Origin of the sequence: Nocardia pseudobrasiliensis NBRC 108224, from assembly GCF_001613105.1 — a bacterium.
In the GTDB taxonomy this organism is placed as follows: Bacteria; Actinomycetota; Actinomycetes; order Mycobacteriales; family Mycobacteriaceae; genus Nocardia; species Nocardia pseudobrasiliensis.
Window position 1 is genome coordinate 170667 of sequence record NZ_BDBS01000022.1, and the last position, 55538, is coordinate 226204.

At 67.7% G+C, this 55538-nt stretch carries 61 protein-coding genes (2 of these 61 cut by a window edge); 28 read left to right on the forward strand and 33 right to left on the reverse strand.

The features are described from left to right. Together NP4_RS18375 and NP4_RS18380 are read right to left on the reverse strand one after the other, a co-directional pair. Positions 1-99 carry the start of a cytochrome P450 family protein gene (locus tag NP4_RS18375; RefSeq protein ID WP_067999297.1) on the reverse strand. The gene continues 840 nt to the left of window position 1, outside the view, so the window shows 99 of its 939 coding nt (coding positions 1-99); the start codon lies at positions 97-99; the stop codon falls past the left edge of the window. Positions 100-130: 31 nt separating this feature from the next. Then, the gene (locus tag NP4_RS18380) at positions 131-1282 is read right to left on the reverse strand and encodes a DegT/DnrJ/EryC1/StrS family aminotransferase (protein ID WP_067999299.1); all 1152 of its coding nucleotides are present in this window, start codon (positions 1280-1282) and stop codon (positions 131-133) included. A gap of 150 nt (positions 1283-1432) precedes the next feature. On the opposite strand from NP4_RS18380, the gene NP4_RS18385 reads away from it, so the two are divergent. After that, on the forward strand, positions 1433-2359 hold the full coding sequence (locus NP4_RS18385; protein ID WP_082875978.1) for an NAD-dependent epimerase/dehydratase family protein: 927 nt from the start codon (positions 1433-1435) through the stop codon (positions 2357-2359). 19 nt (positions 2360-2378) lie between these two features. On the opposite strand, the gene NP4_RS18390 is transcribed toward NP4_RS18385, so the two are convergent. After that, positions 2379-3599, reverse strand: coding sequence for a class I SAM-dependent methyltransferase (locus NP4_RS18390; RefSeq protein ID WP_067999301.1), 1221 nt, complete (start codon positions 3597-3599; stop codon positions 2379-2381). Positions 3600-3736: 137 nt separating this feature from the next. Between NP4_RS18390 and NP4_RS18395 the strand changes: the two genes are divergently transcribed. Further along, entirely contained in the window at positions 3737-6448 is a 2712-nt protein-coding gene (locus NP4_RS18395) for a family 78 glycoside hydrolase catalytic domain (protein ID WP_067999303.1), read from the forward strand. Here the strand turns inward: NP4_RS18395 and NP4_RS18400 are convergent. Then, positions 6435-6902 (reverse strand): MarR family winged helix-turn-helix transcriptional regulator, encoded by a 468-nt coding sequence (locus tag NP4_RS18400; protein WP_082875979.1) that lies wholly within the window; start codon positions 6900-6902, stop codon positions 6435-6437. The two genes, NP4_RS18395 and NP4_RS18400, sit on opposite strands and share 14 nt — an antisense overlap. Positions 6903-6998: 96 nt before the next feature. On the opposite strand from NP4_RS18400, the gene NP4_RS18405 reads away from it, so the two are divergent. Together NP4_RS18405 and NP4_RS18410 are read left to right on the forward strand one after the other, a co-directional pair. Further along, positions 6999-8882 carry a DEAD/DEAH box helicase gene (locus tag NP4_RS18405; protein ID WP_245998487.1) on the forward strand — a complete coding sequence of 628 codons (1884 nt, stop codon included), beginning with the start codon at positions 6999-7001 and terminating at the stop codon, positions 8880-8882. Next, complete coding sequence (locus NP4_RS18410) at positions 8882-9436, forward strand: SWIM zinc finger family protein (RefSeq protein ID WP_245998566.1); 555 nt, start codon at positions 8882-8884, stop codon at positions 9434-9436. The genes NP4_RS18405 and NP4_RS18410 overlap by 1 nt, the downstream gene beginning before the upstream one ends. On the opposite strand, the gene NP4_RS18415 is transcribed toward NP4_RS18410, so the two are convergent. The 9 genes from NP4_RS18415 to NP4_RS18455 form a co-directional block, all read right to left on the reverse strand. Then, positions 9427-10935: an FAD-binding oxidoreductase gene (locus NP4_RS18415; protein WP_067999310.1), complete on the reverse strand. Its 1509-nt coding sequence runs from the start codon at positions 10933-10935 to the stop codon at positions 9427-9429. The two genes, NP4_RS18410 and NP4_RS18415, sit on opposite strands and share 10 nt — an antisense overlap. Continuing rightward, a complete protein-coding gene (locus NP4_RS18420) occupies positions 10932-12125 on the reverse strand; it encodes a cytochrome P450 (protein WP_067999312.1) in 1194 nt (397 codons plus the stop codon). Before NP4_RS18420 ends, NP4_RS18415 begins: the two co-directional genes overlap by 4 nt. A gap of 3 nt (positions 12126-12128) precedes the next feature. Further along, complete coding sequence (locus tag NP4_RS18425; protein ID WP_245998490.1) at positions 12129-13283, reverse strand: aromatic ring-hydroxylating oxygenase subunit alpha; 1155 nt, start codon at positions 13281-13283, stop codon at positions 12129-12131. Between the two features lie 17 nt (positions 13284-13300). Beyond that, on the reverse strand, positions 13301-14461 hold the full coding sequence (locus tag NP4_RS18430) for a class I SAM-dependent methyltransferase (protein WP_067999315.1): 1161 nt from the start codon (positions 14459-14461) through the stop codon (positions 13301-13303). Beyond that, entirely contained in the window at positions 14458-14775 is a 318-nt protein-coding gene (locus NP4_RS18435; protein WP_067999316.1) for a muconolactone Delta-isomerase family protein, read from the reverse strand. The genes NP4_RS18430 and NP4_RS18435 overlap by 4 nt, the downstream gene beginning before the upstream one ends. 23 nt (positions 14776-14798) lie before the next feature. After that, positions 14799-16061 (reverse strand): activator-dependent family glycosyltransferase, encoded by a 1263-nt coding sequence (locus NP4_RS18440; protein WP_067999318.1) that lies wholly within the window; start codon positions 16059-16061, stop codon positions 14799-14801. Positions 16062-16077: 16 nt separating this feature from the next. Beyond that, positions 16078-17085, reverse strand: coding sequence for a cytochrome P450 family protein (locus NP4_RS18445; RefSeq protein ID WP_067999319.1), 1008 nt, complete (start codon positions 17083-17085; stop codon positions 16078-16080). A gap of 92 nt (positions 17086-17177) precedes the next feature. Then, a complete protein-coding gene (locus NP4_RS18450) occupies positions 17178-17927 on the reverse strand; it encodes an SDR family NAD(P)-dependent oxidoreductase (protein WP_211335954.1) in 750 nt (249 codons plus the stop codon). A gap of 90 nt (positions 17928-18017) precedes the next feature. Next, entirely contained in the window at positions 18018-18857 is an 840-nt protein-coding gene (locus NP4_RS18455) for an NAD(P)H-binding protein (protein WP_067999322.1), read from the reverse strand. Between the two features lie 164 nt (positions 18858-19021). Here NP4_RS18455 and NP4_RS18460 point away from each other — a divergent pair, with 164 nt between their 5' ends. Both NP4_RS18460 and NP4_RS18465 read left to right on the forward strand, forming a co-directional pair. Beyond that, positions 19022-19807 carry a TetR/AcrR family transcriptional regulator gene (locus NP4_RS18460; protein WP_067999324.1) on the forward strand — a complete coding sequence of 262 codons (786 nt, stop codon included), beginning with the start codon at positions 19022-19024 and terminating at the stop codon, positions 19805-19807. 241 nt (positions 19808-20048) lie between these two features. Beyond that, positions 20049-20792 (forward strand): AfsR/SARP family transcriptional regulator, encoded by a 744-nt coding sequence (locus NP4_RS18465; protein ID WP_255285522.1) that lies wholly within the window; start codon positions 20049-20051, stop codon positions 20790-20792. Between the two features lie 19 nt (positions 20793-20811). Here the strand turns inward: NP4_RS18465 and NP4_RS18470 are convergent, their stop codons facing one another. Next, on the reverse strand, positions 20812-21072 hold the full coding sequence (locus tag NP4_RS18470) for an acyl carrier protein (RefSeq protein ID WP_062506136.1): 261 nt from the start codon (positions 21070-21072) through the stop codon (positions 20812-20814). 290 nt (positions 21073-21362) lie between these two features. Between NP4_RS18470 and NP4_RS18475 the strand changes: the two genes are divergently transcribed. Then, positions 21363-22043, forward strand: a complete 681-nt coding sequence (locus tag NP4_RS18475) for an arsenate reductase ArsC (RefSeq protein WP_067999429.1) — start codon at positions 21363-21365, stop codon at positions 22041-22043. 38 nt (positions 22044-22081) lie between these two features. After that, positions 22082-23674, forward strand: a complete 1593-nt coding sequence (locus tag NP4_RS18480; RefSeq protein WP_067999326.1) for an outer membrane protein assembly factor BamB family protein — start codon at positions 22082-22084, stop codon at positions 23672-23674. 1 nt (position 23675) lies between these two features. Here the strand turns inward: NP4_RS18480 and pqqB are convergent, their stop codons facing one another. The 5 genes from pqqB to pqqA are packed head-to-tail and all read right to left on the reverse strand — an operon-like array spanning position 23676 to position 26729. Beyond that, positions 23676-24563 (reverse strand): pyrroloquinoline quinone biosynthesis protein PqqB, encoded by an 888-nt coding sequence (pqqB, locus tag NP4_RS18485; protein WP_067999328.1) that lies wholly within the window; start codon positions 24561-24563, stop codon positions 23676-23678. After that, on the reverse strand, positions 24560-25630 hold the full coding sequence (pqqE, locus tag NP4_RS18490) for a pyrroloquinoline quinone biosynthesis protein PqqE (protein WP_067999330.1): 1071 nt from the start codon (positions 25628-25630) through the stop codon (positions 24560-24562). The genes pqqB and pqqE overlap by 4 nt, the downstream gene beginning before the upstream one ends. Then, on the reverse strand, positions 25623-25892 hold the full coding sequence (pqqD, locus tag NP4_RS18495) for a pyrroloquinoline quinone biosynthesis peptide chaperone PqqD (protein WP_067999332.1): 270 nt from the start codon (positions 25890-25892) through the stop codon (positions 25623-25625). The genes pqqE and pqqD overlap by 8 nt, the downstream gene beginning before the upstream one ends. After that, a complete protein-coding gene (pqqC, locus tag NP4_RS18500; RefSeq protein WP_211335955.1) occupies positions 25889-26602 on the reverse strand; it encodes a pyrroloquinoline-quinone synthase PqqC in 714 nt (237 codons plus the stop codon). The genes pqqD and pqqC overlap by 4 nt, the downstream gene beginning before the upstream one ends. A gap of 10 nt (positions 26603-26612) precedes the next feature. Next, the gene (pqqA, locus tag NP4_RS18505) at positions 26613-26729 is read right to left on the reverse strand and encodes a pyrroloquinoline quinone precursor peptide PqqA (RefSeq protein ID WP_067999333.1); all 117 of its coding nucleotides are present in this window, start codon (positions 26727-26729) and stop codon (positions 26613-26615) included. Positions 26730-26899: 170 nt separating this feature from the next. Between pqqA and NP4_RS18510 the strand changes: the two genes are divergently transcribed. Further along, positions 26900-27271, forward strand: coding sequence for a hypothetical protein (locus NP4_RS18510; protein WP_067999335.1), 372 nt, complete (start codon positions 26900-26902; stop codon positions 27269-27271). Next, positions 27268-28122, forward strand: coding sequence for a SigB/SigF/SigG family RNA polymerase sigma factor (locus NP4_RS18515; RefSeq protein WP_067999337.1), 855 nt, complete (start codon positions 27268-27270; stop codon positions 28120-28122). Before NP4_RS18510 ends, NP4_RS18515 begins: the two co-directional genes overlap by 4 nt. Here the strand turns inward: NP4_RS18515 and NP4_RS18520 are convergent. Further along, the gene (locus NP4_RS18520) at positions 28103-29200 is read right to left on the reverse strand and encodes a carboxylate-amine ligase (protein ID WP_067999339.1); all 1098 of its coding nucleotides are present in this window, start codon (positions 29198-29200) and stop codon (positions 28103-28105) included. The genes NP4_RS18515 and NP4_RS18520 overlap by 20 nt on opposite strands. A gap of 72 nt (positions 29201-29272) precedes the next feature. Between NP4_RS18520 and NP4_RS18525 the strand changes: the two genes are divergently transcribed. From NP4_RS18525 to NP4_RS18545, 5 genes are read left to right on the forward strand one after another with little or no spacing between them, the layout of a single operon-like run. Further along, positions 29273-30727, forward strand: a complete 1455-nt coding sequence (locus NP4_RS18525) for an aminotransferase class I/II-fold pyridoxal phosphate-dependent enzyme (RefSeq protein ID WP_067999434.1) — start codon at positions 29273-29275, stop codon at positions 30725-30727. Further along, entirely contained in the window at positions 30724-31215 is a 492-nt protein-coding gene (locus tag NP4_RS18530) for a CinA family protein (protein WP_067999341.1), read from the forward strand. Before NP4_RS18525 ends, NP4_RS18530 begins: the two co-directional genes overlap by 4 nt. Further along, positions 31212-32234 carry an iron-containing redox enzyme family protein gene (locus tag NP4_RS18535; RefSeq protein WP_067999344.1) on the forward strand — a complete coding sequence of 341 codons (1023 nt, stop codon included), beginning with the start codon at positions 31212-31214 and terminating at the stop codon, positions 32232-32234. Before NP4_RS18530 ends, NP4_RS18535 begins: the two co-directional genes overlap by 4 nt. Further along, complete coding sequence (locus NP4_RS18540) at positions 32234-32887, forward strand: HemK2/MTQ2 family protein methyltransferase (RefSeq protein ID WP_067999346.1); 654 nt, start codon at positions 32234-32236, stop codon at positions 32885-32887. Before NP4_RS18535 ends, NP4_RS18540 begins: the two co-directional genes overlap by 1 nt. Continuing rightward, on the forward strand, positions 32865-33074 hold the full coding sequence (locus tag NP4_RS18545) for a CDGSH iron-sulfur domain-containing protein (RefSeq protein ID WP_067999348.1): 210 nt from the start codon (positions 32865-32867) through the stop codon (positions 33072-33074). The genes NP4_RS18540 and NP4_RS18545 overlap by 23 nt, the downstream gene beginning before the upstream one ends. A gap of 4 nt (positions 33075-33078) precedes the next feature. Here NP4_RS18545 and NP4_RS18550 read toward each other — a convergent pair whose 3' ends face one another. Beyond that, positions 33079-34407, reverse strand: coding sequence for a hypothetical protein (locus NP4_RS18550; RefSeq protein ID WP_211335956.1), 1329 nt, complete (start codon positions 34405-34407; stop codon positions 33079-33081). Between the two features lie 92 nt (positions 34408-34499). Here NP4_RS18550 and NP4_RS18555 point away from each other — a divergent pair, with 92 nt between their 5' ends. Both NP4_RS18555 and NP4_RS18560 read left to right on the forward strand, forming a co-directional pair. Further along, complete coding sequence (locus NP4_RS18555; RefSeq protein ID WP_067999353.1) at positions 34500-35135, forward strand: TetR family transcriptional regulator; 636 nt, start codon at positions 34500-34502, stop codon at positions 35133-35135. Further along, on the forward strand, positions 35132-35797 hold the full coding sequence (locus NP4_RS18560) for a VC0807 family protein (protein ID WP_067999356.1): 666 nt from the start codon (positions 35132-35134) through the stop codon (positions 35795-35797). The genes NP4_RS18555 and NP4_RS18560 overlap by 4 nt, the downstream gene beginning before the upstream one ends. A gap of 5 nt (positions 35798-35802) precedes the next feature. On the opposite strand, the gene NP4_RS18565 is transcribed toward NP4_RS18560, so the two are convergent. The 3 genes from NP4_RS18565 to NP4_RS40995 form a co-directional block, all read right to left on the reverse strand. Next, entirely contained in the window at positions 35803-36612 is an 810-nt protein-coding gene (locus NP4_RS18565; protein WP_067999358.1) for an SAM-dependent methyltransferase, read from the reverse strand. A gap of 96 nt (positions 36613-36708) precedes the next feature. After that, the gene (locus tag NP4_RS18570; RefSeq protein ID WP_067999360.1) at positions 36709-37527 is read right to left on the reverse strand and encodes a class I SAM-dependent methyltransferase; all 819 of its coding nucleotides are present in this window, start codon (positions 37525-37527) and stop codon (positions 36709-36711) included. Between the two features lie 12 nt (positions 37528-37539). After that, positions 37540-37680 carry a hypothetical protein gene (locus NP4_RS40995; protein ID WP_156524922.1) on the reverse strand — a complete coding sequence of 47 codons (141 nt, stop codon included), beginning with the start codon at positions 37678-37680 and terminating at the stop codon, positions 37540-37542. Between the two features lie 169 nt (positions 37681-37849). Between NP4_RS40995 and NP4_RS18575 the strand changes: the two genes are divergently transcribed. Beyond that, positions 37850-38506 (forward strand): TetR/AcrR family transcriptional regulator, encoded by a 657-nt coding sequence (locus tag NP4_RS18575; RefSeq protein ID WP_067999436.1) that lies wholly within the window; start codon positions 37850-37852, stop codon positions 38504-38506. Here the strand turns inward: NP4_RS18575 and NP4_RS18580 are convergent. Beyond that, positions 38463-40523 (reverse strand): CocE/NonD family hydrolase, encoded by a 2061-nt coding sequence (locus NP4_RS18580; RefSeq protein WP_082875983.1) that lies wholly within the window; start codon positions 40521-40523, stop codon positions 38463-38465. The two genes, NP4_RS18575 and NP4_RS18580, sit on opposite strands and share 44 nt — an antisense overlap. 78 nt (positions 40524-40601) lie before the next feature. Beyond that, entirely contained in the window at positions 40602-40976 is a 375-nt protein-coding gene (locus NP4_RS18585; RefSeq protein ID WP_067999364.1) for a cupin domain-containing protein, read from the reverse strand. A gap of 80 nt (positions 40977-41056) precedes the next feature. Here NP4_RS18585 and NP4_RS18590 point away from each other — a divergent pair, with 80 nt between their 5' ends. Beyond that, complete coding sequence (locus tag NP4_RS18590; RefSeq protein ID WP_067999366.1) at positions 41057-41509, forward strand: MarR family winged helix-turn-helix transcriptional regulator; 453 nt, start codon at positions 41057-41059, stop codon at positions 41507-41509. Here NP4_RS18590 and NP4_RS18595 read toward each other — a convergent pair whose 3' ends face one another. Continuing rightward, positions 41510-42202: a VC0807 family protein gene (locus NP4_RS18595; protein ID WP_067999368.1), complete on the reverse strand. Its 693-nt coding sequence runs from the start codon at positions 42200-42202 to the stop codon at positions 41510-41512. A 192-nt stretch (positions 42203-42394) separates the two neighbouring features. On the opposite strand from NP4_RS18595, the gene NP4_RS18600 reads away from it, so the two are divergent. The 5 genes from NP4_RS18600 (at position 42395) to NP4_RS18620 (ending at position 48020) form a co-directional block, all read left to right on the forward strand. Then, positions 42395-43555 (forward strand): sensor histidine kinase, encoded by a 1161-nt coding sequence (locus NP4_RS18600; RefSeq protein ID WP_067999370.1) that lies wholly within the window; start codon positions 42395-42397, stop codon positions 43553-43555. After that, positions 43552-44220 (forward strand): response regulator, encoded by a 669-nt coding sequence (locus NP4_RS18605; protein ID WP_245998494.1) that lies wholly within the window; start codon positions 43552-43554, stop codon positions 44218-44220. Before NP4_RS18600 ends, NP4_RS18605 begins: the two co-directional genes overlap by 4 nt. After that, entirely contained in the window at positions 44217-44540 is a 324-nt protein-coding gene (locus NP4_RS18610) for a hypothetical protein (protein ID WP_067999376.1), read from the forward strand. The genes NP4_RS18605 and NP4_RS18610 overlap by 4 nt, the downstream gene beginning before the upstream one ends. A 203-nt stretch (positions 44541-44743) precedes the next feature. Further along, the gene (locus NP4_RS18615) at positions 44744-46993 is read left to right on the forward strand and encodes an ATP-binding protein (protein WP_169813763.1); all 2250 of its coding nucleotides are present in this window, start codon (positions 44744-44746) and stop codon (positions 46991-46993) included. A gap of 19 nt (positions 46994-47012) precedes the next feature. Further along, positions 47013-48020 carry a crotonase/enoyl-CoA hydratase family protein gene (locus NP4_RS18620; RefSeq protein ID WP_067999378.1) on the forward strand — a complete coding sequence of 336 codons (1008 nt, stop codon included), beginning with the start codon at positions 47013-47015 and terminating at the stop codon, positions 48018-48020. A gap of 3 nt (positions 48021-48023) precedes the next feature. On the opposite strand, the gene NP4_RS18625 is transcribed toward NP4_RS18620, so the two are convergent. Then, the gene (locus NP4_RS18625; protein ID WP_067999380.1) at positions 48024-48491 is read right to left on the reverse strand and encodes a MarR family winged helix-turn-helix transcriptional regulator; all 468 of its coding nucleotides are present in this window, start codon (positions 48489-48491) and stop codon (positions 48024-48026) included. A gap of 60 nt (positions 48492-48551) precedes the next feature. Here NP4_RS18625 and NP4_RS18630 point away from each other — a divergent pair, with 60 nt between their 5' ends. Both NP4_RS18630 and NP4_RS18635 read left to right on the forward strand, forming a co-directional pair. Then, positions 48552-49529, forward strand: coding sequence for a pirin family protein (locus NP4_RS18630; protein WP_067999440.1), 978 nt, complete (start codon positions 48552-48554; stop codon positions 49527-49529). A 134-nt stretch (positions 49530-49663) separates the two neighbouring features. Continuing rightward, positions 49664-49975, forward strand: a complete 312-nt coding sequence (locus tag NP4_RS18635; protein ID WP_067999382.1) for an excalibur calcium-binding domain-containing protein — start codon at positions 49664-49666, stop codon at positions 49973-49975. Between the two features lie 63 nt (positions 49976-50038). Here the strand turns inward: NP4_RS18635 and NP4_RS18640 are convergent, their stop codons facing one another. Beyond that, positions 50039-50263 carry a DUF3618 domain-containing protein gene (locus NP4_RS18640; RefSeq protein ID WP_067999384.1) on the reverse strand — a complete coding sequence of 75 codons (225 nt, stop codon included), beginning with the start codon at positions 50261-50263 and terminating at the stop codon, positions 50039-50041. A gap of 99 nt (positions 50264-50362) precedes the next feature. On the opposite strand from NP4_RS18640, the gene bcp reads away from it, so the two are divergent. Next, positions 50363-50836, forward strand: coding sequence for a thioredoxin-dependent thiol peroxidase (gene bcp, locus NP4_RS18645; protein ID WP_067999386.1), 474 nt, complete (start codon positions 50363-50365; stop codon positions 50834-50836). A gap of 138 nt (positions 50837-50974) precedes the next feature. On the opposite strand, the gene NP4_RS18650 is transcribed toward bcp, so the two are convergent. Further along, positions 50975-51655 (reverse strand): Uma2 family endonuclease, encoded by a 681-nt coding sequence (locus tag NP4_RS18650; RefSeq protein WP_211335957.1) that lies wholly within the window; start codon positions 51653-51655, stop codon positions 50975-50977. Between the two features lie 259 nt (positions 51656-51914). Further along, positions 51915-53210, reverse strand: a complete 1296-nt coding sequence (locus NP4_RS18655) for a DUF7159 family protein (protein WP_067999390.1) — start codon at positions 53208-53210, stop codon at positions 51915-51917. 272 nt (positions 53211-53482) lie between these two features. Here NP4_RS18655 and NP4_RS18660 point away from each other — a divergent pair, with 272 nt between their 5' ends. Beyond that, entirely contained in the window at positions 53483-54115 is a 633-nt protein-coding gene (locus NP4_RS18660; RefSeq protein ID WP_373863843.1) for a TetR/AcrR family transcriptional regulator, read from the forward strand. Here the strand turns inward: NP4_RS18660 and acpS are convergent. Further along, positions 54112-54546, reverse strand: a complete 435-nt coding sequence (gene acpS / locus NP4_RS18665) for a holo-ACP synthase AcpS (RefSeq protein ID WP_067999444.1) — start codon at positions 54544-54546, stop codon at positions 54112-54114. The two genes, NP4_RS18660 and acpS, sit on opposite strands and share 4 nt — an antisense overlap. Positions 54547-54880: 334 nt before the next feature. After that, positions 54881-55538 carry part of the coding region annotated (locus NP4_RS18670) for a beta-ketoacyl synthase N-terminal-like domain-containing protein (RefSeq protein WP_303755861.1) on the reverse strand (this coding region is incomplete at its 5' end). Its footprint extends 2701 nt past the window's final position, so 658 of the 3359 annotated nt are shown.

Consider the following 55538-nt stretch of genomic DNA (forward strand, 5'->3'; position numbering starts at 1 on the left):
GCTCACCGGCCAGCCATCGGCAGGATGGCCGCGCAGCAGCACCGCCAGGGGATCGCCCGCCGCGGCCCGCATCCACTGCAATCCGCGCACGAGTTGCATGCGCCGTCGTAGCCCACTGTCCACCGCGACCTCACTTCCCGAATATCCGCGCCGGCGTTCGGACGCCGCCGCGGTCGAGGCGCTCCAGGATCTCCCGCAGCGCATGAATCACCTTGTCCTGCACGTCCAATGGCAGCGAGGGATACATCGGCAGGGAGAAGATCTCGTGCGCCAGCGCCTCGGTCACCGGCAGCGAACCCTCGGCGTAGCCCAGCTTCGCGAAGCCGGACATGATGTGCACCGGCCAGCGATAGCTGACATTGAGTTTGATGTCGTAGTCCAGCAGGGCCCGCAGGATCTCGTCGCGACGCGGATGCCGGACCACGTACAGGTAGTACACATGCTCGTTGCCGTCGGCCAGTGCGGGCAGACCGAGTTCGGTATCGGCCAGACCTTCGGCGTAGCGGGCGGCGACGGCGCGGCGGCCCGCGATGTACTCGTCGAGCCTACCGAGTTTGCGGCGCAGGATCTCCGCGTGCACCTCGTCCAATCGGCTGTTGTGCCCTGGGGTTTCGACCACGTAGTACTGCTCGGCCATCCCGTAGTACCGCAGTCGGCGCAGCCGCTGATCGGTCTCCTCCCGCGCGGTGACGATCGCCCCGCCGTCGCCGTACGCGCCGAGAACCTTTGTGGGATAGAAGGAGAACGCGGCCGCGTCGCTCATCGTGCCCGCGATGCGCCCGCGCTGGCGAGCGCCGTGCGACTGCGCGCAATCCTCCAGGATCGCGAGCCCGTGCTCGTCGGCCAGCCGCCGCAGCGGCTCCATGTCTACGCACTGACCGTAGAGATGCACCGGCACAAGACATTTGGTGCGCTCGGTGATCGCCGCGGCCACCTGCGAGGTGTCCATGAGGTAGTCCTCGGCGCGGATGTCCACGAACACCGGGGTCGCGCCGAGGGCGTCGATGGCCACCACGGTCGGCGCGGCGGTATTGGAGACGGTGATCACCTCGTCGCCGGGGCCGACGCCGAGGGCCTGCAGGCCCAATTTGATCGCATTCGTGCCGTTGTCCACGCCCACCGCGTGCGGAAGTCCGTGGTACGCGGCGAATTCCCGCTCGAACGAGCGGGTGCTCTCGCCGAAGACGAGCTGGCCGGATCGGAAGACCTTGTCCACGGCGGCGAGGATGTCGTCGCGCTCGCGGTCGTATTCGGGCAGATAGTCCCACACTAAGGTAGCCAAGGATCAATCCTCTGCAGTCGGGTCGATTCGCTCTCCGGTTCTATCAACGGCAACTCGAACCTGCCTGGAGGTTTCACCGGAGCGCTCCCCCGCCGGTAGCGGGCCCGCGGTGCTCGCCTCTAGCCTGGGAGCACCGGGAGGAGAAAGCCGTTGACAGACAACGAGATCAGGACGGCCGTGGTACTGGGCGGCACGGGCTGGGTCGGAGGATTCCTGTGCGCGGCGCTGGCCGAGCGCGGTACGCGGGTGGTGGCCGTGGCGCGCGGACATACCGCGGGACTGCGCTGCGATCGGTTCGTCTCCCTCGATCTGGCCGCCGCGCCCGCCGCCGCCACGGCGGCGCTGTTGCGCGAGGAGTCGGCCGATCTGGTGGTCAATGCCACCGACGCCGCGAACGCGACCGACGGCTGGGACCGCACCGAGGCGGAGCTGCTGCGGGCCAACGTCACTCTGGTCGAACGGCTCCTGGAGGCGATACGCGCACAGGCGCGACCGGTGCGACTGGTGCACATCGGCACCATGCACGAGTACTCGCCCGTCGCCTTCGGCACGCCGATCGACGAATCCGCGCCGTGCGCGCCCGAATCCGCTTATGCGCGTAGCAAACTCGCCGGGTCACAGGCGGTTTTGGATGCCGCGCGGACCGGCAACGTGGACGGCATCGTGCTGCGGGCGGTGAATGTGTGCGGACCGCGGCCCTCGCCCGCGAGCCTGCCGGGCAAGCTGGTGGCCCTGCTCAGCGAGGGCGCGGTGCGGCTGCCGATCGCCCACGCGCATCGAGATTGGCTGGATGTCAGGGATCTGGCGTACGCGGCGGTGGCCGCCGCGCGGCGTCCCGGCGTAACCGGGGTGGTCAATATCGGCAGTGGCCGCGCGGTGCCGATGCGCGAATTCGTCGAAAACTTCGTACTGGCAGCGGGTTTCCCGCTGTCGGTGGTGGTGGACACCTCCGGCGCGGTCCACAGCTACGGCGGGTCGTGGCTGCAAGCCGATATCCGCAGGGCCGTCGAGGCGCTCGATTGGAAACCGCGGTGGTCGCTGCGGGAATCGCTGCGGGACATGTGGGCGGCCCGGTAGCGGGCCGCCGCACGCACCGTCAGCCGACGACCCGGACGTTCGGGGTGTAGAGAATCCATTTACCGCCCGCGGCGCTGAAATCGGCCTCCTTGGCCATGATCTCGGCCGCGTGATTCCACGCGAACAGCAGCGCGTAATCCGGATAGGACTCCGCGAACGCCTCGGCGGGCCGCACCGGCAGATGCGCACCGGGAGTTACTTTGTGCTGCTTGGCCGGAGTGGTGTCGCAGACGTAACTCACCAGATCCGCGGTGATACCGCAGTAGTTGGTGACCGTGGCGCTCTTGGCCGTGGCGCCGTAGCCGACGACGGTCGCGCCCTCGGCCTTCAGTTTGCGCAGCAATGCCATCAGCTCGGTGCGGACCACGCCGACCGCGGTGGCGAAGGCGGTGAGGGTGGCGGGGTCGTGCAGACCGCGCGCCGACTCCTCGGCCAGCAGTTCGGCCACGGCCGCGGTCGGCACGCGCGCGCCCGCGCGGGCCAGGGTGTAGCGAATCTCGCCGCCGTGCACCGTCAGTCGTTCGACGTCCACCAGTTCGAAACCGAACCGCTTCGCCATGGCCTGCACGGAGGTGGCGCTGAAGAAGTAGAAGTGCTCGTCGTAGATCTGATCGAACGAGGTGCGCTCGACGATCTCGCCCAGGTACGGATCCTCGAATACGAACACTCCGCCCGGGGTGAGCAGCGCGTCCACCCCGGCGAAGATCGAATCGACATACGGGATGTGGCAGAACGTATTGGCCGCGTACACGACATCGGCCGGGCCGTATTCGGCGCGGATCGTGGCCGCGGTGCTCTCCTCGAAGAATTCGGTGAGCACCGTGACGCCCTGGGTCCGGGCGTGATCCGCGACGCTGCCGGAGGGTTCGACGCCGAGGTGGCGCACTCCCGCCTTCGCGATCGTGCGCAGCATGATGCCGTCATTGCTGCCGATTTCCACAATGAACGGATCGGTTCCGGTCAATTCCTGCTCGAGAAATTTGTTCGCGGTATTCTCGAAATGCTCACGCATTACCGAAGAACCCGAGGAAAAATACGGATAATCGGTGTGGAACATCTTCGCCCGAGGCACCTCCTCGAGCAATTGGACCATCGAGCACGACGCGCACTGGCCGACCGCAAGACGGTAGAAGAACTCCTCCCCGTCCTGTTCCGGGGCCCGAAAAGCATCCGACAGCGGCTGTCGCCCGAAGTCGATGAATTCGACAACCGCTTCGCCACAGATTCGACATTCGACCATGCCCCGAACTGTATCCAGCCCCCGGCAAGGAACGCTCGAATCTCGCTCGAACGCCGCAGCGGAAAACAATTCGATGCCCTAACATAGCAGTGGTTCGAATTCGTTTCGGCCCGTTCCGATTGGGGAGAAAATCCGATATGGACAGCAAGGCAGAAGTCGCGGTCTCGGGCCTGACCGTGAACTATCTCGTGGATCCGCGCGGGATCGACGACCGGACTCCCACGCTGGGTTGGCGGTTGACCTCGGCCGAGCGCGATATCGCGCAATCGGCCTATCGGGTCCGGGCCGCCTCGAGTCCGCGATACCTCGCCCAGGACCGGCCGGATCTGTGGGATTCCGGCACGGTCGCATCGGATCGGCAGGTGAACATCGACTACGGCGGCCCGGCGATGACCTCGCGTGCGCAGGTGTTCTGGCAGGTGCGGGTGTGGACCGGCGATGACCGCCCGTCGGCCTGGAGTCCGATCGCCCACTGGGAGACGGGTCTGCTCGAACCGGGCGACTGGACCGCGGAGTGGATCACCGATTCCACGGCGCGCACGGCCGGTCCGTTGCCGATCTTCGCCAAGCGTTTCACCGTCTCGCCGCGGCGGAGGATCGAGCATGCGCGCCTTTATGTTTCGGGTCTCGGTCTCTACGAGGCGCGGCTCAACGGACGCAAGGTCGGTGCGGATGTGCTGACGCCGAGCGTCACCGATTACCGCAAGCGCGCGCTGTACAAAACCTACGATGTCGCGGAGTACCTGCGGACCGGCGACAATGTGGTCGGGCTGCTGGTCGGCAACGGCTTCTTCAATGTGCCCGAACGCGAAGGCCGGTACTGGGAATCGGTGACCTGGAAGAAGGGCGTCGCGGGCAGCGGGGAGACGATCCGGCTGTCGGGTCGGCCGAAGGTTATCGCGCAGTTGGAGATTCGCTACGACGACGGCGACGTCGAGCGGGTGGCCAGCGATGCCACCTGGCGGGTCGACGACGGGCCCATCGACTTCTCGGGCTATTACGGCGGCGAGGACTACGACGCCCGCCGCTGGCAGTCCGGCTGGGATCGGCCCGACGGCGACCACTCCCGATGGCGGCACGCGGCCGTCGCCGCCGAGGCCCCCGCGACGCTCAGCGCGCAATTCGAACCGGCCGTGATCGAGGCCGAACGGCTGCCCGCGATCGCACTGACCGAACCCGAACCCGGCGTCTACGTCTTCGATTTCGGCACTTCCCTCGTCGGCTGGCCGCGCATCGAGGTCGAGGGATCCGCCGGGACGCGTATCGCGCTGTATCCGGGCTGGTATCTCGACAACGGCCGGGTCAGCCAGAACGGCATGGTCGGCTGGGTGCCGAATGTCGTTGTGGCCGACCATTACACGCTGGCGGGCGGCGGGGTCGAGACGTGGCAGCCGCGCTTCGGCTACCACGGGTTCCGGTATCTCGAAGTGCGCGGACTGCCGAATCGGCCGCGGCTTTCGAGCGTGACCGGGATCGCGGTGCGCGCCGCGACCGCCGCCACCACCGAATTCGACTGCTCCCATGGACTACTCAACGCCATGGATCGAATCGCCGATCGCAGTATGCGCAGCGCCATGATCGCGCCGACCATGCCCACCGACCCCAATCGGGAGAAGGCGGGCTGGCAGGCCGACCGCGGTATCGCGCTGAGCGGTGTGCACCGCTACGACTTCGCCGCCTACAACCAGGCGATGCTGCGCGAGGTCTTCGACGCGCAGCGCGCGGACGGCGACCTGCCCGGCATCGTCCCCGACCCCACCGACTTCTGGTACATCGGCGATATCAACTGGAGCGGTGCGCCGATCGTGCAGGCCCACGAGAGTTATCGTCGCTACGGCGACACCGCGTCGCTGCGCCGCCACTATTCGGGGATGCGGCGGTACTTCCGGCTGCTGTGCTCGCGCGAACAGGACGGGCTCTACCCGGCGGGTGATATCGCGGCGGGCTATTTCGGCGATTGGATGTACCCGGGCCAGCACTGGCAGCATCCGTTCGATCCGGACAACGCCCACTTCACCCCGCCGGAAATGACTGTGGCGTGGGGATATTGGCGAATCGCCACCGCCATGGCCGCGATCGCGCAGGCGCTGGACGAGGCCGACCACGCACTCGAGTACCGCGGCAAGGCCGAGGCGATCGCGAGCGAATACCACCGCAGATTCTTCGACCCGGCGACCGCGGCCTATGCGCGGGGAGCGCAGACCGCGACCGCGCTCGCGCTCGATATGGGCGCGCCGCCCAAGGAATTGCGCGACCCGGTGCTCGCCACACTCGTCGAGAGCATCAGGGCGGCCGGAAACCATCTCACCGCCGGAATGATCGGACTGCCCGCGATCGTCCGCGTCCTCACCGAGGCCGGACGCCACGACGTACTCCACGACCTCGCCGTCCAAACCGGCTATCCCAGTTACGGATACTGGCTCGAGCACGGCGCGACCGCACTGCCGGAGAGCTGGGAGTGGAACGGCCGCGAGGGCGTGGCGGATCTGAATATCCTCGGCGGCTTGACCTCCTGGTTCACCGGTGGCCTGGCGGGAATTCAGCAGGAGCCCGACGCGGTCGCCTACGACCGGATCCGCATCGCACCGGCCGTGGTCGGATCGCTCACGACGGTGGACGCGACCGTGCGCACCGTACGCGGGGAGATCGTCAGCCGCTGGCAGCGCGACGGCGACGCGATGCGGTTGGACATCGTGGTACCGGCGAACAGCATCGCCACCGTCGTGGTGCCGCTGCTGCGTGGCGATGCGGAGATCATCGCCCCCGATCGGGCGCGCTTGATCGACCGGAACGACGAGAATGCCACCTACCGAACGGGATCCGGGGCGTGGACCTTCACCCAGCGTTGAGCCGGTCGGCCTCCTCGAGGGCGCTGGCCAGACTGCGCTGGACGAATCGGACCAGCACCCGCAGCTCCTCGTCGGTGAAATCGGCCAGATCGTCTCGGGTTCGGGCGGTCAGGTCCGCGTAGTAGGAACTGGCTCGCTCCAGACCTTCCGGCGTGGGCACGACCACGACCTTGCGGCGGTCCTTCGGATCGGGCGCGCGGGTCACGCAGCCCGCCGCCTCGAGCCGGTCGACCATGCGCGTGGCCGAACCCGCCGTGAGGCCCACGCGGGCGGCCAGCGCGCCGGGCGTGGTCGGGCCGCCCTGCTGGAGTACGTGCAGGCAGTGGAAGTCGGTCATGACCACGCCCATCCGGGAGGCGACGAGGCTGTTGATCCGGATCAACTGCTGAATCCAGTCCGGCAGCAGTTCCAGCAATGTGTCGACCTGCGGTTTCACCTGCTGGCCCATAGTCATGTGACGAGACCCGATCCGTTGAAGTATCCTTGCGGCGCACAACTTTCGCGCAGCACAATATTTTCGGTACACAGTATCACCGCAACACAACAGGAGTTGGTCCTACTGTCTGGACGAACGCAAGCTCCCCGCCTCCAGGCCACCTTCGTCCCCGCCGAGAACGCCTTCGCGTGGTGGGGACCCGGTGAACTGGACGAGGTCGTGCGCGAATTCGGCCTGCCCGCCGGACGGACGGCGACCTGTTCGCTGGCCGCGCCCGAGGGCGGCGTGGTCGTCGCGGCCGATCGGGACGTCCGGCTCATCGATCTGAACGAGGCCGTACCCGCGCTGCTCGCTCTGGACCGGCGTGCCAAGGTCGGTAAATCGGTGAAGTCCTGGCAGGAGGCCGCCCGACTGCTGGACGGCGACAGCGAGACCAAGGACGCCGAATTCGCCGAGCTGGCCGCCCGCATGCCCGTCGCCGCGCATGCCGTGACGAATCAGGAGGGCGTGGCGGTAGCCGCCCCGACGGCGCTGCTGGCCCAATTCCGAAGGGCGGCAAACACTACCGCCACCCTCGCCGCCACCGCGGTGGACGCCCGGTTGCGTCCCTATCAGGTCCACGGCGTGGCCTGGCTCAACTCCCGCCCCGAACTCGGCGCGGGCGGCGTCCTCGCCGACGAGATGGGCCTCGGTAAAACGCTGCAGGCCATCTGCCTGCTGGCCATTCGGCGCACCGAACGCCCGCATCTGGTGGTCTGCCCGACCTCGCTGATCGGCAACTGGCGACGCGAACTCGCGCGCTTCTCCCCCACCACCCCGGTGCTGCGCTATCACGGCAGCAACCGCGGCCTGCCCGAGCGATGGGAGCCCGGCACCGTGGTGATCACCAGCTATCCGGTGCTGCGCAGCGATAAACCGCTGCTCGACAATGCCTGGGACATCGTCGTATTGGACGAGGCACAGCAGATCAAGAATCCGGAGGCGCAGGCCAGCCGGGCCGCCGCGCGACTGGACGCGACCGTGCGAATCGCGATGACCGGCACCCCGGTGGAGAACCGGCTCGACGAGCTGTGGTCGATCTTCAATGTGACCAATCCGGGCCTGCTCGGTACGCGCGGACGATTCCGGCAGCGATTCGTCACGCCGATCGAACAGCGCCGCTCCGCACCCGCCGCCGCGGCGCTCAATACCCTTGTGCGCCCGCATATGCTGCGCCGCACCAAGGCCCTGGTCGCCGCCGAACTGCCGCCCAAGCAGTACACCTCGATGATCTGCACCCTCACCGACGAACAGATCCGGCTCTACCGCGAGGCCACCGACCGGGCGTTCAACCAGGGTCTGGGCGACGGCATCGGCCGAAGCGGCCGCGTGCTGGCGCTGCTGACCGCGCTCAAACAGATCTGCAACCATCCGGCGCACTATCTCGAGGACGGCCCCGCGGGTCCCGGCCGCTCGGGCAAATTCGATCGGGCCACCGAGATGCTGTCGGAGATCGTCGACGACGGCGACCGGGCGCTGGTGTTCACCCAGTACCGAATCATGGGCGAGCTGCTGTCGGAATCGCTCGGCAAGACGCTGGGCACGGGCCCGGTGCCGTTCCTGCACGGCGGGCTCTCCGGCGACAAGCGCGATGAGATGGTCCGGGCGTTCCAGGAGGACGACGATTCACCGCCGGTGCTGCTGTTGAGCCTGCGCGCGGCCGGATTCGGACTCAATCTGACCCGGGCCGCGCATGTGATGCACTACGACCGCTGGTGGAATCCGGCCGTCGAGGAGCAGGCCACCGACCGCGCCCACCGCATCGGCCAGCAGCGCACGCTCAATGTGTACACACTGATCTCCGGCGGCACGATCGAGGATCACATCGCGCAGATGCACGACGTCAAACGCGGCGTGGCCGATGTCGTCGTCGACGGCGACTCCGAGGCCGCACTCGCCAAGATGTCCGATGACGAATTGCATGCCATCCTCGACCTGGACCTGGGAGCGCTGTCGTGATGTCAGAATTCGGCGCCACCCGCTGGGGGCGCGCCTGGATCCGCACCGTCGAGAAGACCACGGCCTCGGTGCCGAATCCGGCACTGCCCCGGGCCCGCAGCGTCGCCCGCAATCAGGGCGCCACGCTGACCGTCGAGGTCGGCATGGTGACCGCGAAGGTCGTGGTGTCGGGTTCGGAGTTCACCGTCACGATCGAATTGCCGCTGTGGTCCGAGGAGACCAAGAAGGATGCCGAGCGGCTGATCGCCAAATCGCTGGCGGCCAATCCCGGCCTGGCCGCCGGTGATCTGCCCGACGGTCTGGAGGCCGACTTCGCCGCCGCGGGCATCGCGGTCGCGGTGCCGCTGGACGAGCAGATCTCGACCTGCGACTGCCGCACCCGCAAGCGACCGTGCGTGCACATCCTCGCCACCCTCTACGCGCTGTCGCTGCGGGTCGACGAGCGACCGCGGCTGGCGGTGGAATTGCGAACCGACAGTGCGACAGTGGCCGAACAGGCCGATCCGGATTGGATCCCGCTGACCGAACTGGACGCGGCCGCCTTCTACGGCTGAGCGAGGGGCGTGATGCTCAATGCGTGCCGGAAGAAAGCGGTCGGGTCGTAGGCGGCCTTGACCCGTTGCAGGCGTGGGTAGTTGTCCTTGTAATACAGCTCGTGCCAGGCCGACCCCGATGTATTCCAGTGCGGATCGGCCAGATCGGTGTCCGGATAGTTGATATAGGACCCGTCCGCCTGCCCGTTCAGATCCGGGACGCCGCCGCTGCCCGCGTACAGATCGCGATAGAACGCTCGGATCCAGGCGATGTGCCGATCCTCCCCGGTGGGATCGGTCCAGTTGTTCAGATAGAACGCCTTCAGTACCGAATCGCGCTGCGCGGTGGCGGTGGCATCGGAGGCCACCGCGCCGGCCTGTCCGCCGTACGCGGCGAGAATGACTCCGGCGGTGGGATTGTCGTAGGTCTCGTCGGTCAGATAGCGGTGGATGACATCGATCTGCTCGTCGGTATAGCGCCGACGCAGATACGCCGCCTTGCACTTGGCCCGCTGACCGTAGACGTCGCCGCGCATCCGGGGCCACAGCATCGAGCGCAGCCACGGCCGCCGTTGCACATCGTGGCGATGGGGCACGCCCACACCGTCGTTGAGCGCGTCGAGGTAGTCCGACAGCATCCGCTCGGCCCCCTCGACGGTCGCGTCGACCTGGGTGAGCAGGGCGATGGTATCGGTCTGGGCGCGCAATACGGTGAGGATGGAGAACAGCGCGTTCTCCGGAATGCCCGGCGCACTGTGGGTTTCGTGCCAGCGGCCGTGATTGGCCAGCAGTCGACGAAACGACTCCGGGGTCAGATCCGACCACGACCACGTCGTCAGCGCGTCGAGGACCTCGGCGGGCGGTCGCGGCAGCAACTGCGCCGGATCATCGCCCGTGGCATCGGGCGCACGCATCCAATATTTGGTGACCACGCCGAAATTTCCACCGCCACAACCGGTATGCGCCCACCACAGGTCGTGGTGCGGATCGTCCGGGTCACGGGTGGCGACGACGATGCGGGCCGTTCCGGCCGCGTCCACGGTAACGACCTGCACCGCGTACAGATGATCGACGACGCAACCGTGTACGCGGGTCAGCGGCCCGTACCCGCCGCCCAGAATATGCCCGCCCGCCCCGACCGAGTACTCCAGCCCGGCCGGAATGGTGACGCCCCAGCCCTTGAGCAATCCGCGGTACACGTCGCCGAGCAGCGCGCCCGGTTCGATCGCGAACGCCCGCATCGCGGGGTCGTAATCGACCCGGTTCATCAGCGAAAGATCCAACAGCACTTCAGTTTCCGACGAATCGACGAAATCCTCCAGACAGTGCCCCCCGCTGCGGATCGCCAATCGCGCACCGGTATCGGCCGCCGCCTGCACCGCGGCGACCACCTCCCCGGGCGTCGACGGCACGTGAACGACGCGCGGCGCGCAGCGGAAACGGCCGTTGGCCGCGGTCGTCACCTCGGCGTAGCGCGGATCCTCGGGCGTGATGGCGGTCCGATCGAGCATGCCCGTCATCGGCGCACCAGATCCATCGGCAACCGCTTGGCGCCGTTGAAGTCCTTGGGGTCGTGGAACACGATCTGTTCATCCTCGGCCACCCGGAAATCCTCGAATCGCTCGAGCATGCCGGTCAGCGCGATCCGAACCTCCTGGCGGGCCAGCGGCGCGCCGAGGCAGAAGTGAATGCCCTTGCCGAAGGCCAGGTGTCGCGCCTGCTTGCGGTGGATGTCGAAGACGTCCGGGTCGGCGAATTCGGCCTCGTCGCGCATGGTCGAGACCAGCGACGCGCTGACCATCGAACCCTTCGGAATACGCACGCCGCCCAGCTCGACATCGGTGAGCGTGCGCCGGTCCACCCACACCAGCGGCGACCGGTAGCGCATCACCTCCTCGATCGCCGGGCCCAACAGCGCGGGCTCGGCGCGCAATTGCTTTGTCAGATCCGGGTTTTCGTCCAGGCACAGCAGCGCGTTGGTGAGCACGGTGCTCGTGGTCAGGTGTCCGGCGATCAGCAGCAGCGCGAGGAATCCGATGATCTCGATATCGTCCAGCTTGCGACCGTTCAGCTCCGCGTCCAGCAGATCGCGGATCAGCCCCTCCTTACCGGAGCGGCGACAGGTGTCGACATGGCTCAGCAGATATTCGTTCATCTCCCGGATGTACGGCCCCATCGCGGTCACGCTGTCCTCGCTGAACAGCGCGTCCGCGCCATTGTCGACCAGCAGCGCGTCCGCCCATTTGCGGAACAGATGCCGATCCGACACCGGCAGCCCGACCACCTCGGCGATGACGATCACCGGCAGCGGCGCGGCCACCTCGGCCACGATGTCGACCCGTTCCCGGCCACCCTCGGTCACCGCGTCGAGCAGTTCCGCCGCGACCTTCTCGACCCGGGGCACCAGACTCTGCACGAATTTGGGCGTGAACCCCTGGCTGACCAAACCACGCAATTCCTTGTGCCGAGGCTCGTCCATCGCTTGGAAGTTGCCCTTCCGGAAGGCGCGCAATTCCTCTGTGTCCGGGATGAATTCGCTCAGATCGCTGGAGAAGACCTCCGAATCGGAGATCACCCGCAGCCCGTCGGCGTAGCGAAGCACCTCCCAGCGCCCGGTCGACTCCTCGAACCGGACGGGCTCGTGCACGCGGCGATACGCGTAGTCGTCCATCATCGCGCGCAGCTTCGGCACAATGTGCGGACCTCCCATGGGTCAGCCCTCCTCGGTGAGCGCGAGCGCGAGCTTGCGGTAGAACGCCAGCACGCCAGGCTCTTTCGGACTCAGATGGCCCCGCTGCAGGAAGCGGGATCCGAGCGTGCGCTGTACCGCCTCGAGGCCGGTCCGATCCTCGGCGTTGATGACGCTGGTGATCGACTCGACCTCCTTGCGCATCACCTCGAGGTCGACGTACTCGAGCGCCTGCCGCGGGGCCAGCGTGCCGCCGCGGACCTGGGTGCGGTCCAGCGACAGCGGAATGATGCTGATCCAGGCGATGGTCTCGCCGAAGGTCGCCACCGCGCCGCCGGGGAAGATCCGGAAGCTGTACATGATGGAACGTTCCGCCTCGGTGAGCGGCAGGATCTTCGCCTCGAACGGGGTGCCCGCACCGCTGAGCAGTCGCGTCACCCACTCGGAGTCCTGGTGGACGGTCATATCGATGCCGCCGGTCATCAAGGGGCGCACCGTTTCCGGGTGGAAGCCGATGGCGTGGTAGTTCTCGTAGCCGTTCTCGACCGCGACCTTCCAGTTGCAGGCCCACTCCTCGGTCCAGTGGTTCACCTGGACCATGTCGTCGAGCCGGTAGTTGGTCATCTCGGTGTCGGCGATCGCCAGATCCGGTTCGAACGAGCGGGCCTCGGCGTCGAGATTGACGAACACCAGACCGTGCCACTCGCGCACCGCGAATCCGGGCAAACGGCAAGTGGCCGGGTCGAATTCGGCGTTCTCGCGCATATAGGTGGCCGCGCGCAGCGTGCCGTCGAGGTTGTAGCGCCACAGGTGGTAGGAGCAGGTGAAGTCCTTCACCTTGCCCTCGCCCGGTTCGACCAGCGGCATCGCCCGATGGCGGCACACCGGCGACATGCCGTGCAGTCGGCCGTCCTCGCCGCGGGTGATCGCCACCTGCTCGCCCGCGATGGACAGCGACAGGTAGTCGCCGGGTTCGGCCAGTTGATCGGTGTGCGCCACCATGATCCACGAGCGGTCGAAGATCCGCTGCCGCTCCAGCTCGTACACCTCGGGTGAGGTGAACATCTGCGGCGGCAGGCTCAGCGCGGGCGGATCGGGCTGCGCGTAGGGGCGCACGGCGGCCAGCAGTTCGGCCGCCGACTGATCGGGTGCGGGTCCGGTTCGGATGGTTCTGGTCACTGCGATCTCCTTGCGGGTCACTCGGTGGGTGGGATGGCGCCCAGTGCCGCCCACGCCGCGTCGTCCATCCACGGCGGGATACCGACCTCGCCGTTGACGCCCTTCTCCACGAAGGCGATATTGCGATAGGCCCGCACTCCCACCACGTCTCGCTGGGTCACCGTCGGGACGCCACCGGGGGTGTGCTCGTGGTGGTGCAGGTCGTCCACCAGCCGCTTGATCAGGCCGATGGAGGTGTCCGGGCCCGCCGACGGGCCGTCGGTGCCGCCCATGCGGGGGATGTAGGCGGTCTGCATATCCTCGATGACATAGAGCCCGCCCGGCTTCACATGCGGGAACAGCGCGTCGAAAGAGATACGCACATGCCGGTTCTCGTGGCTGCCGTCGTCGATGACGATGTCGAAAGGGCCGTATTCCCGCGCGAGCGCGGTCAGCGCCTCCGGATCGCCCTGATCGCAGACCAGCGCGGTCTGGCGGGGTTCGTTCAGCGCGGACTTGTCGAACAGATCGATGCCGAACACCTGGCCGCGGTGGAAGTATCGCTTCCACATCCGCAGCGAGCCGCCGCCCAGATCGCCGTCGAAACCGCCGATGCCGATCTCCAGGATGCGCACCGGCTCGTCCCGGAACGGGGCGAACTCTCGCTCGTAATGCCCGGTGTACCAGTGGAAGCTGGCCCACTTGTCCGAGCCCGACGACGAGCACAGCGCGCCCAGATCGTCGCGCGGGATGGTCAATCCGTTCATCAGCGCGCCCGAGGCGAGGCTGGTGGAGACGACCAGGCCGGGCAGGCGGGACAGATCGTCGGGGCGGGCGGGCAGGAAGACGTCGCTGAAATCCCCGGTGCGGCGCTGGCCGGGCCGGCCGTAGAGCCGACGGATCAGATGTGTCAGCGACATGCCCAGCTCACGGCAGATCTCTTGCGGCGCTTGGTCATCCGACCTCGTGATGCGCCGGCCGCCGACGCAGTGCAACACCACGCGGCGGGTCTCGGCCTCATGGGTGATATCGAGTGCGATGTGCACCGGCTCCGGGTTGGTCGGCACCGAGGCGCGAAACAGCGCCTCCTCGATCAGCGCGGTGAGCACCGCGTCCACGCCCTCGTCCTTGATCAAGGAGGAGATATCCGCGTCCGATGCCGTGCCCGCGCGCAGCAGACGATCCAGAAGCGTGCTCAAGACCGCTCCGCCTCCGGCTGCTTGTTCCAGATCGCCAGCTGATCGAAGGCGCCGGGGCTGGCCAGCGGGATCACCTCGAATTTCAGGTGCGGGCTGACCGGATTGTCGTAGAGCACCCGCAGCAGCTCCTCGTGCGAGGCCACATCGTAGATATTGAGCCCGCCGGATGCGCCGACCCGGATCCAGCTGTGCCGAATGATGCCCTTCTCCACCAGGTTTCGCGTATAGGCGAAGCCCTCGCCGAGACGCTCGCGGAACTCCTTGGCCTCCCCCGGGGCCGGGGCCTGTGTGGCCAGCACGGCGAACAACGCCATGATCACTCCTTCGGTTCGATGTACTAATGCGTCAGCTGGGCGCTGTAGCGCGCGGCGGCGTCGACCAGGGTGTGCACGACCTCGCCGGGGCTGGGCTCGGCGAGCATCCGATCGCGCAGGGCCTGCGCCCCGGCGCGGAACGCGGGATCGTCGAGTAGTCGCACCACGCCCGACCGCAATCGGCTTCCGGTCAGCTCGTGCGGCGGAAGGTACAAACCCGCACCGAGTTCGCTGAGCCGTTCGGCGCGGTAGACGTTGTCCCACATGCCCGCGACCACCAACTGCGGGACGCCGTAAACCGCTGCGGTGGACCAGGTTCCCGCACCGCCGTGATGGACGATGGCCGCGCAGGTGGGCATCAGGGCGTGCAGCGGCACGAAGTCGACCACCCGGGTGTTGCCGGGGACCGGGCCGACCTCCGCCGCCTGGGTCTCGCTGAGCGTGGCCACGATCTCCACGTCCAGATCCGCCACCGCGTCGAACAGTTCGCGCGGGGAAATCAGGTTGGGGTAGGCCATATCCCGCGAGGTGATGCCCAGGGTCAGGCAGATCCGGGGCCGAGCCGGCGTCTCCCGCAGCCAATCGGGCACCTCGGATACGCCGTTGTAGGGCACGTACCGCATGGGCACCGATTCGTTCTCGCTGGGCAGCCGAATGCCCTCGGGCATCTGATCGATACTGAAATCCCCTGTGACGACCCGCTCGTCATAGTCGAGGCCGTGCCGGGCCAGGGTCCAGGTCAGCCATTCCTCGAGGGCGTCGTCGCGCAATTCGGGCGGCAGCGCGTCGTTGTCGGCGCGATAACCTTTGCGCGACAGCCCGAAAAGATCCGGCCCCCACAGCAATCGGGCTCCGGCGGTACCGCAGGCGCGCGCGGCGACCCCGCCCGCGAAGGAGAACGGTTCCCAGATCACCAGATCCGGCCGCCACCAGCGGGCGTAGGCGACCAGTTCGTCCACCATGGAGTCGTTATTGGCCTGGGCGTAGAAGGTGGCGGTGAGCAGGGAGTTGGCGGCCTTGCGATCGCGCGGGCCGCCGAGCCGACCGGTGAAGTCGATATCGCGATAGAAGCCGGTGAGCTCGGCTCCCAGATCGCGCACAATCTCGTGGTGGGTGTGATCGGTCCCGACCGGCACCGCGGTCAGCCCGGCCTGGGTGATCGCCCGGGTGAGCGCGGGCTGGCTGGCGAAGCGCACCTCGTGCCCGGCCGCGCGCAGCGCCCACGCCAGCGGCACGGTTCCGTTGAAATGCGCTTCTACCGCAAGGGATGTCATGAGTACGCGCATTGCGGGCGGCTCCTCGTCAGTGGGTCGTCAGGGAATTCGAGGCGGCGACCGGCAGCCGGATCAGCGCACCCGTCACCGGTGCGCGCAGTCGTCGCACCGGCGCGCCGTCCAGGCGCAGCCGGGGAAATCGGGCCGCCGCGGCGGCCAGGGCGGTCGCCGCCGCGCCGCGGACGAACTCGGCGATCCGGGGCACGCCGCGCAACCCGGATCCGGCCGCGCCGATATGCACCACGACCTCCTCGCCCGCCGCGATGGGTTGCGTACCGAGTCGCAGATCCTCGCGAACGATCCTGCGGTCCAACCGCATCGGTGGATGCTGCGCGAGCACGGCATCGAGAATCGCGCCGACCGATCCGGGATCGGCGGCCAGCGCTTGCCAGCGGGCGGAATCGACGAGCAGTCCGTGCGCCGCCTCGGCGGCCAGCGTCGCCGCGAGTTCGACACCCGAAATCGACAGCGGCACGGCGCTTTCCGGTACGAGCGTGCGCAGACCGGCGCAGGCGAGCATGATCGCGCGGGCGTCCGCCAGCCGGGGCGCACAGAGCGCCGCGTCCACCGCCGGTCCGGCGGCGACGGCATATCCGGTGTAGGCGGCCAGATCCGAGCGCGGCACGCTCAGCACTTCCGCCGCCAGCCCGGCCACCGCGGGGCGCAGTGCGTCGCGCACCAGATCGAACCCGGTGTCGAGCCCGTCGAACGCGACCGGACCGGCGGCGGGCGGTGCGGTCCAATCCGTCTCGGGGAACGGGTTCACTTGTGCCAGAACATGTTCCGCGGGCAGTTCGGTTCCGAAGCGGGGATCGGTGAGAACCTGCCGGGCGAGTTCCGAATCGCTGACCACCCAGGCCCCGGGTCGGCTGCGGTACAGCGGCCCCCGCTCCCTGATCCGGGCGGTGAGTTCCGCGGTGTCCTCGTCCTCGGCGCGCAGCAGCACGGCATAGGGATCGCCCCCGTGCGCGAACAGGAACTGCATTCCGCGCTCGGTCAGCAACCGCCGGCCCAGATCCGTGTCGGTCGTGGTCACGGCGCGAGCCTCATCTGTTTCATGCTGCTTCCTTCTGAAATCGCTTGCACCAACCGTGCTCCGAGCGCCTCGCACGCGGCTCGAATCTGGACTCACAACAGGCTCAAACCGCCGTCGACGACCACGACCGAGCCGGTGGCGAATTCGGCCTCGGGCGCGGTGAGCTGCCGCGCCCACCAGGCGAGTTCCTCGGGCTGCCCGACACGACCGGCGGGCGTGCGGCCCGCGATATCGGCGAGGAAGGCGCTGTACTGCTCCGGCGTGGATCCCATCCGCACGCCCATGCCGGACGCCACGACCCCGGCCGCGATCGCCACGACCCGAATTCCCCTGGGCGCCAATTCGATCGACCAGGTCCGGGTGAGGAATTCCACCGCGACCTTCGTGGCACCGTATCCGGAGAAACCCGGCCACGCGCGGCCGCCGGACGCGCCGGAACTGCTCATATTCAGTACGACGCCCCGGGTTTCGGCGAGCGCGTCGAGCGCGGCCTGGGTGAGGAACAGGGGCGCGAGCAGATTGACCGCCACCTCATTCTCGGCGGCGGCTCGATCGATGTGCGCGAGCGGAGCCGGAGCGGCCGTGGCGGCATTGTTGACCAGAATGTCGACCCGGCCCAGCACCCGCTGCGCCGTCTTCACGACGAGTTCGGCGGCGCCGGGGTCGGTGATATCCGCGGCGAGTACGTGGATGCCGTCGTACCCCGCGGCCGTTTCGCGCAGTGTGGATTCGGTTCGCCCCACCACGAGCACCTCGTGCTCCTCGGCGTAGCCACGGGCCAGCGCCCGTCCGATTCCGGTGCCGCCACCGGTGACGATCACACCGCGTTTCGCTCGTACCACGACCTACCGCCTCTCGACTGGACTGTCCCCAAACCTGGCGGCATGCGGTCGAAGTCCAGTGGAGAAGCCCTCGGGCGGTCGCGGTGCGGCTCAGGCGAATCGGTCGGCGTGCTCCCTCGCCCATTCGGCGAAGGTGATGCCGGGCCGCCCGGTCAGATCGGTAACCGTGGTAACCGGCGCCTGCGGATCGCGCAGGGTCTGCGCGAAACCCTCCAGCAGGAATTCGGCGACATCGGCGAGCATGCCCTGACTGCTCCACAGCGCACGGGCCTGGTCCGGGCTCAACTCCTCCCATTCGACGGGCTTGCCGAGCGCCTCGCCGATCAACCGAACCTGATCGATCTGGGTGATCGCCTCCGGGCCGGACAGGACGTACTTCTCGCCGACATGTCCGTCCTCGAGCAGGGCGACCGCGGCGACCGCGGCGATATCGGCGAGTGCGATCGGAGTCTGCACAGCCTGCCCGTACGGAGCCCGGACGACGCCGTCGGCACGAATGGCCTCGGCCCAGCCCAGGGTGTTGTTCATGAATACGCCCGGCCGCAGATGGGTCCAGTCGAATCCCGCGGTCTCGACGGCGTGTTCACAGGCGTAGTAGAACCAGAACTCCTCGGGGGATCGAGCTTCCGCGTCGGCGTTCTCGCCGGACAGCACGACCACCCGCTTCACCCCCGCCCGCCGCGCCGCCTCGGCGAAATCCTTCACCTTCGCGGGCATCGGGGCGAGGTAGACGGTGTCCACACCGTCGAGCGCGGCGGGCAGGGTCTCGGGACGGCCGAGATACCCCTTCACGACATCGACGCCCGCGGGCAGTCCGGCCCGGTCCGGGTTGACCGTCAGCGCGCGCACATCCGCCACGCCCCGCGCCACCAACTCGTCCACCACCAAACGGCCCACACTTCCGGTCGCGCCCGTCACGAGGATCGCCACGTGTATCTCCTTCGATTTCTGAGCTTTCGGCAGGTCATCGCCGCCGATCCGCTCACCCTCCCAGCACTGACCGAATAATCGTATAGGCTACGAGAATGTTCTCGCACACCGTACGGAATTGCACAGCGGCGGTGTGGGCGGGATGGGAAGGTAGGTCGAACGCGATGGTCGAACACAGCGGCGGAGGCGATCCCGACAAACTGCTGCCCATGCTCTGGCCGGGCGCGGACCGGGACGACGGCAAGCCCGCGCTGGGCCGCAAACCCGGGCTGACGGTGGAGGCGGTCGTGACGACCGCGTTGCGGATCGCCGACGACACCGGGCTGGACACCCTGTCGATGCGCCGGGTGGCCACCGCACTGGGCGTGGGCACGATGACGCTCTACACCTACGTGCCGGGCAAGGCCGAACTGCTGGATCTGATGATCGACAAGGCATTACGCGAGCGCGCGCTACCGCTGGACGACCGCTCGCGCCCCGACGACTGGCGTCGTCAGCTCGAGCTGTACGCGGATCGGACCCGCACGATGTATCGCCGGCATCGGTGGCTGCGGCGGGTTTCCACCGTCCACCCGCCGCTCGGCCCCGGCATGATGGACGGCCACGAGTATCTGCTGCGCGCGCTGTCGGGCCTCGGACTCACCCCCGCCCAGGCCGCGGCCGCCTCGCACGCGCTGCGGGTGGTGATCGATGCGGTGGCCCGGGTCGAGGTGGCCGACGAACAGGTGGAACGCAGTACCGGGCAGTCGCAGGACGCGTGGTGGCAGGCGCGAATGTCGTTCTGGCAGACCTATTTCGACGCCGAGCGCTATCCGGCGATCTTCGCGACCTGGGACAGCGGCGGCTTCGAGACCGCGGGTGAGCCCGAGGCGGGTAACGTCTACCGGTTCGGCCTGTCCCGGCTGCTCGACGGCATCGAGACGGTCGCGCGCGAGAACCGTAACGCCTGAATTAACGGGCACATTTGTCAAGACCCGAATTGTTCCTGTCGCACCGGGTCACCGGCAACCTTGCGGCATATCCGCGTGGTTGCAACTATGCCCATACACAGCCGGACGAATTGCCGAGACAGCCGAATAGACCCTGTAGTATCATGTGGTAGCTTCTCGACGGTGATAACGGTTCGGGGGAACGGTAATGATAACGGTTGGGATTTTAGGCCCGCTACTGCTGGGCGCCGCGGCAACTTCGATGGCGCCTTCCGCGCCCAAGCTGCGAACTGTCCTCGGAACTCTGATCATGCATTCCGGACAGGTTGTGCCCGCATCGTCGCTGATGAGCGAATTATGGGGTGACGAGCCGCCCGCCAGCGGATCCACCACATTACAGACCTATATACTTACGCTACGTAAGAATCTGGCCGCACTTACCCGCTGGTCGGTCTCCGATATTTCCAACGAAATACTCGTGACCCGCACTCGCGGATATCTTCTCAAAAACGTCGACATTGATTACCACAATTACAATTCCCTGGTCTCGAAGGGCCGGAAATCGATTACCAGCGGTGACGACCGGCACGGCGCGGCGCTACTGGATCAGGCGTTGCGACTGTGGCGCGGCCCCGCCCTGATCGATGTCGAGGGTAAGCGGGTCCTGGAATCCAAACGCCGCCAGCTCGACGAATCCCGCCTGGTCGCGCTCGAACTCATGACCGAGGCCCAGATCCGGCTCGGCATGCACCGCGAGGTACTGCCCGAACTGACCGCACTCACCCTGGAGAACCCACTGCACGAGGGCCTGCACGCGCAGTTCATGCGCGCGCTGAGCCTCGGCGGGCGCCGGGCCCAGGCGCTCGAGGTCTTCCGGCAGCTTCGCTGCAATTTGATCGCCGAACTCGGGATAGAGCCGGGCAAGCAGGTCCAACAGGTGCATCGGGAGATACTCACATCGGACGTCGAACCCTGGGGCCGATACCACTTGGCCGGCTCCCGATAGGCGACAGGCCTTTTCGAAATCAGGCCGCGCCCCGCAATCGCTCGTTGACGATATCCACCAGCTCCTGCGGCGTCCTGACCTCGACGAGATCATCGTCGGGAATCACCACACCGAAATCGCGCCGGATACGCGACGCCGACTCGATCAGGGCCAGGGAGTCGTAGCCGAGCTCCTCGAAATCTACCGCGGAGATATCGCCCGCCAGCTCGGGCGCACTCTCGTCGCCGCCCGCGCATTCGATCAGAATGCGGCGCAGGGTATCGATGGTCATGGTCGTCATCACGATCGGCTCCTCGATTCTCTTCGGATTCGAACGGCCACCCCCCGGACGGGATCTCGGCCGCCGAACTCTTATCGAGTATGGAACGCGCTCCTAGAAACTCACTCGACAGCCGACGCCGAGCTACCGGAGCCCCGGCCCGGCCGCGATTCGGACCCCTCGGTCTGCGCTTCGATGTGGCCTGCGGGTTCGATCCAATTCACCACCAGTTCGATTGCCCGGCAGGGGCGGGTGTCACCCTGACATTCGTGGCTACGTCCGGGCGGACGAAACGGGCCGGGTATGACGAGATCACCCCGGCCTACCGGCTCCTCGACATCGTGCACGCCACCGCGCTCGCGCATGCCGAGCGGCGGTTGCAGCGGGAGTTCACAATCCTGTTCGACGCCAATACGATTCACCACTTCCTGCGCGACTCCTACGACGAACTTCGCGCGCGGGCGTCGGTACGGCTGTATCTGCCGGTGCTGGCGGAGCGGTTCGCCCGGCAGCGACTGCACGCGCGGGCGAAGGTGGAAGGCCGGGTGGAGCACGCCGTTCCGGTGGTGCTGTTCCTGTGCACCTTCAACGCCGGGCGCTCGCAGATAGCGCTGGGATTCTTCGAACACTACGCGCGGGGACGGGCGCTGGGCTGGTCCGGCGGCTGCGAGCCGAGCGGCGCGCTGAATCCGGCGGCGGTCGCGGCCATGGCCGAGATCGGCGTCGACATCTCCCACGAGTTCCCCAAGACATGGACCGACGAGATCATCCGCGCCGCGGACATCATCGTCACCATGGGGTGCGGCGACGTCTGCCCGGACGTCTGCGGTATCCGCCACGAGGACTGGGTGGTCGACGACCCGGCGGGCCTGCCGGTGGCCGAGATCCGCCCGATCCGCGACGATATCCACCGCCGGGTGCTCGCACTGCTGGCAGACCTCGGCGTCCCGGTATCACTCGAGTCACGTTTCGGCGATTCCATCCGAACATAACCGATGCTCACGCCCGGTGATGCCAAGCTGACTGCACCATGAATCGGAACATCTTCGCAAAGGCCCTGCGCATACCGATCGTGGCGGTTACGGCACTGCTGTTGTCGACCGGCACCACCGCCGCAGGGCCCACCCCGAATTCGGACTGGACCATGTGGCAGTTCGATGCCGTGGGATCGCGCTACAACGGCAACGAGCACACGCTGACCCCCGCCAATGTGGGCTCGCTGCAACTGAAGTGGGCGTTCGCGTTTCCGGGCGCGATCGCGCAGTCGAGCCAACCGGCGGTGGCGGGCGGCGTCGTGTACTCCGGTGGGCGCGACGGGAAGATGTACGCCCTGGACGCCCGCACGGGCGCGACCCGCTGGGTCTTCGATACCGGGACCTCGCTCGAGCACATCCCGTTCTACGGCCTGCGGGACGGGCCCGCGGTGGCCGACGGCGTGGTCTACTTCGGCGACAACGGCGCGAATCTGTGGGCCGTCGACGCGATTACGGGCCGGGCGCGCTGGCACACCCGGCTCGAAACCCACCCGTTCTCGATCATCACCAGTTCACCGCTGGTCTTCGACGGGCACGTCTACGTCGGTGTGTCCAGTCAGGAGGAGGGCGGCGGACTCGCCGATCCGCTCTATCCGTGCTGCACCTTCCGCGGCAGCGTCGTCTCGGTCGACGCCGCGACCGGTGCGGTGCGGTGGAAATACGACACCCTCGCGGAGCCGACCGTCCGAACCGGTCCCCCGGGACCGAGTTTCAGCCCCAGCGGCGGCGCGGTCTGGTCCTCGCCCACCGTCGATCCGGCGACCCGCACGCTGTATTACACGTCCGGCAACCCCTATACGGGCGCCCCGCACGATCTGGAATCCATCGGCGCGATCGATATCGACACCGGAACCCGCCGCTGGGTGAATTCGCTGACCCCGAACGACACCTGGAATGTGCGCTGCGCCGTGCCGCCGGCGGGTGGGGCCTGTCCCATCCCGGGCCGCGATTTCGATTTCGGCGCGCATCCCAACATCTTCGAGATCGGCGGCCGCAAGGTCGTCGGCGCGGGCCAGAAGACCGGCATCTACCATCTGCTCGACGCCGCGACGGGCGCGATCGTCTGGCAGACCGAACTGTCGGTGCCGACCTCCCCGCTGCCCATCGAGGGGGCCGAATCGCTGGCCGGAATCCAGTGGGGCGCGAGCTTCGACGGGCAGCGGCTGTACGTGGCGACCTACAACGCGAATCCGGGCACGCTGTTCGCCTTGGATCCGGCCGACGGTCATGTCCTGTGGCGTACACCCAATCCCGCCGACGGCTGTCGGATCGACATACCGGCGGTGCCGATGGATCCGTTCTGCCAGGAGGCCATGCCCAATGCGGTCTCCTCCTCCCCCGGCCTGGTCTACGAGGGCAGTCTGGACGGCAAGATGCGGGTGTTCTCGGCCGAGACCGGCGCCATCCTCTGGGAGTACAACACCCACCGGCCCTTCCTGACCGTGAACGGCGTCCCAGGTAAGGGCGGCGGGCTCAACGGCAACGGCGCGGTCGTCGCCAACGGCATGCTGTATACCAATTCCGGATACGCGCACCCGATCACCACCGGCATGCCGGGAAATGTGTTGCTGGCCTTCGGCCTACCGTGAGTCAGAGCTCGAATTCCGCTCCGTCGGCAAGGATCTCGACGCCCGCCCGCTCGACCAGCGCGCGGGCGGGCGAGGCCGGATCCAGCAGCGGATTGGTGTTGTTGAAATGGGTGTAGATGCGGCGTAGTCCCGGATGCCGGGCCAGGGCGGCCAACGATCCCTCGGGCCCGGCGACAGCCAGGTGTCCCATCCGCGCCTGACCCGAATCCCGTTCGCGCACAGCCGATCCCAGTTCATCGACGTCGAAGAATGTGCCGTCCAGCAGCGCGCAGTCGGCCCCGGCGAGCAGTTGGTCCAAGCCGTCGGGCCACCGCGCCAGACACGGGGCGTACACCAGCGAACCGCCGGTCGCGACGTCCTCGATGCGCAGCGCGCTCACCCAGTTCTCGCCGGACCGCTGCGCGGCAGCGTATTTCGGCGGTTTGTCCCCGACCGACAGTGTGGTGACCCGCAGCCCGCCCGCCAACTCGACCGTCCCGGAACTGTCGTGCCAGGCCCACGGCGCGTAGCGATCCAGCAGTCCGCGCAGTGGCAGGGCGGACTCCAGCGCGGTGAGTACCCGCGGTGTCGCGTAGCCGGTCAGGCTCGCACCGCGCAGAATCGTCAGTCCCAGCACGTGATCCAGCTCCGCGTCGGTGAGCAGCACACCGCGCACCGGCGTCTGCCGCGGCCCGGGCCCGGCCCGCAGTGCGGGTGTGGCCAGCAGCTGCGAGCGGATGTCCGGCGAGGCGTTGAGCAGCCACCAGTCCCGCGAATCGCCGCTCACGGCAACGCATTCCTGAGTGCGCGCGGGCAGTCTCCCGCCGCGCACCGCCACACAGTGGGAGCAGGCGCAATTCCATTGCGGCACACCGCCTCCGGCGGCGGTGCCCAGCAGTACCACTCTCATCCGGCCTGCGCCCGCAGCCGCGGTTCGACCGGGGCCGCCGCCCGCAGCGCCGCATCGATCAGCGATCGCCGCGGCGACAATCCGCACACCGGATCGGTGGCGGCGGCATCGCCGGTCAATTGGAAGGCCTGACAGCGGCATCCGCCGAAGTCGGTGAAGCGCTCCGGACAGCTCCGGCACGGATCACGCATCCAGTCGGTTCCGCGGTAGGCGTTGAACATCGCCCCTTCGTACCAGATCTCGGCCAGCGAGCGGCGCAGCACATTGTCCGTGGGCAGCGTCGTGATCACCGACGCCGCCGGACACGGCAGCACATCGCCGTCGGGGGTGACGGTGAATTGCACGCGCCCCCAGCCGTCCATACAGGGCTTCGGCCGATCGGCGAAGTAGTCCGCCACCACATAGACCAATTCCACTCCGCCCGAATACTTTTCCCGAGCGCGCCGCACCGCCGCCCGCGCGGCGACGAGCTGCTCGGCCGTCGGCAGCAGCGCGGCCCGATTGCGCAGCGCCCAACCGTAGTACTGGGTGTTCGCCAGCTCGATCCGATCCGCCCCGAGTCCTACCGCCAACTCCACGATCCGCTCGATCCGGTCGATATTGCCGCGATGCAGTACGACATTGACGGTGAGCGGCAACCCCGCCGCGGTAATCGCCCGCGCCGCCGCGATTTTGAGCTCGTGTACCCGAGCTCCGGCGGCGCGATCGGCGGGCTGCCGATCCGCGTCCTGCATGGAGAGCTGGATATGGTCCACCCCGCGGTCCGCCAGTTCCCGCGTCCGCTCGGCGGTGAGCCCTACCCCGCTGGTGACCAGATTGACATAGGCTCCGAGCCCGCGCGCGTGCTCGGCCAGTTCCGGCAGATCCCGCCGCGACAGCGGTTCGCCCCCGGACAGATGTATCTGCACCACACCCAGTTCCCGAGCCTGGGTGAAGACATCGCACCACTGCGCGCGGGTCAATTCGTTCGAACGAGACACCAGCGCTGTGGGATTGGAGCAATAGGGGCAGTGCAGCGGACAGCGGTGCGTCAGCTCCGCGAGCATCCCCAGCGGCGACTCAACCATCCAGCGCCACCACCCGCCGCCGCGCGAGCCGTTCGAGCAACTCGCTCACATCCGTCATCCGCACACCGTCGTATTCGGCCGCCAGTCGCTCGACGATCCGCCCGACGCTCGAACTACCGTCGCACAGCGCCAGCACCGCGGCCGCGGTGTCGTTGAGCACGACCACCCCCTCCGGCAGCAGCGCCAGATCGCCCCGGGCGGCGTCGCGGGCCAGTCGCACGCCCGCCCGCAACCTGGGCACCGACGCCTCCGACACGGTCATGCCGAGCCTCCGCTGTGATAGTCGAGGCTGTCGAGAATGGCTTGCAGCACAGCGCATTTGAATTCCAGCGCCGCCACGCAGGCCAGCTGCTGCGCATGGGTCTCGGCATGTTCGACCACCAGATCCAGCAGCGAACTGCCCTCGGCCGCAACTACATCCAGCCGGGCGGTGAAATACGCGAACCCGTCCTCGCCGATCCACGGATAGTGTTCGCGCATCCGTCCCAGCCGGTGGGCCAGCAGACCCGGCGAGAACAGTTCGGTCAGCCCCGAGGCCACCGCCTCGAGCCACGGTCGCCGCCGGGCGAAGTCGGTGTAGGCATCGACCGCGAATCGCACTCCGGGCAGCACCAATCGCTCCGAGACCACCTCGTCACGACCGAGCCCGACCGCCTCCGCCAGGCGCAACCATTTCTCCGCGCCACCGGACTGGGCGTCGACCCCGTCGTGGTACACGATGCGCGAGAGCCACTGCCGCCGGACCTCCGGGACCGGGCAGTTGGCGATGATCGCGGCATCCTTCCGCGGCAGACAGCACTGGTAGTACCAGCGATTGGCCGCCCACAGCCGCAGGTGCTCCTTGTCCAGCTCCCCCTCGTGGAGCCGCCGATGGAAGGGATGGCGGTCCCAGTACGAACCCTTGAGCCCGTACAGCCGGGCCCGGAATTCCGTTGCGCTCCAGGGGTTCCGGATCTCCGATACGGACGGCACCGCCGCCGTCTCAGCTACGCCCGGAGTATGCGGTGACCTCCATACCGGTGGAGTGGAACTCGAAATCCGGTCGCGCCCAGACCTTCTTGACCTCCGGGCCGACGTTCTTGCTGTCTGCGGTCTGCATGCGACTGCCTCCGATGACGGGAAGATGCGTGCGAATACAACAGAACACTCGAACCATGAGCATAACCCATCGCCGCGAGCGCGTGTATGACTCCGGATCGCGGGGGTGGCACGCGGTGGTGGCCGGTCGGCCACGGGCTCGAACTCATTGGTACAAAAGGAGATTCAGTCATGCCCGATCGTCCCGATACCGAGGAGCAGGCGAGCAAGGGCGACAAGGCCAGCAGCGGCAGCTTCGGCGAGTCCAATGCGGCCGATCCGCAGGAGGCGGGCCGCAAGGGCGCCGAGGCGCAGCCCACCGAGGCGGCCGTTGATCCTCACCCCCACGCATCGGCCCGGACGGGCAGTCCGGGCCGATGTACCGCGAATGTCGTGATTGATTCCAATTGGATCGGGTACCACCCGAACATCCGGTTCCTCGTAGAGCAGCCTGCGAGTCCGGGCCTGTCGGCCGCGCTGCTCGTCAACAGCGGCACGACGGTGCTTTCGCCCCGCGACCCATGCGGTTGTCAGACCCCCGCGGAACGAGGAACCATCCCATGAACTCTCCCGCTGCGCCCGCCGACACCACACCACCCGCGGGACCGGCCCATCGGACCCGACGCGGCAGCGATCCCTACGACAACCTCGAGCCGTGGTTCGAGAAATTGCAGGCCCTGGACCCGGCGGATCCGCTGTACGCGCGTCTGCGCGGGCAGATCATTCATCGGTGCCTGCCGCTGACCGAACATGTGGCCCGGCGCTACACCGGCCGCGGGGAGGACTTCGACGATCTCGAGCAGGTCGCCCGCGTGGGGCTGGTGATGGCGGTGGACCGTTTCGACGTCTCGCGCGGGCACACCTTCCTGTCCTTCGCGGTTCCCACGATCCTCGGGGAGGTGCGGCGGCATTTCCGTGATCGGGGCTGGGCGGTGCGAGTCCCGCGCCCGCTCAAGGAGCTGCATCAGCAGATCGCCATGATCACCCCCGGCCTGATCCAGCGTCTCGGGCGCATGCCGACCGGCCGCGACCTCGCCGCCGCACTCGATGTCTCGATCGAGGACGTCAACCAGGCCCTCGTCGCGGGCAACGGCTATCGCACCGACCCCCTCGACGCCCCCGTCGAGCACGGCGACTCCGATAACTCGATGCCGCATACCGCCGTCCCGGCAACCGTCGAACCATGCTACGAACTGCTGGAGAACGCGATGGCGGTCCGGCCGCTGATCGCCGCGCTGCCCGAACGCGAGCGAACCGTGCTGATCCTGCGCTTCTTCGAGCGCAAAACCCAATCCGAGATCGGCCGGGAATTGGGCATCTCCCAGATGCACGTCTCCCGTATCCTGGCCGCCACCCTGCAGCTGCTGCGCGAGCAGGCCCTCGAACAGGTCCCGGTCAGCAGCCCTCCAGCGTGAGCGCGGCCAGCTCCGTCACCAATTCCCCACCGCCGCAACGCCGCTCGGCCTCGACCTGCCGCCGGGCGCCGTTGCCCTCCTCGAGCACCCGCTCGATACCTCGATCCACGAAATCCCGATCGCCCAGCCGGTCCAGGGCGGGCGCGACCAGATCCACGAATTCGGCGATGCGCCGTCGAAACGGCATGATCCGCCCGTCGACCGGATCGAAACAGTCGCCCCCGGCCCCGTCGCGCGCGGCCTTCCAATACGCGATCCGCAGCATCTCCGCCGTGACGGCCGGGCAGATTCGATTGTGCCGCACCGCGTCTCGCGCGGTCACAACACCGGCGCGAATCAACGCGGCCAGCAACGCGGACTGCGCGACGGTCGCGGGCACATCGCTGACCCGGATCTCCACGGTCGGATACGACGTCGAGGGCCGCACATCCCAATAGACCATCTTCTCGTCCAGAATGCTGCCCGCCGTACGCATCGCGGAGACCATCGCGTCGTATTCATGGGCCGAGGTGAAATACGGCGGCGGCCCGGCGCTCGGCCAGCGGTGCCACAGCACGCTGCGCCAACTGGCATATCCGGTGTCGGCGCCGTGCTGCACGGCCGAATTGGCGGTCAGCGCGAGCAGCAGCGGCAACCACGGACGCAGGTAGTTGCACACCTGGATCGCGATCTCCCGATCCGACACCGCGACATGGACGTGCCCGCCGCAGAGCGGCTGTTCGTCGGCGAGCAGCCCGAAATTCGCCTCGATGCGCTGATAGCGCTCGGACCGCGTGACCGCCATCGGGCTCGGGCCGATCGGTGACACACCCACCGCCAACAGGGTCGCGTCGAACTTGCGGGCACAGCGCGCGACCTCGCGGCGCAACCACCGCAATTCCGCGGTCAGCTCATCGATCCCGTGGTGCACACCGGTGGCCGTCTCGACCTGGCAGGCCGCCAATTCCAGTTGCAGATCGATCCCCAGCTCCCGGGCCGCGGCCGCGACCTCGCGATTCTTGTTCACCGGAATCCCGGTGCGTGAATCGACCAGCAGGAATTCCTCTTCCACACCGATACTCGGAACATCCTCGTCCACGCTCTCGTCCTACCCCCGACCGGCCGGATTACCCGAGGTGTGCTGTCGCGCTGATCGGGTATGCGATCGGCGATGGACCATTCACGAGCACCGATGCTGGACGCGCTGGCCGAGTATCAGCGGTTGGACCGTTATGGCTTCACCCCGCCCGGACACCGCCAGGGGCGAGGAGCCGATCCGCGAGTCCGCGACGAACTGGGCGGAGCGCTGAGCCATGACGTGCTGGCCGGGCCCGGACTCGACGACCGGCTGGCGCGCGGCCATCTGCTCGGCGATGCCGAGGAGCTCATGGCCGATGCCGTCGGCGCGGAGACCGCGTTCTTCTCCACCTGCGGCAGTTCGCTGCCGGTGAAGGCCGCGATGCTGGCGGTGGCCGGGGGCGACGGCGGGCTGATCCTGGGCCGCGACAGTCACAAATCGATCGTCGCCGGACTGGTGTTCTCCGGGGTGCGCCCGTACTGGGTGACGCCGAGATGGGACGCGGACCGGCATTTTTCGCATCCGCCGTCCCCGGACCAGGTGCGGGCGGCCTGGGAACGCCATCCCGATGCGGCCGGTGCGTTGATTGTCAGTCCCAGTCCCTACGGCACCTGCGCCGATATCGGCAGCATCGCGGAGATCTGTCACGAGCGCGGTAAGCCGCTGATCATCGATGAGGCGTGGGGCGCGCATCTGCCGTTCCATCCCCGGTTGCCCACCTGGGCGATGGACGCGGGCGCGGATATCTGCGTGGTGAGTGTGCACAAGATGGGCGCGGGTTTCGAACAGGGTTCGGTCTTCCATGTGCAGGGCGATCTGGTCGACCGTGGGCGGCTGAAGCTGTGCGCCGATCTGCTGATGACCACCAGCCCGAATGTCCTGCTGTACGCGGCGATGGACGGCTGGCGTCGCCAGATGGTCGAGCACGGGCGCGAATTGCTCGATGCCGCACTGGCCACGACCGATCGGGCTCGCTCGGAGCTGGCGCGCATTCCCGACATCACCGTGATGGAGCGGGAACTGCTCGGCGTCGAGGCCTCGCACGATCTGGACCGGCTGCAGGTGCTGATGGACGTATCGGCCACGGGCGCAACGGGTTACGAGGTCGCGGACTGGCTGCGGGAGCATCGCCGCATCGATATGGGCCACAGCGACCACCGCCGCGTCCTCGCGACGCTGTCGATGGCCGACGACAAGGATACGATCGACATGCTGGTCAAGGGCGTCAGCGCCTGGCGCGAACAGTCGAAAGACCCAGCGCCACACAATATTCGACTACCCGCGCCGGACGAGCTGCAATTGGAATCCGTACAGCGCCCGCGCGACGCGTTCTTCGGTCCGTGCGAATCCGTACCGATCGAGCGGGCGCCGGGCCGGATCGCGGCCGAACAGGTCACCCCGTATCCGCCCGGCATTCCGGTCATGGTGCCCGGCGAACTGATCAACGAGGCGGTCGTCGAATATCTGCGCACCGGTGTGCGGGACGGGATGAACGTCCCCGATCCGGTGGATCCGACGCTGAAAACCCTCCGGGTCGTGGCGTCATGACCGCCGCGGAGGATCGGCTCGCGGAGCGGATCGGAACCTCGGGCCTGTCGGTCGCGGTCGCGGAATCGCTGACCTCGGGCCGGATCTCGACCGTCCTGGGCGCGGCGCCGAAGTCCAGCGAATGGTTCCGCGGCGGAGTCGTGGCCTATTCGACCGAGGTGAAACGGCTCGTGCTCGGGGTGCCGGACCGCCCACCGGTATGTCGGGAAACGGCCGAGGCCATGGCCGCCGGCGTCCGCGCGCTGCTGCGCGCCGATATCGCCGTCGCGGTCACCGGAGTGGGCGGACCGGATCCCCAGGGCGATGAGCCGCCCGGTTCGGTGTGGTTCGCGGTCGCCTCCGAGTCCGAACTCGAGACCGTGCACCGCCAGTTCTCCGGAGAACCGCCCGAAATCGTCGCCCGGACCGGAGAATACGCCTTGGAGCTGCTGTGGCAGGCGTGCACGCGACATCGCGACGCGATATCCGGAGGTATGGCGACGACATGACCATGGCCACCAACGCACAGACCCCGACGCTGCCCGCACCCCGCGGCGAGCTGTCGGCGATGCTGATCGAGCGCCTGCGCGGCGAACCCGGAAAACCCTTCCCGCACACGGCGAATGCCGATCCCTACGGCGAGGATCTACAGCTGGCGCTGCACACCTGCTACGAATTGCACTATCGTGGTTTCGAATCGGTGGATCCCGGCTGGGAATGGGATCCCGACCTGCTGCGCTGGCGCGCCACCCTCGAGGCCCCGTTTCTGGCCGCCCTGCGCGCCGATGTCGCGGGCGGCGACGATCTGGACGCCGAACTCGAGCAGTTGCTGATCGAGCCGATGCCGCCCAGCGGCCTCAGCGAATTTCTGCGCACCGACGGCGAATTGTGGCAGCTGCGTGAGTATTTCGTGCACCGATCGCTGTATCACCACAAGGAGGCCGATCCGTACGCCTGGGCGATCCCCCGACTGACCGGGCAGGCCAAGGCATCACTGGTGGCGGTGGAATTCGACGAATTCGGCGGCGGCCGCGGCGAACGTGTGCACGCCCGCCTGTACGCGGATCTGCTGGCCGGGGCCGACCTGAATCCGGAGTACCTGCACTACCTCGATGTCATTCCGGCACCGATGTTCTCGGTGCTGAACATGATCTCGCTGTTCGGCCTGCACCGGGTCCGGCGCAATGCCCTGGTCGGCCATTTCGCCACCGTCGAGATCACCTCGCCGCCCGGCGCGCGGCGCATGGTCGAGGCGCTGGAACGACTGTGCCCGGATCCGCGCTGTCTGCTGTTCTACCGCGAACATGTGGAGGCGGACGCGGTCCACGAACAGGTCATGCGCACCGATGTGATCGGCAATCTGGTGGCCGAGGATCCGAGCGCGGCCGCCGACATCGTCTTCGGCATCCAGGCGACCGGGTTGCTGGAAGACCGGTTCGCCGCCGACGTCCTCGGTCACTGGCATCGCGGAAATTCTTCTCTCCGAACAGGATTGAAGTGCGATTCCGGTGCAAATCGGGTTTCGTGATGTTGTTCTGCGCCCCAGGCGTCTACCGGCCCGAGGCCGACACATGGTTGCTGAAGCGAGCCTTCGACGGCGCCCGCATCCATCGTGGCGGCCGGGTGCTCGATATCTGTACCGGCTCGGGCGCGCTGGCCATCGCGGCGGCGCGGGCCGGGGCCGCCGAGGTGACCGCGGTGGACATCTCCCGCGCGGCGGTCGCGTCGGCCTGGCTGAACTCCCGCTGCCGCGGCCTCGGAATCGAATTGCTGCGCGGTGATTTCGAGGCCGTCCTCGGCGACCGCCGATTCGATGTCGTATTGGCCAATCCGCCCTATGTCCCGACTCCGCCCGGCACGCACACCCGCGGTTCCGCGCGGGCGTGGAATGCCGGGCCCACGGGCCGGGAGATACTCGACCGGCTGTGCACGCGGCTGCCGCGACTGCTCAGCGCCCAGGGCGTCGCGCTGATCGTGCATTCGACGCTGGCCGACCCCGACCGAACCGTCGGCCTGCTGCGCGATCAACGCCTCAAGGCGGCCGTCGTGGCCCGCAGTCAGATCCCGTTCGGCCCGGTCCTGCGCGAGCGCGCCGCGTGGCTGGCCGCCGCGGGCTACATCGCCTCCGACCAGAACCGGGAAGACCTGGTGGTGATCCGTGCCGACCGAACCCGCGCCTGACCGACGCCGCATCGTCTTCACCACCGACGGGCCCGCCCTGATCGAGGGTCCGGTCGAACTCGTGACCGCGGACGGGCGGACCATCTGCTCGGACCGATTCCAGGTGGCCATCTGCCTGTGCCGCCGCTCGAAGAACTATCCGCTCTGCGACACCAGCCACCGCAGACGCCGCCGCGAACCGGACTGAACCCTCACACCGCGACCGCGCAGTTGTCCGAACTGCCCTGTCCGAGCACGCTCACGATTCCGGACCGGCCGTCGCCGAAGAAGCGGCTGAACACACCCGCCGGACGCCCGCCGAGCAGCACGGGCCCGAGGACCGGGGCGATGTCGACCTCGTGCGGCGAGTCGTCGGAATCGGCGAGGATGGGCAGGCGGCAGGTGTGGGGTTCGATGTAGTCCTGGACAATGCTCGCGCCCGACGCGGCGGCGGCGACGGCCGATTCCCATGCGGGCTGGGCGGTTTCGCGGCCGATGATGACCTCCTTGCCGCTCATGCCGAGACTTTCCTTGAGTACCAGCAGCTCCCGGTTCTCGACCACGAAGCGCAGCAGATCGACCTTCGCATCGCCGCGAGTGGTGCGACGGTCGGACAGGACTCGGGTCCACGGCAGGTAGCGGTCGACCAGGGCGCGATCGGCCGCGCTCATCCAGGGACGGCCCTCCGACAGCAGGCCCATGGTCAGCTTGCTGGACAGGAAGGTCGAGGTCTGGGTCCCGACGAGCAGGCAGCCGTGATCCAGCGCGGCCTGCACGGGTGCGGTGTCGATATCGAGTTCGAGCCAGTCCGGGATGGTGAAATTGCGCAACCCCAGCGGATAGCGCAGCCGCGGCGAACAATCCCAGGCCTCGTGCAACTCCTCGGGTTCGAAGAAGCGCGCGGTCATTCCGTGATTGTTGAAGTAGTCGATCTCGAGGTCGAAATATCGGCGCTCGCCGCCCTGATCGCGCGCACTGCCCACGACGGCGATCCGGGGCGCGACGGCCAGTTCCGCGCACAGGTCTCGGAACATGTCCATGCGCACGGCCAGCGGGCTGCGGTAGTGGAACGGCAATCGGCCGGTGTCGGAGGCGTACAGCATGCGCCATACCTCCTGGCGGCAGTGTGCCTCCACCACGCCGCCGAGCGCGCCACTGACGTTGAACTCCAGGAACTTCAGCCCGTCCGGGCCGATCACCACATCGGGCCGCGCCACGCTGTCGGCATAGCGCTCCTCGATGAACCGATCCGCCACGAACAGCTGATTCTCGCTGTCGGGCATGGCGTACGCGGCCAGTCTCCCGGCACTGGTGGCGGCGGTCTCGAGGGCGGTGCGGCGCACCAGATCCAGCAGGGCCGCACTGACACGGAACAATTCGGCGTAGGAGGCGCGCGGCAGGGCGATCGGCGCGGCGGGCAGCAGCGGCTGATACGGATAGCCGATATCGCGGATCTCGTGGCGCAGCAGTCGCCGAATCGTCTCCGGCGGCGCGGGCGCGGCCGCCAACTGCTGGTCACCGAACCACGGATGTCCCGGCACGGGCACCACCCCCTTTGCGCGCGTAGGTGTTTCGAGCATACCGATCGATGCGAGGACTTGCTCGGTCGAGCAAACCGCGCTACCGTTTGCTCATGCAAGCAAAAAGTCGCTCGGACAAGCAAGAGCGCACCGTCACCGAGACCGCCCGGCGCGCGCAGATCGTCGATGCCGCGATCGAGGTGGTCGCCGAGCACGGCTATTCGAATGCTTCCTTCGCCCGCATCGCCAAGCAGGCGGGGCTGAGCAGCACCGGCATGATCTCGTATCACTTCCGCGGCAAACAGGATCTGATCCGCGAGATCATCGGCGAGATCATGCGCGTGGCACTCACTTTCGTGAGCGACCGACTTGGCGAGGAGTCCGACTACCGGGGTCGGCTGCGCGCCCACTTCGCGGCGAATCTGGCCCTGCTCGATGAATATCCGACCCATATGCGGGCGCTGTCGAGCATCCTCACCCACTCCGACCCCGGCGACCGGGAGCAGTTCGGACTCGCCGAACAACTGGCCGAATTCGCCCGCGTCCAGGAGGACCGGATTCGAGAAGCGCAGCGGGCCGGGGTATTTCGCGAATTCGACCCCGCGATCATGGTGATGGCCATGCGCGGCGCACTCGACGCCGCCATCGCCCGCGCTGCGAGCGACCCCGAATTCGACACCGCGGCCTGCGCTCGTGAGCTGGCCGACCTCTTCGACCGCGCCACCCGTAGCACCGGAGCCGAATCATGAACCAGCAGCAGGCAATCGCCACCGATCGCAGCACCCGGCAGAAGAACGCCGCGCTGCGCCGTCACATCATCCGCCAATTGATCGTCGAACTGGCGCTGCCGCTGGGCGGCTACTACGCATTGCGCGCCGCCGGGGTGAACCCTTGGCTGGCCCTGATCGTCCCCGCCCTGCTCACCGTGCCGTTCATCGTCTACACCGCGATTCGTCAGCGCCGCGTCGACGTGCTCGCGATCTTCACCCTCACCATCATCGTGCTGGGCACGATCATGTCGCTGGTGACCGGCGATCCCCGCACACTGCTGGTCCGTGACAGCTGGCTGGGCGGCGTACTCGGCCTGTGGATCCTGGGCACGCTGTTCACCCGGCAGCCGTTCATGCGCATCATGGCCCGCACGATCGTGACGGTGAAGATCGGCGAGGAGGGCTATCGGCAGTGGGATGCCCGCTGGGACAACGACTCCCGCTTCCGTTACCACCTGCGTGTTCTGACCGCGGTGTGGGGGTCGGCCTTCGCCCTGGACGCGGTGGTCCGCGTCGTGCTCGCCTACACGCTGCCGGTCGATTCGGTGCCGCTGATCAGCACCCTGCAGTGGCTGGCGGTCCTCGCCGCGCTGCTGGGTTTCCACACCGTCTACGTCGGCCGCAACGGTCTGAAGGTCTGAGTCGCTCAGGACTCCTTGAGTCCCACGGCGCCAACGTAATTCGCGCGCAGGGCGGTCGCCTCGTCCACCGGATTCTCCGGCCGCCACAGATCCAGCGCCACGATGCCCGGCTGCAGCACGGTGTAACCGCGCAGCAGCTCGGCCACATCGTCGGTGGTCTTGAAGGCCGCGCCCGGGGTGTTGGTCCGCCGCATCACCGACAGCACCCGCTCCTGTTCCTCGAGGCTGAGGGTGAAGGCGACCGCATGCGACAGGCCCAGCGCGCTGCCCGGCGGGCACGCGTCGCGGTAGGCGGCGATCAGCAGCGCGGGGTCGATATCCTCGAGCAGATCCAGCACCGCCATCGCGAGAATCGCTACCGGGCGGCCGAAGTCGATCAGATCGGTCACGCTGGGCGCGCTCAGCACGCTATCGATATCGCGCAGATCGGCCCAGGTCATCGAGACCTGCGGATGGCCCTCGAGCGCCTTCTGGGCGTATTCGACCGCCACCCGCTCGCGTTCCACATAGGCGATCCGCGCATGCGGATTGTGTCGCAGGGCGATCTCGTGCGGATTGCCGACCGTCGGTGCGCCCGAGCCGAGATCGAGGAACTGATCGATCCCCATCTCGCACAGCGCCGCGACCGCCCGGCCGACGAAGCCGCGATTGGATCGGGCCCAGAATCTGCTGCCCGGCATGCCCTCCGGGATCGCCTCGGCGGCCTCCCGGTCGATCTCGAAATTGGCGCCACCGCCGAGCACATAGTCGTACATCCGGGCGATATTGGGCGTGTCCATATCGATGGTCTCGTCCAGCCCGTACCGGGAACCCATGTCGCAGCCTTTCTCCGCCTTGCCGTAGCAACTGTACCGTCCGGAACGGCTACCCGCCGGTTGCGAAAGGCGTTATGCGGCAAGGCTATCGATGGCTCAGCGGCGGCTCCACGCCTGCGCGCCGTCGCTCAGGTTCCACCACGAAACGTGTTGCGGGTCCTCCGATTCCAGTCGCCACATCGCGTCGAGTCGATCGAAGAACGCCTGAATCCCGGTCTTGCCGCCGCGCGGTTCGCCGATGAACACCAGCCGATCGCCGCCACCTTTCTCGAATTCCTCGAGCGCCCGCGAGGCCATCAGATCGCCCCAACCCGGCGGCCAGCACAGCAGCAGCACCCGATCGGCCTTGGGCGTCGCGGCGTAGGCATCGAGATCGCCTACGGGATACCAGATCTCGCGCCCGGGAAACGAGGCGTTCGTACCCCGGTCCGGCGGATGGGAGTCGAACGCGGCCACCGACACGCCCGCCCCGGCGAGCAGCCGCGCCCAGTACCCGCGACCGGCCCCGAGTTCCACCACGGTCCGGCCGTCGGCGAAGCGCGCGATCCACCGCAATGTCTGCGGAGACGGCACCGCGTAGGCGTAGTGCGCCTGCAGAATCGTCTCCGCGTACCCCAGCCGCGCGCTGCCGCTGTCTCGTCCGCCGTCGATCATCCGGCGACCCTCGCGGGTGCGCACGGCCGGTTCGACAATGTCCCAGTAGGGATTTCCCGACGGCGACGCACCACCGGTCAGATAGTGCGTCAACCGCAGATCGAACGCGGCGTCGACCTGTTCATCCCCGGTCCCGGGCAGCCGCGCGGCCGCGTCGAGATATTCCGCCACCCGCGGATACCGCGCCCGCAACCGCTGCTCGTCACCGAGCAGTTCCGCCAACTCACCGCGCCGCCGCGCCGTCAACACCAACCCCGTCATGAGGCCATTGTCTTATCGACCTCCACCCCACGACCCTCGAACAGCGCACAACCGACCGCCCGCCACACCCAGCACCTTTTCGTAGGACGCGTCCAGCCCGCCGATCAGGGTGGGGATCGCGATGGTGACAACCGTCCCGTCGAGCAGGGACATGAAGAAACCGATGGAGAGGATGCCGAGCACACCTCGCGAGGGATGTTTGCGACGGCTGGCTCCCGAATGCCATGGAGCACAGGGGAACTGATCGGCGCGGCCGTGGCCCACGATAAGTCGTCGACAGCGACGGTAGCAGAGAACATGCGGTATGGAACAATTCGCGATCATGACCGATGGCACCAAGTCGCAGCGGCACTACGGCGGCCGCAGCGCGGAGGAGCGGGCCGGACAGCGGCGGGCGCGTCTGTTGGAGGCGGCGCTCGAGCTGTACGGCGCACAGGGCTACACCGGGACCTCGATCGAGCAACTGTGCTCGGCGGCAAGCATTTCCACGCGCAGCTTCTACGACGAGATGGGCAGTCAGGAGAATCTGCTGATCGCCCTCGCCGACGAGATCACCGGGCGGGCGGCCGCGGCCGCGCTGACCGTGGTCGAGGAGACGGCCGAACTGCCCGTCGCGGAGCGGATCGCCCGCGGGTTCCGGGCATATCTGGCGGTGACCTGCGAGACCACCTATTCGGCCCGGATCTGCTACGTCGAGGTGGTCGGGGTCAGCGATGCGGTCGAGGCGTGGCGGCACGAGTGGCGCGAGCGGATGGGCGCGCTGCTGCGCACGCAGGCCGAGCGGGCGGTCGAACGCGGCGAGGCCCGCCCGCGCGACTATCGGCTGTTCGCCCTCGCGACCATCGGCGCGGTCAACTCCCTGGCCCAGGAACTCGCCCGAGACTCCGAGCGGGCCCCGACCCTCGACGAGATCTGCTTCGAGTTGACCGCACTGGTCAGGGGCGGGATCGAGGTTGCGCCGGGGCCAGCGGCACGGTGACGAAGGAGGGGTGTTCGGCCGTGCGCCGCACCTCGACCGTCCCGCCGAGCAGCGCGGGATAGTCCTTCGGACCCAGGATGTGGGTCGGCGCGTCGCCCGAGGCGATCGTGATCTGTAGCCGGTGCCCCGGTTCGAAGACGTGGAACGCGGGCCGCACCTTGACGTTGTATTCGGTCACCGCGCCCGGCACGACCGGTAGCAGCGATTCTCTGGTGTCGGGGTGGAACGGCCCGATCAGGCTGCCGTCCGGGGTGCGCCAGCTGCGCGATGGGTCGAGGGCGCGGAAGTTTCCCGCGAGCTGCCCGTCGGTCAGCGCGGTCGCGGATCCGTCGGGCGCGATGTCCTGCACGGTCACGCTGAACGCCGCCGCCGGGCGATCCGAGCTCGCGTACAGGGTTGCCCCGATCGGACCCGCGAGGACGGTCGGCTCGGTGAACGGTTCGGTGGCGTAGGACGGATTGTGCACCAGCCCTGGAATATCCGGTTGCGGCGGGAAATCCGCGCAGGGATCGTCCACGCCGAGCAGACTGGCCAGCAACTGATAGACCCCGGAGAAGTTCTGCGAGAACGACCGGTTGCAGATGGTTCCGGTATTCAAGGGCGAGAACGCGATTCGATCGGAGCCCGCAGGCGCGGTCGTGCGGTCCGCGGTCAGGACGCCGTCGCCGAGGTACAGATCGCGACCCGGCGCGGCCGCCAGCGGATAGGTCGCGCTCTCGATCAGGTTGCCGTTCGAGTCGATCGCGTGCAGCGGCGTGGCCGTCTCATCGATGCCGTTGCGGTCGTTCTTCAACCAGCGGTCGAACCAGGCCAATTCGATGGCATGCATATCCAGATCGGCATTGCGCCCCACGCCGGGTTGGATGTGGAACCAGGGGCCGTACAGCATTTGGAATCGACCGCTGCCGGTCGCGTCGGGCGGCATGGGTCCGGTGTGCGGGCGATGGGCGTAGGCGTTCTGCAGGGCGGCGAAGGTGCGCGGGGTGCCGTCCTGCAGCAGATCGTTCTGGCCGCCGATCAGATAGGTCGGAATATCGTTGGCCGCAATATTTTCGATGACATTGTCGATGGACCGGTCCCCCCAGTACGGACCGTTGTAGGCCCGGTCGCCGTCGAACAGGGCATTGAGAATCGAGGGCCAGGTGCCGTCGGGCCGCAGGTGGGTGAGCAGGTGGTCGCCGAAGGTTTTCAGCAGCCGATCCGGGCGGGCGTACAGGCCGAGGATCGGATCCAGTTGCGGCAGTATGGTCATCGGCACCCAGAGCACCGACCACACGAACGACACATTGACGAATCCGTCGTGGTTGATCAGATCGAGATAGGCGTTGTTACCGGGCATGAGCGGGAACAGCGCCTTGACCGGCGAGCCCGGCTCCAGCACCCCGGCGGTCATCAGCTCGCTCATTCCCAGATACGACAGCCCCCACAGCCCGATCTCACCGGTCGAGTTGGGAAGCCCTGCCGCCCAACTGATCACGCGCTTGGAGTCCTCGCGTTCCTGCGGTTGCAGCACACTCCAGTGCCCCTCCGACGAACCGGTGCCGCGCAGATCGACCACAGCGGTGATGTAGCCGCGGCGCACGAAGTAATCGCCGTAACCCGCCGCGTCGGCGATCTGCTCGGCCACCTGGATCACGCTCGGCAGTGCCTGGCGCAGCGCGGGGCCGATGCCGTCGTAGGACAGCAGGCGCATCAGCCCGGCGGAATCCTTGCCATAGGCGGTCTGGGTCAACATGATCGGGAACGGGCCGGGCGCGGGCGTTCCGTCGGCCGCGGTCGGATAGCGCACATTCGCGCGCAGCACCGTGCCGTCGGACATCGGGATTTCGACACTCTCGGTTTCCCCGACCCCGTAGATCTCCGGTCCCGGCCGCCAGCCGGGCGGCAGTCCGGTGCGCGCGTCGACCGACGAGATCGGCACCCCGCCATCCTCGTCGGCGACGGCGGACGGCGGACTCGCGAACAGCGTCAGCGCGACGAACGCCGCCATCGAAACAGAGAGTTGCCGAGCACGCATTCTGGACCGCCTTGTCCGAGTTCCGCGGAAGGAGCTTGGCGAATACGGTAAGTGATCTTATCAGATTGTCAAGCGCGCTCAATTCACCCAGGGCGGGCTGATCCGGGTGCCGTCGGCCAGTTCTGCGGCGAAGCCGACCGGGGCGGTCACCAGCAGGGCCGCCGGGCCCGAACCGGGATTGTCCAATCTGATCGTGACGCCCGCGGGTGCCAGCGCGGCATCGCCGGGGGCGAGGGTCGCGGATTCGCCGTCAATGGTCAAAATCGCTGTGCCGTCGAGCATTACGAAGGTCTCCTCGCGGAGCAGGCGGTGCTCCTGACCGGTGGTTTCGGCATCGATCTCCACCCGCCACTGGCAGATGTCGGCACTGCCGACCTCGGGGCGGACATAGGAGATGAAACGCGCGTTGTGCATCTGGTGGACCTGGGCCTGGTCGGCGCGGATCACGGGCATCGGGTAACTCCTCATTGGACAAGCTGCTTGACTATATAGTCAAGCAGCTTGACTTCTTTGTCAAGTGCCAAGATGCATACATGCCTGCCCGCACTCCCGCCCAGGATCTGCCGCTGCTACTGCTGGCCGCCGCCGCGGAGGTGACCGATGCCGTACACGCCGGGGTGGTGGCGGCCGGATTCGCCGATGTGCGGCCCAGCCACGGTTTCGCATTCGTGCGTATGGCCCCCGACGGCGCGACGGTCGGCGAGATCGCCGAACATCTCGGAGTCACCAAGCAGGCGGCCAGCCAACTGGTGGAGGAATTGGTGAACAAGGGCTACGCCCAACGCAATCCGCATCCGCACGATGCCCGCGCCCGGCTGATCACCCTCACCGAACGCGGCTGGGCGGCGACCCGGGCCGCCGATGCGGCTGTTGCCGGGTTCACCGCCCAATGGGCCGAAAGGCTCGGTATCACAACCCTTTCCGAGGTGCGCGACGCACTGGCCCAGGTCGTGCGGCCGGGCCGGGTGCGGCCGTCGGCCTGGTAGTCACAGCGCCCGCAGCCGCGCGCCGAGGTCGATGCGGCGACGAGCGTGCATGGTGTAGGCGAAAAGCATTGCGATCACGGCCCACTGGACCGGATTCATGAGTCCGACGGCCACCGGCACCGGCAGCGTCACGATGATCATCAACCGCACCACGGCATCGAGGCCGAGTCCGGCCGCCCACACCGCAGTCGAGACGGTGAACGACCGCCGCACCTCGGAATCTGTGTTCCACAACAGATTCCACCGCCGCGTATCCTCGGCCTCGGCGGCCTGGAATCGCCGCGAGATCCCGAACATGACCGGACGGCCGACGATCAGGCTGCCCAGCATCACCAGACAGATCAGACCCGAGAAGGCCGGATCCTTGGCCAGCATCAGTCGCGGATCGTCGCTCAGCGTCGCCAGCACCAGACCGAGCCCGTTGAGCGCCACCATCAGCACCGCGAGGCCGTCCACCCGCCGCCGCGCCACCGCCGAGCCGATCGCCCAGAGCCCCGCGACCACCGTGGACCCCAGCAGCGCCCCGCGGTCGTTCCACCCCCACGCCGAGAGCAGGTAGTAGGCGGCGGGCGACAGTCCGATATCCAGGGCGAGCGAGGACAGGTTGCGCACCTTGGGCGAGATCCGGCCCGCGCCGGAGCGACCGGCGGCGGGATGATCGAGTTCGGTTGGCGACAGGGAGATCTCGGACATCGGAGGTCCTTCCGGAGGAGCGGGAATCGGTTCGTTTCGAACGCTATCGACCGCCCCGCCTCCCCCGCGTCGGCGCGGGAGTGGAACTCGGTGACGCGATCTCCACCCCGGATCTCCACCCCCGGATGGTCTGCGCAACGAACCACCTGGGACGAGAATGCCCGCAGGATGCGTACACCCCGAGGGAGGATCATGCGGCAGCGGCTGCTCGGCGTCGGCCGGCGACTGATCGGCGACGACCCGGAGACCAGTCCGCTCATGCGGATGATCAGCACCTCGCTGCTGGCGGTGAATCTGGTGTACAACCACTCCCGGCCCGTTCCGGTGTGGATGTGGGTGGTGTCGGTCGTCGCCTACCTCGGATTCGTCGCCTACGCGGTTCTCGCGGTCCGACGCCCGCGCCTGGCGATGGCCGGATTGATCGCCGCCACGCTGATCAGCGCGGCCATCGTGCCCCCGGCCACCGATACGGCCCCGCTGTTTCTGGCCTGCGCCTCGCTCAGCATCCTGAGCCAGCAACTCGTGCCCAGCGCACTGGTGATCCTCGCGGTCACCGTGGCCGACGGCGTGACAATGACGGTCAGCACCTACCTCACCCGGAGCTCGACCGACGATCTGGCGATCAACCTGGCGATTCTGTGCGTCCTGATGCTGCTGGGCCTGTACCGCCGCCAATACCGGATGCGCGTGGACGAAACCGCGCTGCTGCTCGAACAGACCCGCCGCGCCCAGCACGAACAGGCCCGCGCCGCGGCGCTGGACGAACGCGCCCGCATCGCCCGCGAGTTACACGACGTGCTCGCCCACTCCCTCGGCGCGCTGGCCGTGCAGCTCGATGTGGCCGAGGGATTGCTCAGCGAGAAGGGCGATCTGTCGGGTGCGCTGTCGCGGGTCCGGCGCTCGCGACGGCTGGCCGCCAACGGCATGACCGAGGCCCGTGCGGCGGTGGCCGCGCTGCGCAACGATATTCCGCCGCTGGACGAGGCGCTGCGCGGTCTGGTCGACGGTTATCGCCGCGACCATCACATGACCGTCGACTGTCAGGTCACCGGCGTCCCGCGCGCGATGGATTCCGCGGCCGCGGTCTCCCTGCTGGGCGCGGCGCGCGAGGCGCTGACCAATGCGAGCAAACACGCACCGGGCGCACCGGTCTCGATCGTGCTCACCTTCGACACCGACCGGGTCCGGCTGCTGGTGAGCAATCCCGCGGCACGGAACGGAAATTCGCACCCCGAGGGCGGGTACGGTTTGACGGGGATGCGCGAACGCATCGCACTGGCCGGCGGCAGCCTGTCCGCCGGGCCGGGACAGGACGGTCGTGGATGGCTGGTGACGGTGGAGGTTCCCGAGTGAGCGAACAGACCACCGGCGCGCCCACCCGGGTGCTCGTGGTCGACGATCAGCAGGTCATGCGCGAGGGCCTGGTCGCGCTGCTCGATCTGATCGACGGGGTGAGCGTGGTCGGCGCGGTCGGCGACGGCGAACAGGCCGTGCGCGCGGTGACCGAGCTGACGCCCGACGTCGTACTGATGGATCTGCGCATGCCGATCCTCGACGGTGTCGAGGCCACCCGCATAATCTCCGAAAACCATTCCGACACAGCGGTTCTGGTTCTCACCACCTATTCCGACGACGAGTCGATCGTGCGCGCCCTGCAGGCCGGTGCGCGCGGCTATCTGACCAAGGACGCCGGGCGGGTGGAGATCGGCAACGCGATCCGGGCCGCCGCCGCGGGCCAGTCCACCTTCGACGCCACGGTTTCCCAGCGCCTGGTGGCCGCGCTGAGTCGCCCCGAACGCCCACGCCCCGACGCCAAACCCGACGGCCTCACCACCCGCGAGGCGGAGGTGATCGGCCTGATCGGCCGCGGCCTGAGCAACCCCGAAATCGCCGCCGCCCTGTTCATCTCGGAAACCACCGTCAAAACCCATATCAACAACGCCTTCGCCAAAATCGGCGCCCGCAACCGCACCGACGCCGTCCGCTACGCCTACCGCCACGGTCTGGCCGAACCATGACCGACTACGCCCACACCGACCACGCCTCGAAGGGCCGCGCCGAAAAGGCCCGCCGCCTGGCCGCCTACCTCTGGCACCGCGCAGTCACCGGCCCCGAACTGCTCACCCTCACCCCCGCCGCACTGCGCAAACTGGCCCGCGCCGCCGACACCAACCCACCGAGTACCGAGGAGACCTGGAAACAGGTCGCGGCCCTGCTCGACGAGAAGGACGCCTGGGCCACCCGGCACCCGAATCACCCCGGCGCCCGACGAGAACACCCCGACGAGAAGATCCTCTGGATCAAACCCCCGGTCAAACCCTGGGAAGAAGGCGACTAGGTCGTACGCCCGAGCGGCGCCCCGATCTCTCCCCTCCAACCGTGGAGATCGGCGCGCTGCCCGAAACATGTGCCGCCGCATCGGCGTCTCGATACTCCGTCAAGATCGGCTTCCGGAACAGGTCAGGGCGGCGGCCATATATGTCCGGTTGCCGCGCTAGAGTCCGGATTTCGAGACGACATCCGGGCGGGGAAGGAAATCGGATGGCAGACCTGTTCGGCGCACTACTGCAGCGAGCACGCTTGCGGGCGGGTATGACGCAGGAGCAATTGGCCGAGCGCGCGGGGGTCAGCGTGCGCACGATCCGCAGATTCGAAACCGATGCGAACACCAATCCCCGCGTGGAGACCGTGCGACTGCTCGCCGACGCGCTGCGGCTGCCACCGGCCGCGCGCGACGAGCTGCTCGCCTCGGCCGTGGGCGCCACCGAGGGACCGCTGCGGCCGGTGCCGCAGCAATTACCCGCTCTACCACAGGTTTTCGTCGGCCGAACCGACGAGCTGAACGCGCTGAGCGTGCGCACCGGCGGTGCGACCGTGGTGGTGTCGGCCGTCAGCGGCGGCGGCGGGATCGGCAAGACATGGCTCGCACTGCAGTGGGCGCACGAACATCTGGCGGAATTCCCCGACGGACAGTTGTTCGTGGACCTGCGCGGCTTCTCGCCGAAGGGCCGGCCCGTACCGTCGACCCACGCGCTGCGCGGATTCCTCGACGCGCTCGGCGTCGAACCCGCGAAGATCCCCGCCGATCTGGATGCCCAGACCGCGCTGTACCGAACCCTGGTCGCGGACAAGCGAATGCTGATCGTGCTGGACAATGCCCGCGACAGCGAGCAGGCCGCCCCGCTGCTGCCCGGTGGATCGGCGTGCACGGCCGTCGTCACCAGCCGGGACCGGCTCGCCGGACTGGTCACCGCGCACGGCGCGCACCCGATCGTGCTCGATGTGCTCGACGAGACGCAGGCACGGGAACTGATGGCCGCGCGGCTGGGCCACGATCGACTGGCCGCCGAACCGGACGCGGCCGCGGAATTGCTCGGCTACTGTGCCGGGCTGCCGCTGGCCCTGGCGGTGGTGGCGGCGCGGGCGGCACTGCAGCCGGATACCTCGTTGGCCCGGTTGGTCGCGGAGTTGCGCGACGCGAGCTCTCGGATCGATGCGCTGGACGCGGGGGAAACGGCCGCGAACGTGCGGGCCGCGCTGTCCTGGACGCACTCCGCGTTGAGCCCGCGACAGGCCGAGACGTTCGCACTGCTCGGGCTGGCGCCCGGTCCGGAGATCGGCCTGGCCGCGGCCGCGGTTCTGACGGATCTACCCGAGCCCGAAGTCCGGCGGGCCCTCGCTGAGCTGGAGCGGATTTCCCTTGTCCGCCAGGCGGTTCCCGAGCGCTATCGAATGCACGACCTGGTCAAGCTGTTCGCCGCCGACCAGGCGCGCGAGGTGGCGCGCCCGCAGCGACAGGCGGCGTTGCGCCGGCTGGTCGATCACTATCTGCACACCGCCTACACCGCGGATCGCAAGGTCAACCCGCAGCGCGATCCCGTCCCGCTGCGAGACCCTGTCGACGGCAGCCGACCTCGATCCTGGGACGACGAGCCGTCGGCCTGGGCCTGGCTCACCACCGAACGGTCGAATCTGGTCGCGGTCCAGCACCTCGCGGCCGATGAGGGGTGGCACGCCCAGGTCGGCCAGCTGGCCTGGGTGCTGCACACGGTGGTGTGGCGGCTGGGCGGCAGCGGCTACGACCTGGAGGTCTGGCAGGCCGCGCTCACCGCGGCCGAACAGGCGAACGATATGAGCGCGCAGACCCAGGCCCTGCGCTACCTCGGCCGCGCGCATGCCGTGGCCGACCGGCGCGAGGAGGCCGTGCACTATCTCGAACGCGCCCTCGATGCGGCCGAAAGCATCGGCGATGTCAGCAGTCAGGCCTACACCCACTTCTACTTCGCGATGGCCTGCGAGGACGAACCGCGAGCGCGCGAGCATTCGGCCCATGCAGTACGCCTGGCGAAGACGCTGGACAATCCGATGCTGCTGGCCCACGCCCTCAACGGGCTCGGTTGGGACACAGCGCGAATGGGCGAGTACGAGCAGTCCCGCCGACATTGCGCGGAGGCCCTGGAGCTGTTCCGCGGTCTGCGCGACAAGCACGGCGAGGCCGCGGCGCTGGACAGTCTGGGCTATATCCACCGCCACGTCGGCGAGTACGAGCAGGCCGCCGACTGCCATCGCCAGGCCCGCGATCTCTGCCGTGAACTCGGCGACGTCTACAACGAGGCCGACACCCTCGATCATCTGGCGCAGGCCTGCCAGGCCATCGGCCGCACCCTCGAGGCAGAACAGGCCTGGCAGCAAGCACTCTCGCTGTATCTGGACCAGGACCGCGCCGCCGACGTCGCACGGGTCCACGACGCCCTGGGGCAACTCGCCCATACCCTTGACAACAAGAAATGAACCGGGGTTCACTTCTTGGGTGTCGCCCGATTTCGAACACCACTCCGGAACCCGGCCCGCAGCGTGGCGGGACGATTCCACCGCCGGTGCGGATTCCCTGTTCGCCGACTGTCCGGCGCCCGAGGACCAGACCTCCTACCGCACCCTGACCTACGAGGTGACCGGGCGCATCGCGCGGATCACCTTCAACCGGCCCGAACAGGGCAATGCCATCACCGCCGATACACCGATCGAGTTGGCCCATGCCGTCGAGCGGGCCGATATCGATCCGCGCGTGCACGTGATCGTGGTGTCCGGGCGGGGTAAGGGCTTCTGCGGCGGCTACGATCTGTCGATCTTCGCCGAGGGCGGTTTCGCACCGGCCGATTCGGCCCAGCCGAGGACCGGGACGGTACTCGATTCCGCGGCGCAGGCGCGCAACCACAATCCTTGGGGCACTTGGGATCCCATGGTCGACTACCAGATGATGAGCCGGTTCAACCGCGGTTTCGCGAGCCTGCTGCACGCCAACAAGCCGACCGTCGCCAAACTGCACGGGTTCGCCGTCGCGGGCGGCAGCGATATCGCGCTGTTCGCCGATCAGATCATCTGCGCCGACGACACCAAGATCGGCTACCCGCCCACCCGGGTCTGGGGCATCCCCGCGGCCGGAATGTGGGCCCACCGCCTCGGCGATCAGCGCGCCAAGCGGCTGCTGTTCACCGGTGACTGCCTCGACGGCAAACAGGCCGCCGAATGGGGTCTGGCCGTGGAATCCTGGCCCGCCGACGAACTCGACGAGCGCACCGAACAACTGCTCGAGCGCATCGCCCGCATGCCGATCAACCAGCTCATCATGGCCAAACTCGCCCTCAACAGCACCCTGCTGGCCCAGGGCGTGGCCAACTCCGGCATGATCAGCACCGTCTTCGACGGCGTCTCCCGTCACACCCGCGAGGGTTACGCCTTCCAATTACGCTCCGCGACAGTCGGTTTCCGCGAGGCCGTCCGCGAGCGCGACGAACCCTTCGGCGACTGGAAGCGCTGATCCTCAGGCCGCGTCGATCTCGGCGCTGCGCTCCGCCTCGGTCACGACCTTGTCGGCGAGGGACCGCACGGCCTCGGCCTCGGCGTCGGTGAGCACGTCCATGAACAGCCGACGCACCAATTCCACATGGTTGGGCGCGGCCTCCTCGAGGGCGCGCCGACCCCGTTCGGTCAGCCGGACGACGATGCCGCGCGCATCGTCGGCGGCCGGGCTGCGACCGACCAGGCCGCGAGAATCCATCCGAGCCACATGTTTCGACAGCCGACTTTTGTCCCAGCAGATCTCCGCGGCCAGATCCTTGGCGCGCAGACAGTCGCCGGGTGCGGCCGACAGGGCCACCAGGATCTCGTAATCCGGCATCGACAGCCCGTCGCGGGCCAGTCCGGCGGCCATGGCCGCGTCCAGCCGCTGTCGCATGCGGATGAACGCCGACCAGGTCGCCTGTTCATCGTCGCTGAGCCATCGCACCATGGGAATTATCCTAATCGGAGTTTGGTTGACATGGACACCAAACGCGACCGAGGAGTCCCGATGCCCGCCATCACCGTCGACAACATCCTGGTGCTGCCCCGACTGCCCCGCCCGGACCGGACCGAGCGGCAGCGGCCGGTGGTCGGCGTCGTCACCGCGACCACCCAGCGCGAGGGCGCGGGCTTCGAGGTGCACCGGCCCTTCCCCAGCCTCGAACTGCGCTCGGCCGATCCGTTCATCCTGCTCGATCAGATGGGCCCGGTGGCCTATGAGCCCTATGCGGCCAAGGGCGCGCCGTGGCATCCGCACCGCGGCTTCGAAACCGTCACCTACATGCTCGACGGCACCATGGTCCACCACGATTCCAATGGCGGCGGCGGCACGATCAGCGAGGGCGATACGCAATGGATGACCGCCGGGTCCGGCATCCTGCACGATGAGCTGCCCGCCGAGGAATTGGTGATCTCGGGCGGGCTGTTCCACGGCATCCAGCTGTGGGTGAATCTGCCGCGCGAGAAGAAGATGGCCCCACCGCGTTATCAGGATCTGCGCTCGTCGGAGCTGACCCTGGTCAGCTCGCACGACGGCGGCGCGCTGGTGCGCATCATCGCGGGCGAACTGGGCGGTTTCACCGGACCGGGCTCGACCTATACGCCCATCGCCTACGCGCACGCCTCGATCAGCCCGGGCGGGCGGCTGGAAATGCCGTGGCCGCAGGGCTTCTCGGCGATGGTGTACGTACTGTCCGGCAGCGGGACCGTCGGTGCGGAGGGCAGGCCCGTACACGCGGGACAGCTCGCGGTATTCGGGCACGGCGAGGCGATCACCGTGACCGCGGACGAACATCAGGACACGCCCACCGGTGAATTCGAAGTTCTGCTGTTGGGCGGCCGGCCGATTCGCGAACCGGTCGTGCAGTACGGCCCGTTCGTCATGAACTCCCGACACGAAATCATCGAGGCCATCGAGGATTTCGAAGCCGGACGAATGGGGCGCGTTCCGGCCGAGCATCTCACTGGGAAACGCCTGGGAGAATAAGCGAGGATCGGCCGTCCGGTTGACAACGGCACCTCCCATCAGAAAGGTAGAGCGCGCGGTTCCCGGCCCGTGTTCACCGCGGGGAGTGTCGGGCGGACCGCAATGCACATATCGCAGCAGACAACGAGGACTACATGAACGTTCGCAGGCTCATCGTGACCGTGAGCGCGGGATTGATCACCCTCGCCGCCCCGCTCGCTCCCTCGGCCATGGCCGACCCCTTCATTCCCACGGGTTCGGCGGGTACCGGATCGTCGGGTGTCGACGATGTCATCGGCGCCACCGGATCGGGTGGCCTGGCCCAGACCGGTTCGGCGGGCGGCCCGACCTACAAGGACTGCGATGCGGCCCGGGCAGCCGGCGTAGCGCCGCTGTTCAAGGGTCAGGCCGGCTACTCGCCGCACCTCGACCCGGACAACACCGGAATGGCCTGCCCCACGGTCTGATTGATCCGAAAACAAAACACCCGGTGTGGCGCGACCACACCGGGTGTTTTCGTTCGTCCACACTCAGCGACGGAAAACCCGGAACAGCACCACTGCCACCACGAGGACGCCCGCACCGATGAGGCTGTACTTCACCTTGGGCTCGTTCACCTTCGCGAGCACCGCCTGCTTGGTGTTGTCGGCGATCCGCTGCGGATCGGCCCGTACCGCGAGCTCGTCGAGTGTATTCGCGAGCCGGTTGCGTGCGGCCTCGATATCTCGCTCGATGCGCTCGGTATCCCTCGCCACGTTGTCTCCTGTAGTCGATGTGCGTCGCTGAAGCCTCGAGTCTATCGGTCGCCGGGATGTGCCGTCCGATGTCGCAGCCGTCGATTACCGTGCTACGGCATGACCGAGAATCACCGCTTGAATGTCGGCGATACCGCGCCCGAGTTCACCCTCCCCGATGCCGACGGCAAGGAGGTGTCGCTCGCCGATTATCGCGGCCGGAAGGTGATCGTCTACTTCTACCCCGCGGCCAGCACCCCGGGCTGCACCAAGGAGGCCTGCGACTTCCGCGACAATCTGGCCGAATTGAACGGCTCCGGAATCGAAGTACTCGGCATCTCCCCCGACAAGCCCGCCAAACTGGCGAAATTTCGCGACAACGAGAAGCTGACCTTCCCGCTGCTGTCCGATCCGGACCGCGAGGTGCTGCAGGCATGGGGCGCTTTCGGCGAAAAGACCATGTACGGCAAGAAGATCACCGGCGTGATCCGCTCCACCTTCCTGGTAGACGAGCAGGGCAGGATCGAACTGGCCCAGTACAACGTCCGCGCCACGGGACACGTTGCGAAGCTACGGCGCGACCTGTCGGTATGAACGAAAGATCCCCGGCTGCTTCGCAACCGGGATCGAGAATCAGAAGGTCACTGACCTGCCTCTATTCGCAGAACTTCGTCAGGGGCAGGTCGAGCCTTCTTTAAGGGATCTGACCGTCGGATTATCATGCTCCGGTTGTCAGTTCTCCAACTGCTCGAACGATACGGTCAGCCGCACGCCCGGGACGATCTCGACGTCCAGCGCACCGTAATGCGTATGGGCCTGCCCATAGTTGCGGCCGGACCAGTCGAGCCGGTACTCCTCGATCGCGCGGATTCGACCGTCATCGTCGACGATCACGACCAGGTACAGCGGTATGCGCTGATTCGCGTACTCGGCCCGCTTGTCGACACCGTCGCGCTCGTAGGAGTCGCTATTGGCGATTTCGACTATCAGCTTCACATGATCGCTCTGTACCTTGGTTCCACGCGGCAGGCATTCGTACACCACTACATCCGGCCTCCGGAACGTGAAGGTCTTACCCGACGACGTCGCGTACGCGTTCTTTATCGAGTAGCGAACGTCGATCTCGGTGTCCACCTCGATGCATGGCGACTCCGGACGCACCCCTTCAACCGCCGCCGCCAACCGCCGACCGATCCGACTGTGTTCCCGGGTCGGTGCTTGAAGGAACACGACATGGCCGTAGACCACCTCGATCGTCCGGCATACATCGTCCGGCAGCGCCTCGTACTGTTCCTCCGTCAGCAAGAGCATCGAAGGGTCGGTGGCCCAGGCAGGCAGCGTCATACGATCAGCGTAATTGCCCGCTGGACACGACGTCGCAATCTCGGCCGTCGAAGCGTCGCCCTGGGTCACCGTGCTGACACCGTGTGATCACGACCAGGCGCGTGCTCCGACTATTGCTCTCAACGGCATATTGTCAGCAGTGGCTCCCAGGACAACGTCCGCGCCACGGGACATGTGGCCAAGCTGCGGCGCGACCTGTCGGTGTAAATGGCTGTCCCCCGGCCGCTTCGCGACCGGGGGACGTACTAGAGGGTGTAGCGACCGGAGAATGTCTGGACCGACGTCTAGGTCGGAATCATCGGTCATTCCGACCTGCCTTCGGCCGGAATCACGTTCGCGGTGAGATCTGGGCGACCCACTGCATCATCAAGCGCCAGTGGTTGTCCCACCATTGACCGAATTCGGGACTGGTCAGATCCGGCGGCGCGGCCTCACCCGGGAACAGCAGGGTGCCATTCGGAGCGCCGGCCGGGGTGGTCGGTGCGCCCGGGGTCGCGAGTGCCGTTCCGGCCGAACCGGTTTCGGGCAGGGCCGAGGCGGCGGGCGGCTTGGCGCCCTGCTGATCCTCCGCGGACGGCGGACCGGACTGGGTGTCCTGCCGTAATCCGAGGCGATGGGTGCCGCCCGGACCCCAGGTGATGGTGGCCGGATCGACGGTCACCATCGTCGCGGAATCGCTGGGCAGCGGCACGGATTCGGTATCGGAGACCGCGGGCAGGCCCGCCCGCTCGTCGGCGGCCACCGGTTCCGGTCCGGTCGACAGCGGATCCTCGGCGGTACGGGTGCGATGCGAATCCGCGGCGACCCGGGCGTCGGTGAGCATCGGGGAGTTGTCCGACCGTGTGCGACTGGTCATCTCGTAGACCCCGCCCGCGACCAGACCGCTCGCCAGCACGCTCGCCGCGGCGAACAGCGCCGCGGTGCTGCGGGTGATCCGCGGCTGGTCGCCGATCGCGATCACATCGGCGACCTCGGGCAGCGCCACCAGCGCCGCGCCGATGGCCGCTGCCGCCGCGGCGATCCGGCACGGAACGATCGGCACGCCGAATCCGGCGGCCAGCGCCGCCGCCACGGCGGGCTCCTCGGCCGCGGAACCGATCAGCACCACGGCGTCCGGACGCACCCCGGCCGCGTCGAACTGATCCCACGCCGCGGTGACCGCGGGGCGCATGGTCTCCGTATTCACCACCGCGCCGGACGAGGCGATGGCCGAGACCACCCGATCGCGGTCGGGTGAGATCAGCGAGAACGCCTGATAGCCCGGCACCGCCTCACAGATCACCAGATGATCGAATTCGTCCACCCAGCTCATCGCCCCGGCCAGCGCCAGATGCGCCGATTTGGCCGAGACCAGCGAGGCGTCGTGCCAGGTACCGGCCGCCAATCCGCTCACGATCGCCCGGCGCTCGGCCGCGTCGCGATAGGTGACGGCCGCGCCGACGATCTCGCGATCCGGTCCGATCTCATCGGCCAGACTCTCCAGCGCCACCTCGACGGCCTGCGCCAATTCGGATTTACCGTCGCCGCGGATCCGAACCGATCGCTGGACCAGCACCCGTTCGGGCAGCCGTCCGTCGTCGTCCGACAACGCCACCGCGTGGACGGTGCCGCGTTCGGTGGACACGCCTAGGGTCACCGCAGATCGAGCCACAGATCACGCCTCCGATGCACTGAGTCGACACGTCTCGAGGTACTCCTCCTCGGTATGTGTTCGTCACCACTTCGCGACCGGATGGGTTATGAGAGCCAACGAAACACGACACGGACGGCGTAGCCGCGTGTCATCCGCGTGTCGCTACCGCTAGCCTGATAGTTGTGGTGGAGACGCGAACGGCAACGAAGTCGAGCAGACGTCCCGACCCGGCGTTGGAGTTGCAGGACGACCCGCAGGAGTTGATGCCGCGGCGCCGCCCCACCCAGGAGCGCAGCAAGCGCAAATTCGACGCGTTGTTACAGGCCTCGCGGGAACTGCTGGTCGAGGTCGGCTTCGAATCGTTCACCTGCGAGGAGGTCGCGGCCCGGGCCGAGGTGCCCATAGGGACGCTGTATCAGTTCTTCGCCAACAAATACGTCATCGTCTGCGAGCTCAATCGGCAGGATCTGGTGGCGGTTTCGCAGGAGCTGGCCGACTTCCACGGCGAGGTGCCGTCGATGGACTGGCTGCGACATATGAACAAGCTGGTCGATCATCTGGCCGATCTGTGGATGACCGATCCGTCGCGGCGCGAGGTGTGGCTCGCGATGCAGTCCACCCCGTCCACCCGGGCCACCGGCGCCATCCACGAAAAGGAATTCGCCGAGGTCGTGCAGCAGATGCTGCGGCCGCTGATGCCGCGAACGCCGCGTGCCCGGCGGTCCATGATGGCCCAGGTGCTGGTGCACATGGTGTATTCGATGATGAACTTCTCCGTACAGGACGGATTGCGCCACGAGGACGCGGTATCGGAACTGAAGCGTCTCATGGTCGCGTATCTTCTTGTGGCCGAGAAGGAATCGCGGATGGGTGGCCAGAAGGTGAGCGAGCCCTAGCCCCGCCCCTCCCCGCCGATGAGATCCGCGAGTTCACCCGGATCCTCGAGCACCACCATCGCGGCGGCCACATCCCCGTCGTGCGTCAGCGACAGATGTACCCGCGCCCGCGGCAGGAATTCCGCCGCCAGCCCGTGCAATTTGATGCTGGGCCGCCCCCACGCGTCGTTGACCACCTCGATCAGCGGATAGGGGTTGTCCCCAATCTGCGGACTACGCGCGAATCGCGATGAGGCCCAAGCCTTGATCACCGCCTCCTTCGCCGCCCACCGCGTCGCATAACTACGCGCCGGATCGGTGCCCTTGCTCTCGCAGTACCGCCGCTCACCCACGGTGAAGCTCTCCCGCAGCATGGTCGTCCCCGACCGCTGCAGCTGCTCGGCGAACTCGGAGATGGTCACCAGGTCCAGCCCGATCCCAAGAATCGTCAAACCCAACCCCTCGATGTCACGCGGCCCAAACCAACCGCCTACCAGCCGAACCCGGCCATGCTAACCCGCCCCCACCCCCCGACAACCCTCATACGAGACCTACTGGCGAGGAACAAAGCACCCACCCCTTCCGCGCCCCAGAGCACATCCCCTCCTTCCCTCAGTGCACGTTCCCCCTTTCCTCAGTGCACGTTCCCCCTTTCCCCAGCGCACGTATCCCGCTCTCCCCCAGCGCACGGTCCCTCACTTTCCCCGCCGCGAGCGCAGCGAGCGGCGGGGACGACACGACTCGGCGGTGCCCACCCGTAGGTGGACACCGCCGAATCAATTGCCGTTACTGGCAGCCGGTCCCCGGGATCGTGTAAACCCCGTCCGACAGCCGCGCCTCACCCGCGAGCAGCACATCCGCCTCCAGCTGGCGGATCTGCTTGGCCGGGGTGCCCTCGCCGCCCAGGCGGCGGTCGGCCGGGCGCTCGTAGAGCGGCGCCCCGCCGCACATGGCCTCGACCAGGCGCTGGCGGCCAGCCAGCTGGCGCTGTTCGGCGCGGCGCTGGTAGGTCTCGCGCTGAGCCGGGTCGATCGCCTCGATGAAGGCCTGCGGGTGCACGATGGCCAGCAGGCCCGAGACGTGGCCGAAGCCGAGCGAGGTGACCAGACCGGCCTTGAGCGCGAAGCGGTCTCGCATGGCCAGCGGCTCGCGCAGCCACACCAGATGCGGGTAGTCGGCCATCTTCTCGTCCACGCAGTCGAGGCTGCGGTTGGGCGGGATGACGCCCTGCTCGAGCACCTGGCACAGGCCGATCATCTGGAACGCCGCCGCGCCGCCCTTCGCGTGACCGGTGAGGGTCTTCTGCGAAACCACGAACAGCGGAGCGCCCTCGGAACGGCCCAGCGCCTCGGCGAGCCGCTCGTGCAGCTCGGACTCGTTGGGATCGTTGGCGGCGGTGGAGGTGTCGTGCTTGGACACCACCGCGATGTCGTCGGCACTCACA

Bases quoted from the DNA above. Each gene is read 5' to 3' on its own strand.
- NP4_RS18555 (WP_067999353.1), top strand. From the start codon at position 34,500: ATGCAAGCAAAAAGTCGCTCGGACAAGCAAGAGCGCACCGTCACCGAG.
- NP4_RS18465 (WP_255285522.1), top strand. From the start codon at position 20,049: ATGGCGCCTTCCGCGCCCAAGCTGCGAACTGTCCTCGGAACTCTGATC.
- NP4_RS18630 (WP_067999440.1), top strand. From the start codon at position 48,552: ATGCCCGCCATCACCGTCGACAACATCCTGGTGCTGCCCCGACTGCCC.
- NP4_RS18660 (WP_373863843.1), top strand. From the start codon at position 53,483: ATGCCGCGGCGCCGCCCCACCCAGGAGCGCAGCAAGCGCAAATTCGAC.
- NP4_RS18595 (WP_067999368.1), bottom strand. From the start codon at position 42,202: ATGTCCGAGATCTCCCTGTCGCCAACCGAACTCGATCATCCCGCCGCC.
- NP4_RS18420 (WP_067999312.1), bottom strand. From the start codon at position 12,125: ATGGGAGGTCCGCACATTGTGCCGAAGCTGCGCGCGATGATGGACGAC.
- NP4_RS40995 (WP_156524922.1), bottom strand. From the start codon at position 37,680: ATGTCCCTGCTCGACGGGACGGTTGTCACCATCGCGATCCCCACCCTG.
- pqqA (WP_067999333.1), bottom strand. From the start codon at position 26,729: ATGCAGACCGCAGACAGCAAGAACGTCGGCCCGGAGGTCAAGAAGGTC.
- bcp (WP_067999386.1), top strand. From the start codon at position 50,363: ATGACCGAGAATCACCGCTTGAATGTCGGCGATACCGCGCCCGAGTTC.
- NP4_RS18400 (WP_082875979.1), bottom strand. From the start codon at position 6,902: ATGACTATGGGCCAGCAGGTGAAACCGCAGGTCGACACATTGCTGGAA.
- NP4_RS18395 (WP_067999303.1), top strand. From the start codon at position 3,737: ATGGACAGCAAGGCAGAAGTCGCGGTCTCGGGCCTGACCGTGAACTAT.
- NP4_RS18560 (WP_067999356.1), top strand. From the start codon at position 35,132: ATGAACCAGCAGCAGGCAATCGCCACCGATCGCAGCACCCGGCAGAAG.
- NP4_RS18390 (WP_067999301.1), bottom strand. From the start codon at position 3,599: ATGGTCGAATGTCGAATCTGTGGCGAAGCGGTTGTCGAATTCATCGAC.
- NP4_RS18415 (WP_067999310.1), bottom strand. From the start codon at position 10,935: ATGACGGGCATGCTCGATCGGACCGCCATCACGCCCGAGGATCCGCGC.
- NP4_RS18590 (WP_067999366.1), top strand. From the start codon at position 41,057: ATGCCTGCCCGCACTCCCGCCCAGGATCTGCCGCTGCTACTGCTGGCC.
- NP4_RS18635 (WP_067999382.1), top strand. From the start codon at position 49,664: ATGAACGTTCGCAGGCTCATCGTGACCGTGAGCGCGGGATTGATCACC.
- NP4_RS18535 (WP_067999344.1), top strand. From the start codon at position 31,212: ATGACCATGGCCACCAACGCACAGACCCCGACGCTGCCCGCACCCCGC.
- NP4_RS18610 (WP_067999376.1), top strand. From the start codon at position 44,217: ATGACCGACTACGCCCACACCGACCACGCCTCGAAGGGCCGCGCCGAA.
- NP4_RS18580 (WP_082875983.1), bottom strand. From the start codon at position 40,523: ATGCGTGCTCGGCAACTCTCTGTTTCGATGGCGGCGTTCGTCGCGCTG.
- NP4_RS18480 (WP_067999326.1), top strand. From the start codon at position 22,082: ATGAATCGGAACATCTTCGCAAAGGCCCTGCGCATACCGATCGTGGCG.
- NP4_RS18460 (WP_067999324.1), top strand. From the start codon at position 19,022: ATGGTCGAACACAGCGGCGGAGGCGATCCCGACAAACTGCTGCCCATG.
- NP4_RS18570 (WP_067999360.1), bottom strand. From the start codon at position 37,527: ATGACGGGGTTGGTGTTGACGGCGCGGCGGCGCGGTGAGTTGGCGGAA.
- NP4_RS18530 (WP_067999341.1), top strand. From the start codon at position 30,724: ATGACCGCCGCGGAGGATCGGCTCGCGGAGCGGATCGGAACCTCGGGC.
- NP4_RS18470 (WP_062506136.1), bottom strand. From the start codon at position 21,072: ATGACGACCATGACCATCGATACCCTGCGCCGCATTCTGATCGAATGC.
- NP4_RS18600 (WP_067999370.1), top strand. From the start codon at position 42,395: ATGCGGCAGCGGCTGCTCGGCGTCGGCCGGCGACTGATCGGCGACGAC.
- NP4_RS18410 (WP_245998566.1), top strand. From the start codon at position 8,882: ATGTCAGAATTCGGCGCCACCCGCTGGGGGCGCGCCTGGATCCGCACC.
- pqqB (WP_067999328.1), bottom strand. From the start codon at position 24,563: ATGAGAGTGGTACTGCTGGGCACCGCCGCCGGAGGCGGTGTGCCGCAA.
- NP4_RS18585 (WP_067999364.1), bottom strand. From the start codon at position 40,976: ATGCCCGTGATCCGCGCCGACCAGGCCCAGGTCCACCAGATGCACAAC.
- NP4_RS18525 (WP_067999434.1), top strand. From the start codon at position 29,273: ATGGACCATTCACGAGCACCGATGCTGGACGCGCTGGCCGAGTATCAG.
- NP4_RS18625 (WP_067999380.1), bottom strand. From the start codon at position 48,491: ATGGTGCGATGGCTCAGCGACGATGAACAGGCGACCTGGTCGGCGTTC.
- NP4_RS18540 (WP_067999346.1), top strand. From the start codon at position 32,234: ATGTTGTTCTGCGCCCCAGGCGTCTACCGGCCCGAGGCCGACACATGG.
- NP4_RS18440 (WP_067999318.1), bottom strand. From the start codon at position 16,061: ATGCGCGTACTCATGACATCCCTTGCGGTAGAAGCGCATTTCAACGGA.
- NP4_RS18615 (WP_169813763.1), top strand. From the start codon at position 44,744: ATGGCAGACCTGTTCGGCGCACTACTGCAGCGAGCACGCTTGCGGGCG.
- NP4_RS18510 (WP_067999335.1), top strand. From the start codon at position 26,900: ATGCCCGATCGTCCCGATACCGAGGAGCAGGCGAGCAAGGGCGACAAG.
- NP4_RS18515 (WP_067999337.1), top strand. From the start codon at position 27,268: ATGAACTCTCCCGCTGCGCCCGCCGACACCACACCACCCGCGGGACCG.
- pqqD (WP_067999332.1), bottom strand. From the start codon at position 25,892: ATGACCGTGTCGGAGGCGTCGGTGCCCAGGTTGCGGGCGGGCGTGCGA.
- NP4_RS18435 (WP_067999316.1), bottom strand. From the start codon at position 14,775: ATGGCGTTGTTCGCCGTGCTGGCCACACAGGCCCCGGCCCCGGGGGAG.
- NP4_RS18575 (WP_067999436.1), top strand. From the start codon at position 37,850: ATGACCGATGGCACCAAGTCGCAGCGGCACTACGGCGGCCGCAGCGCG.
- pqqE (WP_067999330.1), bottom strand. From the start codon at position 25,630: ATGGTTGAGTCGCCGCTGGGGATGCTCGCGGAGCTGACGCACCGCTGT.
- NP4_RS18565 (WP_067999358.1), bottom strand. From the start codon at position 36,612: ATGGGTTCCCGGTACGGGCTGGACGAGACCATCGATATGGACACGCCC.